General features: G+C 70.9%; 51 protein-coding genes (2 of these 51 cut by a window edge). 15 read left to right on the top strand and 36 right to left on the bottom strand.

Annotated features, from left to right (window positions below; genetic code table 11):
• Positions 1–519, top strand: the 3' portion of a protein-coding gene (locus tag JI739_RS11800) for a gamma-glutamylcyclotransferase (protein ID WP_236589492.1). 126 nt of this gene lie to the left of the window's left edge; only the last 519 of its 645 coding nucleotides appear in the window; its start codon lies beyond the left edge, outside the window; it ends in the stop codon at positions 517–519.
• Complete coding sequence (gene pdxH / locus JI739_RS11795) at positions 516–1,166, top strand: pyridoxamine 5'-phosphate oxidase (protein ID WP_201684087.1); 651 nt, start codon at positions 516–518, stop codon at positions 1,164–1,166. Before JI739_RS11800 ends, pdxH begins: the two co-directional genes overlap by 4 nt.
• Positions 1,167–1,176: 10 nt before the next feature.
• On the opposite strand, the gene JI739_RS11790 is transcribed toward pdxH, so the two are convergent.
• Together JI739_RS11790 and msrA are read right to left on the bottom strand one after the other, a co-directional pair.
• Positions 1,177–1,506 (bottom strand): hypothetical protein, encoded by a 330-nt coding sequence (locus JI739_RS11790; RefSeq protein ID WP_201684086.1) that lies wholly within the window; start codon positions 1,504–1,506, stop codon positions 1,177–1,179.
• A 120-nt stretch (positions 1,507–1,626) separates the two neighbouring features.
• A complete protein-coding gene (gene msrA / locus JI739_RS11785; RefSeq protein WP_201684085.1) occupies positions 1,627–2,166 on the bottom strand; it encodes a peptide-methionine (S)-S-oxide reductase MsrA in 540 nt (179 codons plus the stop codon).
• An 82-nt stretch (positions 2,167–2,248) separates the two neighbouring features.
• Here msrA and JI739_RS11780 point away from each other — a divergent pair, with 82 nt between their 5' ends.
• Genes JI739_RS11780 through JI739_RS11765 form a run of 4 tightly spaced genes read left to right on the top strand, consistent with a single transcriptional unit; the run spans position 2,249 to position 5,457 of the window.
• Complete coding sequence (locus JI739_RS11780; RefSeq protein WP_201684084.1) at positions 2,249–3,022, top strand: YdcF family protein; 774 nt, start codon at positions 2,249–2,251, stop codon at positions 3,020–3,022.
• Between the two features lie 46 nt (positions 3,023–3,068).
• Complete coding sequence (locus tag JI739_RS11775; protein ID WP_236589491.1) at positions 3,069–3,752, top strand: protein-L-isoaspartate O-methyltransferase family protein; 684 nt, start codon at positions 3,069–3,071, stop codon at positions 3,750–3,752.
• A gap of 10 nt (positions 3,753–3,762) precedes the next feature.
• A complete protein-coding gene (locus JI739_RS11770; protein ID WP_201684082.1) occupies positions 3,763–4,101 on the top strand; it encodes a rhodanese-like domain-containing protein in 339 nt (112 codons plus the stop codon).
• A 30-nt stretch (positions 4,102–4,131) separates the two neighbouring features.
• The gene (locus JI739_RS11765) at positions 4,132–5,457 is read left to right on the top strand and encodes a TolC family outer membrane protein (RefSeq protein ID WP_435531602.1); all 1,326 of its coding nucleotides are present in this window, start codon (positions 4,132–4,134) and stop codon (positions 5,455–5,457) included.
• 45 nt (positions 5,458–5,502) lie between these two features.
• On the opposite strand, the gene JI739_RS11760 is transcribed toward JI739_RS11765, so the two are convergent.
• The 6 genes from JI739_RS11760 to JI739_RS11735 form a co-directional block, all read right to left on the bottom strand.
• Complete coding sequence (locus tag JI739_RS11760) at positions 5,503–6,309, bottom strand: LytR/AlgR family response regulator transcription factor (RefSeq protein WP_236589490.1); 807 nt, start codon at positions 6,307–6,309, stop codon at positions 5,503–5,505.
• Positions 6,306–7,328, bottom strand: a complete 1,023-nt coding sequence (locus JI739_RS11755; protein WP_201684081.1) for a sensor histidine kinase — start codon at positions 7,326–7,328, stop codon at positions 6,306–6,308. Before JI739_RS11755 ends, JI739_RS11760 begins: the two co-directional genes overlap by 4 nt.
• A 29-nt stretch (positions 7,329–7,357) precedes the next feature.
• The gene (locus JI739_RS11750) at positions 7,358–7,771 is read right to left on the bottom strand and encodes a DUF2306 domain-containing protein (RefSeq protein ID WP_201684080.1); all 414 of its coding nucleotides are present in this window, start codon (positions 7,769–7,771) and stop codon (positions 7,358–7,360) included.
• 177 nt (positions 7,772–7,948) lie between these two features.
• A complete protein-coding gene (locus tag JI739_RS11745) occupies positions 7,949–9,250 on the bottom strand; it encodes a 3-deoxy-D-manno-octulosonic acid transferase (RefSeq protein WP_201684079.1) in 1,302 nt (433 codons plus the stop codon).
• Positions 9,250–10,236, bottom strand: a complete 987-nt coding sequence (waaC, locus tag JI739_RS11740; protein WP_201684078.1) for a lipopolysaccharide heptosyltransferase I — start codon at positions 10,234–10,236, stop codon at positions 9,250–9,252. The genes JI739_RS11745 and waaC overlap by 1 nt, the downstream gene beginning before the upstream one ends.
• Positions 10,233–11,615, bottom strand: coding sequence for a phosphomannomutase/phosphoglucomutase (locus JI739_RS11735; protein WP_201684077.1), 1,383 nt, complete (start codon positions 11,613–11,615; stop codon positions 10,233–10,235). Before JI739_RS11735 ends, waaC begins: the two co-directional genes overlap by 4 nt.
• A 190-nt stretch (positions 11,616–11,805) precedes the next feature.
• On the opposite strand from JI739_RS11735, the gene JI739_RS11730 reads away from it, so the two are divergent.
• From JI739_RS11730 to JI739_RS11695, 8 genes are all read left to right on the top strand, one after another.
• Positions 11,806–12,291, top strand: a complete 486-nt coding sequence (locus tag JI739_RS11730; protein WP_236589489.1) for a methylated-DNA--[protein]-cysteine S-methyltransferase — start codon at positions 11,806–11,808, stop codon at positions 12,289–12,291.
• 151 nt (positions 12,292–12,442) lie between these two features.
• A complete protein-coding gene (locus JI739_RS11725) occupies positions 12,443–13,324 on the top strand; it encodes a DMT family transporter (protein ID WP_201684076.1) in 882 nt (293 codons plus the stop codon).
• 173 nt (positions 13,325–13,497) lie between these two features.
• Positions 13,498–13,833: a hypothetical protein gene (locus JI739_RS11720; protein WP_201684075.1), complete on the top strand. Its 336-nt coding sequence runs from the start codon at positions 13,498–13,500 to the stop codon at positions 13,831–13,833.
• Positions 13,830–15,341, top strand: coding sequence for an oligosaccharide flippase family protein (locus tag JI739_RS11715; RefSeq protein ID WP_201684074.1), 1,512 nt, complete (start codon positions 13,830–13,832; stop codon positions 15,339–15,341). Before JI739_RS11720 ends, JI739_RS11715 begins: the two co-directional genes overlap by 4 nt.
• Positions 15,338–16,672, top strand: a complete 1,335-nt coding sequence (locus JI739_RS11710; RefSeq protein ID WP_201684073.1) for an O-antigen ligase family protein — start codon at positions 15,338–15,340, stop codon at positions 16,670–16,672. Before JI739_RS11715 ends, JI739_RS11710 begins: the two co-directional genes overlap by 4 nt.
• Entirely contained in the window at positions 16,673–17,647 is a 975-nt protein-coding gene (locus JI739_RS11705; protein WP_290428773.1) for a glycosyltransferase family 2 protein, read from the top strand.
• Positions 17,644–18,765, top strand: a complete 1,122-nt coding sequence (locus tag JI739_RS11700) for a glycosyltransferase family 2 protein (protein WP_201684072.1) — start codon at positions 17,644–17,646, stop codon at positions 18,763–18,765. The genes JI739_RS11705 and JI739_RS11700 overlap by 4 nt, the downstream gene beginning before the upstream one ends.
• A gap of 21 nt (positions 18,766–18,786) precedes the next feature.
• On the top strand, positions 18,787–19,977 hold the full coding sequence (locus JI739_RS11695) for a glycosyltransferase family 4 protein (protein WP_201684071.1): 1,191 nt from the start codon (positions 18,787–18,789) through the stop codon (positions 19,975–19,977).
• Positions 19,978–20,016: 39 nt separating this feature from the next.
• On the opposite strand, the gene JI739_RS11690 is transcribed toward JI739_RS11695, so the two are convergent.
• The 8 genes from JI739_RS11690 to JI739_RS11655 all read right to left on the bottom strand — a co-directional run bounded on the left by JI739_RS11690 (position 20,017) and on the right by JI739_RS11655 (position 27,152).
• Complete coding sequence (locus JI739_RS11690; protein ID WP_201684070.1) at positions 20,017–20,478, bottom strand: GNAT family N-acetyltransferase; 462 nt, start codon at positions 20,476–20,478, stop codon at positions 20,017–20,019.
• Between the two features lie 12 nt (positions 20,479–20,490).
• Positions 20,491–20,937 carry an SRPBCC family protein gene (locus JI739_RS11685; protein WP_201684069.1) on the bottom strand — a complete coding sequence of 149 codons (447 nt, stop codon included), beginning with the start codon at positions 20,935–20,937 and terminating at the stop codon, positions 20,491–20,493.
• Positions 20,938–21,046: 109 nt separating this feature from the next.
• Complete coding sequence (locus JI739_RS11680) at positions 21,047–21,688, bottom strand: glutathione S-transferase family protein (RefSeq protein WP_201684068.1); 642 nt, start codon at positions 21,686–21,688, stop codon at positions 21,047–21,049.
• Between the two features lie 18 nt (positions 21,689–21,706).
• The gene (locus tag JI739_RS11675; RefSeq protein ID WP_201684067.1) at positions 21,707–23,251 is read right to left on the bottom strand and encodes a bifunctional 3-(3-hydroxy-phenyl)propionate/3-hydroxycinnamic acid hydroxylase; all 1,545 of its coding nucleotides are present in this window, start codon (positions 23,249–23,251) and stop codon (positions 21,707–21,709) included.
• Positions 23,248–24,114, bottom strand: a complete 867-nt coding sequence (locus tag JI739_RS11670; RefSeq protein ID WP_201684066.1) for a fumarylacetoacetate hydrolase family protein — start codon at positions 24,112–24,114, stop codon at positions 23,248–23,250. The genes JI739_RS11675 and JI739_RS11670 overlap by 4 nt, the downstream gene beginning before the upstream one ends.
• Positions 24,115–24,203: 89 nt before the next feature.
• Entirely contained in the window at positions 24,204–25,109 is a 906-nt protein-coding gene (locus JI739_RS11665) for a VOC family protein (protein WP_201684065.1), read from the bottom strand.
• A gap of 31 nt (positions 25,110–25,140) precedes the next feature.
• Entirely contained in the window at positions 25,141–26,172 is a 1,032-nt protein-coding gene (locus JI739_RS11660; RefSeq protein WP_201684064.1) for an amidohydrolase family protein, read from the bottom strand.
• 5 nt (positions 26,173–26,177) lie between these two features.
• Entirely contained in the window at positions 26,178–27,152 is a 975-nt protein-coding gene (locus JI739_RS11655; protein WP_201684063.1) for a Bug family tripartite tricarboxylate transporter substrate binding protein, read from the bottom strand.
• 92 nt (positions 27,153–27,244) lie between these two features.
• On the opposite strand from JI739_RS11655, the gene JI739_RS11650 reads away from it, so the two are divergent.
• A complete protein-coding gene (locus JI739_RS11650) occupies positions 27,245–28,186 on the top strand; it encodes a LysR family transcriptional regulator (RefSeq protein ID WP_201684062.1) in 942 nt (313 codons plus the stop codon).
• A 56-nt stretch (positions 28,187–28,242) separates the two neighbouring features.
• Here JI739_RS11650 and JI739_RS11645 read toward each other — a convergent pair whose 3' ends face one another.
• From JI739_RS11645 to ubiB, 20 genes are all read right to left on the bottom strand, one after another.
• A complete protein-coding gene (locus JI739_RS11645) occupies positions 28,243–29,976 on the bottom strand; it encodes an ATP-dependent DNA ligase (protein WP_201684061.1) in 1,734 nt (577 codons plus the stop codon).
• On the bottom strand, positions 29,973–30,452 hold the full coding sequence (locus JI739_RS11640) for a DUF2269 family protein (protein ID WP_201684060.1): 480 nt from the start codon (positions 30,450–30,452) through the stop codon (positions 29,973–29,975). Before JI739_RS11640 ends, JI739_RS11645 begins: the two co-directional genes overlap by 4 nt.
• Entirely contained in the window at positions 30,449–31,477 is a 1,029-nt protein-coding gene (locus tag JI739_RS11635; protein ID WP_201684059.1) for a ligase-associated DNA damage response exonuclease, read from the bottom strand. The genes JI739_RS11640 and JI739_RS11635 overlap by 4 nt, the downstream gene beginning before the upstream one ends.
• The gene (gene clsB / locus JI739_RS11630; RefSeq protein WP_201684058.1) at positions 31,474–32,673 is read right to left on the bottom strand and encodes a cardiolipin synthase ClsB; all 1,200 of its coding nucleotides are present in this window, start codon (positions 32,671–32,673) and stop codon (positions 31,474–31,476) included. Before clsB ends, JI739_RS11635 begins: the two co-directional genes overlap by 4 nt.
• A 9-nt stretch (positions 32,674–32,682) precedes the next feature.
• A complete protein-coding gene (locus tag JI739_RS11625; RefSeq protein ID WP_201684057.1) occupies positions 32,683–33,414 on the bottom strand; it encodes an endonuclease/exonuclease/phosphatase family protein in 732 nt (243 codons plus the stop codon).
• Positions 33,411–33,887, bottom strand: a complete 477-nt coding sequence (gene nudB / locus JI739_RS11620; protein WP_435531601.1) for a dihydroneopterin triphosphate diphosphatase — start codon at positions 33,885–33,887, stop codon at positions 33,411–33,413. The genes JI739_RS11625 and nudB overlap by 4 nt, the downstream gene beginning before the upstream one ends.
• Positions 33,888–33,900: 13 nt before the next feature.
• Complete coding sequence (locus tag JI739_RS11615) at positions 33,901–34,218, bottom strand: CcdB family protein (RefSeq protein ID WP_201684055.1); 318 nt, start codon at positions 34,216–34,218, stop codon at positions 33,901–33,903.
• Positions 34,219–34,221: 3 nt separating this feature from the next.
• Entirely contained in the window at positions 34,222–34,503 is a 282-nt protein-coding gene (locus tag JI739_RS11610) for a type II toxin-antitoxin system Phd/YefM family antitoxin (RefSeq protein WP_201684054.1), read from the bottom strand.
• A 31-nt stretch (positions 34,504–34,534) separates the two neighbouring features.
• Positions 34,535–39,631, bottom strand: coding sequence for a malto-oligosyltrehalose synthase (locus JI739_RS11605; RefSeq protein WP_201684053.1), 5,097 nt, complete (start codon positions 39,629–39,631; stop codon positions 34,535–34,537).
• 2 nt (positions 39,632–39,633) lie between these two features.
• A complete protein-coding gene (gene treZ, locus JI739_RS11600; protein ID WP_201684052.1) occupies positions 39,634–41,457 on the bottom strand; it encodes a malto-oligosyltrehalose trehalohydrolase in 1,824 nt (607 codons plus the stop codon).
• The gene (gene glgX, locus JI739_RS11595) at positions 41,454–43,598 is read right to left on the bottom strand and encodes a glycogen debranching protein GlgX (RefSeq protein ID WP_201684051.1); all 2,145 of its coding nucleotides are present in this window, start codon (positions 43,596–43,598) and stop codon (positions 41,454–41,456) included. The genes treZ and glgX overlap by 4 nt, the downstream gene beginning before the upstream one ends.
• A 9-nt stretch (positions 43,599–43,607) precedes the next feature.
• Positions 43,608–44,339, bottom strand: a complete 732-nt coding sequence (locus JI739_RS11590; protein ID WP_201684050.1) for a mechanosensitive ion channel family protein — start codon at positions 44,337–44,339, stop codon at positions 43,608–43,610.
• Between the two features lie 19 nt (positions 44,340–44,358).
• Positions 44,359–47,676 (bottom strand): maltose alpha-D-glucosyltransferase, encoded by a 3,318-nt coding sequence (gene treS, locus JI739_RS11585; protein ID WP_201684049.1) that lies wholly within the window; start codon positions 47,674–47,676, stop codon positions 44,359–44,361.
• Between the two features lie 144 nt (positions 47,677–47,820).
• Positions 47,821–50,100, bottom strand: coding sequence for an alpha-1,4-glucan--maltose-1-phosphate maltosyltransferase (locus JI739_RS11580; RefSeq protein WP_236589488.1), 2,280 nt, complete (start codon positions 50,098–50,100; stop codon positions 47,821–47,823).
• Complete coding sequence (gene glgB / locus JI739_RS11575; RefSeq protein WP_201684048.1) at positions 50,093–51,970, bottom strand: 1,4-alpha-glucan branching protein GlgB; 1,878 nt, start codon at positions 51,968–51,970, stop codon at positions 50,093–50,095. Before glgB ends, JI739_RS11580 begins: the two co-directional genes overlap by 8 nt.
• Positions 51,971–52,073: 103 nt before the next feature.
• On the bottom strand, positions 52,074–53,861 hold the full coding sequence (aspS, locus tag JI739_RS11570; protein ID WP_201684129.1) for an aspartate--tRNA ligase: 1,788 nt from the start codon (positions 53,859–53,861) through the stop codon (positions 52,074–52,076).
• A 42-nt stretch (positions 53,862–53,903) separates the two neighbouring features.
• The gene (locus tag JI739_RS11565; protein WP_201684047.1) at positions 53,904–54,524 is read right to left on the bottom strand and encodes a DUF502 domain-containing protein; all 621 of its coding nucleotides are present in this window, start codon (positions 54,522–54,524) and stop codon (positions 53,904–53,906) included.
• 16 nt (positions 54,525–54,540) lie between these two features.
• Positions 54,541–54,891: an FmdB family zinc ribbon protein gene (locus tag JI739_RS11560; RefSeq protein ID WP_201684046.1), complete on the bottom strand. Its 351-nt coding sequence runs from the start codon at positions 54,889–54,891 to the stop codon at positions 54,541–54,543.
• Positions 54,892–54,973: 82 nt separating this feature from the next.
• A complete protein-coding gene (locus JI739_RS11555; protein WP_201684045.1) occupies positions 54,974–56,440 on the bottom strand; it encodes a high affinity choline transporter 1 in 1,467 nt (488 codons plus the stop codon).
• A gap of 81 nt (positions 56,441–56,521) precedes the next feature.
• Positions 56,522–56,700, bottom strand: the 3' portion of a protein-coding gene (ubiB, locus tag JI739_RS11550) for a ubiquinone biosynthesis regulatory protein kinase UbiB (protein WP_201684044.1). The gene runs 1,387 nt beyond the window's last position; 179 of the gene's 1,566 nt are visible here — the last part of the coding sequence; its start codon lies beyond the right edge, outside the window; its stop codon occupies positions 56,522–56,524.

Raw genomic sequence — 56,700 nt, 5'->3', positions numbered from 1 at the left:
TTCGGCTATGGCTCGCTGATCTGGCGGCCCGGCTTCGATCACGCCGAGCGCCGGCCCGCGCGCGTCAACGGCTGGCACCGCGCCCTCAAGATGTGGAGCCGCATCAACCGCGGCACGCCCGAGCAGCCGGGCCTGGTGTTCGCGCTGCTGTCCGGCGGCAGCTGCCGGGGCATGGCCTTCCGGGTGCCCAAGGCCCACGGCCGCGCGGTGCTGCAGGACCTGTGGGCGCGCGAGATGCCCACCGGCGTCTACGACCCGCGCTGGCTCGCCTGCCGGACGCCCCAGGGTCCGGTAACCGCCCTGGCCTTCACCCTGTCGCGGCGCAGCCCCAACCACACCGGCGTGCTGAGCGAGGCCGACTACCGGCGCATCTTCGGCAGCGCCTGCGGCATTTATGGCACCACGCTCGACTACGCGCGGCGCACCCTGGAGGAACTGCGGCGCCTGGACATCCACGACCGGCAGCTCGAACGGCTGCTCGGGCTGCTCGCCCGCGACAGCGACAATCCCGCACCATGAGCACCACCTCCAGCCAGATCGCCGAGCTGCGCAAGAGCTACGAACGCGCCGAGCTGAGCGAAGACGCCAGCCATGCCGACCCCTTGCGCCAGTTCGACCAATGGTTGACCGAAGCCATCGCCGGCGCGGTGCCCGAGCCCAACGCCATGACGCTGGCCACCGTCGGCAGCGACCTGCGCCCGAGCACGCGCGTGGTGCTGGTCAAGGGCTACGACGAACGCGGGGTGGTCTGGTACACCAATTACGAAAGCCGCAAGGGCCAGGAGCTGGCCGGCAACCCCTGGGCCGCCTTGCAGTTCCACTGGGTCGAGCTCGAACGGGTGGTGCGCATCGAAGGCCGGGTCGAACGCACATCGGCCGAGGAAAGCGACGCCTACTACGCCAGCCGCCCGCTCGATTCGCGCATCGGCGCCTGGGCCAGTCCGCAGAGCCAGGTGATCGCCGGTCGTACGGTGCTGGTGGCCAACGCCGCGAAGTACGCCGCGCAGTACCTGCTGCACCCACCGCGCCCGCGGCACTGGGGCGGCTTCCGGCTGGTGCCCGACCGCTGGGAGTTCTGGCAAGGCCGCAAGAGCCGGCTGCACGACCGCCTGCAGTACCGGCTCACCGCCGAAGCTGTCTGGGTGCGCGAACGGCTCGCCCCCTGAACGGGCGCGCCTACTCGGCGCGCCGATCGGCGCGCCACCAGGCCATGAAAGCCTGGAAGTCGCCCGCGAAGCTGCCCCGCACCAACGCCTCGTAGCCCAGGGAGCAGGTGGCGGCGCTGTCCACCTCCAGCAGGCCACGGCCGGCACTCGCATCGCAACTCCGGAACATCTGCTTGAGGCAGGCATCCGGCCACCGGCCCATGTGGGCGATCAACTGCTCGCGTTCGAGTGGCAGCTTGTCGCCGGCCTGCGGCTCGGGGCACCTCGGCGCCGGCTCAGCGGCGGCAGGAGGCGCAGCGAGCAGGGCCAGCAGGAACAGGGGGGCAGCCAGGTGGGTCATGACGATCCCTTTCGCGTGCGTGGGAGCTCATCCTATGCACACCGCCGCGATCCGTACACCCGCAGGTCGCTCCAGCCGCTGTAGGCGCCGCGCGATCGAAGCTGACACGCGCGGCGGCCTTCAGTCGCGTACCAGCTGCGAGAACGTCTTCCGGAACTTGGCCACCTTGGGCGCGGCCACGGCCAGGCAGTAGCCCTGGTAGGGGTTCTTCTCGAAGAAGTCCTGGTGGTAGTCCTCGGCCGGCCAGTAGTTGGACAGCGGCTGCACCTCGGTGACAACCGGCCCTGGATAGGCCTTGTCCTGGCCCAGCTCGCGGATCATGTCGTCGGCCACCTGCTTCTGCTGCGGCGTCGTGAAGTAGATGCCGCTGCGGTATTGGGTGCCGACGTCGTTGCCCTGGCGGTTCAGCTGGGTGGGATCATGCACCACGAAGAAGATCTCGAGGATCTGCCGCGTGCTGATCTGCCCGGGGTCGTACACCAGCTTCACGACTTCGTTGTGGCCGGTGGTGCCGGTGCACACCTGCTCGTAGCTGGGCCGCTCGACATGGCCGTTGCTGTAGCCGGACTCGACGTCCAGCACGCCGCGCACCTTGACGAACACCGCTTCGGTGCACCAGAAGCAGCCGCCGCCGAGGACGATGGTTTCGGATGGGTTCATGGGGTCGAAAGGGGGTGGAGGAAGGCTCGCCGACCCACTATAGCCCCGGGCTCGCGCGGCCGTAGCGCTACCATGCGCGCCCATGGAAGCAGGTGATGTCAGGGCCGTGATGGGTGCCTTGCTGCTGCCGCCGGCAGGTCCCCTGCTGTTGGCGCTGCTGGGGCTGGTGCTGGTGCGCGCGGGGCGCCGGGGCGGGTTCGCCATCGGGCTGTTCGCGCTGGTGCTGCTATGGCTGCTCAGCACGCACGTGGTCTCGCTCGGGCTGGCGCGCCAGCTGCTGCCGCCAGTCGAGCCGGTGGGACTGGCGCAGTTGCGCCAGGCGCGGGTGCAGGCCGTCGTGGTGCTGGGCGGCGGGGTGGTGCCGGAAGCGCCGGAATACGGCGTGCCGCAACCGTCCTCCTACAGCCTCGAGCGGCTGCGCTACGGGGTGCGGCTGGCGCGGCTCAGCGGGTTGCCCCTGGGCTTTTCGGGTGGCGTCGGCTGGGCGGGCCGCAGCACGGCCAACGAGGCCGAGGCCGCGCGCCTGTCGGCCCGGCAGGATTTCGGGACCGACCTGCGCTGGGCCGAATCGGCCTCCCGCGACACCCGCGACAGCGCCGAGCGCATGGCCGCGCTGCTCAAACGTGACGGCATCCAGCGCATCGCCCTGGTCACCGACAGCTGGCACCTGCCCCGGGCGGCGCTGGAGTTCCGGCGACACGGCCTGGTGGTGCTGCCGGCGCCGATGGGTTTTCTCCGGCCGCGCGACCGGCCGCTGCTGGAATGGCTGCCCTCGGCCCACGCACTGCTCGCGTCCCGGCAGCTGCTGCGCGAATGGGCCGCCTGGCAGTGGGCGCGGTTCCGGCCGGTCGACTAGCGGCGGCTCCTAGAATCCAGGGTTTGTCCGAATGCAGCCGCTTGCGATGACCACCGACTACGAACAGGCCCGCCACAACATGATCGAGCAGCAGATCCGCACCTGGGAGGTGCTGGATCCGCAGGTCCTGGAGCTGCTGGCCCAGGTGCGGCGCGAAGACTTCGTGCCTCCCGCGCACCGGGCACTGTCCTTCGTCGACATGGAAATCCCGCTGGTCGGCAGCGTCGAGGAAGCCATGGTCAGCGGCCGCTGCATGCTGGCCCCGCGGGTCGAGGCCCGCATGGTGCAGGACGCCGACCCCCGCCCCTTTGAGAAGGTGCTCGAGGTCGGCGCCGGCTCCGGTTACGTGGCGGCCCTGCTGGCCCACCGCGCCCAGCGCGTCATCACCCTGGAGATCGATCCCGACCTGGTCGAGATGGCCCGGGACAACCTGCAGCGCGCCGGACTGTCCAACGTCGAGGTGCGCCAGGCCGACGGCTCGCGCGGCCTGCCGGGCGACGGCCCCTTCGACGTCATCATGCTCAGTGGCTCGGTGGCCGAGGTGCCGCAAGTGCTGCTGGACCAACTCGCCGAGGGCGGCCGGCTGGTCGCCATCGTCGGCGAGGAGCCGATGATGCGTGCCACCGTGATCACCCGCCGGCGCGAAGCGGGCTTCAGCACCGCGCAGCGCTGGGACACCGTGGCGCCTCGGCTGCGCCACTTCGCAGCGCCGCCGCGGTTCCGGTTCTGAAGGCCGGCCGATGGTCACCCAGGTCCGCCCTTCGCAGCTCGACGACTGGTTGCACCGGCACGCCGGCCAGCAACCGCTGGTGCTGGACGTGCGTGAAGCCCTCGAGCTGCAGGCCGCGAGCGTGCAGCCGCAAGGCTTCGAGCTGCGGCACATTCCCATGAACCAGATCCCGCAGCGGCTGGGCGAGCTGCAGCCCGACCGGCCCACGGCCTGCCTGTGCCACCACGGCATGCGCAGCATGCAGGTGGCGCTGTTCCTCGAACGCAACGGATTCGACGAGGTGGTGAACCTCGCGGGCGGAATCGACGCCTGGACCCTGGAGCGCGACCCATCCGTGCCTCGATACTGATCGGCCTAGAACAACGACCTACGGACGGACATGAACCCGATGGCCACGCGCGCGATGCGCATCCTGCCCTTCGCATTGGTGGCCTTGGCCGGCGCGGCCGGCGCGCAAAGCCTGCCGGAGCTGTACCAGGCGGCGCGCGGCCACGATGCGGCGTTCCAGTCGGCGCGTGCCCAGTACGACGCCACCGTCTTTCGCGCCGACCAGGCGCTGGCCGGCCTGCTGCCCCAGCTGGGCCTGCAGGGCTCGATCAGCCGCTCTGATTTCGAGAACACCGCACCCTTCGTCGACCGCAATTTCGGCACCCGCTCGGCCACCGTGTCGGCCACGCAGCCGCTGTACCGGCCGGCCAACCTGGCGCTGTGGGAGCAGAGCCGCCGCCAGATCGAGCTGGCCCAGGCCCAGCTCGACGCTGCGGGCCAGGACCTGATCGTGCGGGTCAGCCAGGCCTACGTCGACGTGCTGGCCGCGCGGGAAACCCTGGCCTTCGTCCGCGCGCAAAAGAGCGCCGTGAGCGAACAGCTGGCCTTCGCCCGCCGCAATTTCGAGGTCGGCACTGCCACCATCACCGACACCCGCGAAGCCCAGGCGCGCTACGACCTGGTGCTGGCGCAGGAGATCCAGGCCGAGAACGAACTGCGTGTGCGCCGGCTGGCGCTGGACACCCTGGTGGGCCGTGCCGATGCCGACCCGGTGCCGCTGCCGCTCGACGTGGTGATGGCCCCGCCCGCGCCGAACGACGTCGAGGCCTGGGTGCGGCTGGCCGAAGAGGCCAGCCCCACGATCCGGCAGGCCCGCTCCAACCTCGACGTGGCGCGCCTGGAAACCGAGCGCGCCCGCGCCGGCCACAAGCCGACCGTCGACCTGACCGCCAGCCGCGGCACCACCCAGAACCCGGGCGGCACCGCCAACAGCGCGATCAGCGGCCGCACCCACTCGGGCCAGATCGGCGTCACCTTCAACATGCCGCTGTTCGCCGGCTTTGCCACCCAGAACCGCATCCGCGAGACGCTGGCCCTGGAAGACCGGGCCCAGGCCGACCTCGACAATGCCCGCCGCACGATTGCCCAGGCCACGAGGGCGGCCTACTTCGGCGTCGTCAGCGGCGCCGGCCAGGTGCGGGCGCTGGAAGCCGCCGAAACCTCCAGCCAGAGCGCGCTGGAAGCCAACCGCCTGGGCTACCAGGTGGGCGTTCGCATCAACATCGACGTGCTCAACTCGCAGAGCCAGCTGTTCCAGACCAAGCGCGACCTGGCGGTGGCCCGCTACAACGTGCTCATGGGCAAGCTGCGCCTGCGACAGGCCAGCGGCACGCTCACGCCCGACGACCTGCGGCCGCTGGGAACGGCGGGAGGCTGAGGCTGCGGGCGCGCCGACCCGCTTTGACGCCTTGCGAGCCTGCCGTCACATGGCCTTGAAGGCCTGCGCATGCAGCCGACTGACCGCCAGGCGCTCGGGCCTGTCGCGCATGGCGAGGACGAGTCGCCCCGTGCGCGGGTCGCGGTGCACCGCCGAAATCGCCGCGGCCCGCACCACCGTGCCGCGATGCACCTGCCAGAACTGCTCCGGATCCAGCCGCGCCTGCAGCTCCTTCAGCGGCGTGCGCACCAGGTATTCGGCCTCGGCGGTCCATACGCGCACGTACTTGTCGGCCGCCTCGAAATAGACCACCTCGTCGATCGGCACGAGGTGGATGGTGGTGCCGATGCCCGCCTGGATGATCCGAAGCGGCGGCAGTGGCGGCTGCGATGCCGCCGGCGGCGGCAGCAGCAGGCGCCGTAGCGCGGCGGCCGCGGAGTCGGGGTCGGCGGCCCGCTGGGCCAGCAACTGCTGCACGCGCTGGACGCAGCGACCGAGCCGTCCCGGATCGACGGGCTTGAGAAGGTAGTCGGCTGCTGCCAGCTCGAAGGCCTGCACCGCGTGCTGCTCATAGGCGGTGACGAAGACGATGGCCGGGAACGGCTCGCCCGCTGGCCATTCGTGGGTCAGTTCGCGGGCCGCCTGCAGCCCGTCCAGCCCAGGCATGCGGATGTCCAGGAACACCACGTCAGGCCGCAGTGCGAGCGCCCGCGCCAGCGCCGCTTCGCCATCGCCGACCCGCTCCAGCACCTGCAGTCCGGGCCATGCCCGGGCCAGCTGGGCGCCGAGGTCCTGCAGCAGCAGCGGTTCATCGTCGGCGAGCAAGGCGGTGGCCATGGGGGTGAACCTCATCGATCCAGGGGCAGTCGGATGCGGGCGGTGGTGCCGCCGCCGCAGCGGGCCAGCAGTTCCAGGCGGGCGGCGGGGCCGTGCGTGAGCTGCAGCCGTTCCCTCACCTGCGCCAGCCCGAAGCCGCCCGCGCCCACCAGGGATTTCGGCCCCGCGCCGGTGTCGTTCACTTCCAGCACCAGGGCGTCGCCAGCCTGCGCCGCGCTGACCTCGACATGCCCGCCTGCCGGCAGCGGCTCGATGCCGTGGCGGATGCTGTTTTCCACCAGCGGCTGCAGCAGCAGGCTGGGCACCTCGTGGTCGGCCAGGGCCGGCGGCAAGTTCAGCCTGAAGCCCAGGCGCGGCCCCATGCGCACCGACATCAGCGCCAGGTAGTCGTGCAGCCGCGCGAATTCGGTTTCCAGCGTGTGCGTGCCGCGCTGCGAAGCTCCCAGCGTGGCGCGCAGGTAGGCCACCAGATGGTCCAGCATGGCCTGAGCCCGGACCGTGTCCAGGCCGATCAGCGCGCGCAGGTTGGCCAGGGTGTTGAACAGCATGTGCGGCTCCAGCTGGGCTTCCAGCAGGTTCAGCCGGGCCTGTCGTGCGGCCCGGGCCAGCTCCGTGGCCTGCGCCTGGCTGCGCTTGGCGTGTTCACGGCTGGCGAAGTAGTAGGTGACCACCACGGCGGCCGCCAGGCTCAGCAGCAGCAGGGCCGCAAGGCGCTCGAACGGCAGCGGCGGCGTGTCCAGCGGACCGCCTGCCGCCCGGGCGATGGCGAGGCCGATGGCGAAGCCGGCCACCGCCGCTACCGGCACGATCACCAGCAGTCGGCGCCACTGCGTCTGCCAGTCACGCACCAGCACCCGCTGCCCGATGTCGATCAACGCCCAGATGGCCATGCCGATGGCTTGCGAATACACCAGGTTCACCAGCAGCGGCATCGACAGGGCGAGGGAAAGCCCCACCGCAATGACCGTGTTCATCCCGGCCGCCTGCAGGCCGCGATGCAGCAGGCTGAGCGTGAACACGCGGTGCGTCGGCATGGGGCGCAGTATGCCCAGCGGCAGCTCGCTCATACCAGGCCCAGCCACTGCCGCAGCACCAGGTCGTGCATGGCGCGTCCCGGCAGCAGGGTCAGTGCCCCGGTGACTACGCAGGCGGACAGGTACAGCAGTTGCATGGTCCGGCGATGCAGGACGACGTGGCCCCGGGCCAGCGCGGCAAAGGCCACGCACAGGCTGCCGAGCGTGACCGGCACCAGCAGGTGGATCGGCGTGTACCCGGCCACATTGGGCAGCCGGAAGTCGCGGATGAAGAGCGACGACAGCGCGGCCACCAGGATCAGCGCGACCCACGTGTACCCCAGCAGCCGGTGCAGGCGCGGCCGACGCAGCCGGCCCATGCGGCTCCACAGCACCACCGGGCCGATGGCGAGCGCGGCGAGCGCGGTGCCCGCGTGGAAGACGATGAGGGGGGTGAGTTGCATGGCGATCCTCCGGCAAGAAGAGGACGCAGTGTCGGGAGCGACAGCCGCGCGGGCGAGCAGCATGCGACGAAGCGCCGGCCGGACGCCGTGAGTGCCGGCTGGAGGTCGCCAGCGGTGGCGACGCCGTGGGAGCCGTCCCGGTGCACCGGCTTCGACGAACCGGGTGGCGCCCGGAACCTACTCGCGCCCCGCCAATTCCAGCAGCGCCCGCGCGCACCGCTGCGCCGCCCCTCGGTGCGCCTGCGCGAACTGCCTGGCGGCATCGGCCATCTCATCGCGCCTCGACGGATCGGCCAGCAGTTCCAAGGCGCGCCGCAGCGCCTCGGCCAGGGAATCCACGCGCACCGCCGCCCCGTGGCCCTCGGCCGTCACCGCCGCCTCGGCGAAGTTGAAGGTGTGCGGCCCCATGACCACCGGACAGCCGCAGGCGGCGGCCTCGATCAGGTTCTGCCCGCCCAGCGGCTCGAAGCTGCCGCCCAGCAAGGCGACGTCGGACAGGGCGTAGTACAGCGCCATCTCGCCCAGCGAGTCGCCGATCCAGATGTCGGCCGGCTCGGGACCGGCCTGCCACTGGCTGCGGCGCGAGACGGTGAAGCCGGCAGCCGCGGCCAGCTGCGCGACCTCGTCAAAGCGCTGCGGATGCCGCGGCACCAGCAGCCAGCGCACCGGCCCGCCCGGCGCGAAGTCGGTGGCGCGGCGTGCCTGGCCACTGGCGAGCCGGTCACGCCGGGCCTGCAGCAGCCGCAGCAACTCGGCCTCTTCGCCCTCGCGCGAACTGGCGAACATCACCACCGGTGGCGACTGCGGCGGCCGCCAGGCGGCGCCCTGCTGCAACTGGGCGGGATCGGGGTCCGCGTCGAACTTGAGGTTGCCCAGCACGCCGCTGACGCGGGCGCCCGCCTGGCGCAGCCGCTCGGCGTCGGCCTCGGTCTGCGCCCAGACAGCGGCCAGCGAGGCATAGGCCGGCCGCGACAGCAGCGACAGCCGCTGCGCCCCGCGCAGTGACTTTTCGGACAGCCTGGCGTTGGCCAGCGCCAGCGGCACGCCACGGCGTGCGCAGGCCTGCGCCAGGTTGGGCCAGACCTCGGTTTCCAGCAGCACCCCGGCACGCGGGCGGAAATGCTCGAGGAAGCGCTCCACGGCCGCAGGGGTGTCCCAGGGCAGCCAGGCCTGCGCGTCGCCCTCGCGCAGCAGCCGCGTGCCCTCGGCCCGGCCGGTGGCGGTGCCGTGGGTGAACAGCAGCCGCACGCCGGGGTCGAGCCGGCGCAGCGCCGCGGCCAGGATGCCGGCGACCCGGGTCTCGCCCAGCGAGACCGCATGCACCCAGATCGCGCCGGGCTCGGCGGTGCCGGTGTAGTGGCCGAAGCGCTCTTCCACCGCCTCCAGGTAGCCCGGCTCGTGCCGGCCGCGGCGCCGCAGCTTGCGCCGCAGCAGCGGCTGCGCGCCGGCCATGACCAGCGAATACAGCGTGTGGATCATCAGGCCGCGCTCACCTGTTCCCAGGCCGCCCAGACCGCGTCCACCGGCGGCGTGGGGGCCGCGAACACGCCTCGCTGCCGGGGCCGGCCCACGGGGCCGGTTCGCCAGGCGGTGTCGAAGTTGTAGACCTGAACATGCGGCAGGTCGAGCGCGGTGGCGATGTGCGACAGGCCGCTGTCCACGCCGATCACGCCCTGGCAGCCGGCCAGCCGGTCGGTGAGCAGGCCCAGGTCCAGCCGCGGCCAGACGGCGGCGCCGGGCAGCGCCGCGGCCAGCCGCGCCGCGCGCTCGCGTTCGGCGTCGCTGCCGTGGGGCAGGCCCAGTCGATGGCCCCGGGCCTGCAGGCGACGGCCCAGATCGATCCAGTGGTCCTCGGGCCAGAGCTTGTCGTCGCGCGAGGTGCCGTGCACCAATGCCACCTCGCCGCTGGGCTGCGTGCCGGCGGCTGCCACCAGGCCGAATCGCTCGGGCCCGGACACCGCGTAGCCCAGCGCCCGCGCGCACAGCTCGCGCGAGCGGTCCACGGCATGGATGCGCGGCTCGATGCGCACCGCCACGTCGGCGACCCAGCGGGTCGGCGCCTCCCAGCTCGAGCCCTCGGTGCGGTTGGCCAGCGCGTAGCGCCGTCCGCCTTCGGCCAGCCGCGCGGTGCGCGCCACCAGCGCGGACTTGGTAAGCCCCTGCAGGTCGACCACGGCGTCGTAGGGCTGCAGTCGCAGTTCGCGCCGGAAGGCACGCCAGGCCTCACGGGTGGGGCGCGCGAGCGGCGCCTTGGTCCAGCGCCGCAGCTCGCACTCGATCACCCGCTGCACGCCCTGGCAGCGGCGCACCAGCGGCGCGAAACCGCGCTCGACCACCCAGTCGATGCGTGCCCCGGGCAGGGCCTGGCGCATGTCCTGCACGGCCGGCATGGCATGGACCACGTCGCCCAGCGACGACAGCTTGACGACGAGGATGCGCGGTGCCGCACCGGCCTGGCTGCTCAATGCGCGGCCTCGCCGATGCGGGCGTCGGGCTTGACCGAGTGCAGCACGCGCAGCATCTCGGTCTCGATGCGCTGCAGCGCCTCGGCCGTCTGGCCCTCGAATCGCAGCACCAGCACGGGCGTGGTGTTCGAGGCGCGGATCAGGCCGAAGCCGTCGGGCCAGTCCACGCGGAGCCCGTCGATGGTGGACACCTCGGCCGGCGCCTCGAAGCGCGCCGACTCCACCAGCCTGGCGACCAGCGCATGCGGCTCGCCTTCGGCGCAAGACACATTGAGTTCGGGCGTGGAAAAGCTGGTGGGCAGGCCGTCCAGCACGGCGCTGGGATCGGACTCGCGCGACAGGATCTCCAGCAGCCGGGCGCCCGCGTACGTGCCGTCGTCGAAGCCGTACCAGCGTTCCTTGAAGAAGATGTGGCCGCTCATCTCGCCGCCCAGCGGCGCACCCAGCTCCTTCATGCGCGCCTTGATCAGCGAGTGCCCGGTCTTGTACATCAGCGGCTTGCCGCCCGCCTCGCGGATGGCCGGCGCGAGGCGCTGCGTGCACTTGACGTCGAACACGATGGTGGCCGCCGGCACGCGCTGCAGCACGTCGCGGGCGAACAGCATCATCTGCCGGTCGGGGTAGATGGTGTTGCCGCCGCGCGTGACGATGCCCAGCCGGTCGCCGTCGCCGTCGAAGGCCAGTCCCAGCTCGGCGCCGGTGGACTGCAGCGTGGCGATCAGGTCCTTGAGGTTCTCGGGCTTGCTGGGATCGGGATGGTGGTTGGGGAAGTTGCCGTCCACCTCGGAGAACAGCTCCACCACCTCGCAGCCCAGCGCGCGGAAGATGGCCGGGGCCGAGGCACCGGCCACGCCGTTGCCGCAATCGACCACGATCTTCACCGGGCGCGCGAGCTTCACGTCCGAGACGATGCGGTCGCGGTAGGGCAGGAACACGTTGACGTTGCGCACCCTGCCGGGCGACGGGGCATCGGCCTGCGAGCCCTCCATGGCACGGCGCAGCGCCTGGATCTCCTCGCCGTAGATGGCGCGGCCGGCCAGCACCATCTTGAAGCCGTTGTAGTCCCTGGGGTTGTGGCTGCCGGTCACCTGGATGCCGCTGGTGCACAGCGTGCTGGCCGCGAAATACAGCATGGGCGTGGTCGCCAGGCCGATGTCCACCACATCGACGCCGCCGGCCACCAGCCCGCGCACCAGCGCGGACGACAGCGCCGGGCCGCTCAGCCGCCCGTCCCGGCCCACGGCCACGGTCCGCTCGCCTTCGCGCACGGCGGCGGCGGCGAAGGCACGGCCCAGCCGCTCGGCGACGTCTTCGTCGAGCGTGGACGGCACGATGCCGCGGATGTCGTAGGCCTTGAAGATCGAGGGGGACAGAGGCATGGCGGCGGAACTCCCTGATGAGCTGCTTGGAAGATGAATCGAGGCTGGCGATTGTGGCAGGGATGCACTTGCCGCTTGACCGCCGCCGGGGCCTGCCGGCGGCTCACGCGGCCGCTGCGGCGCGCCTATCATGGCCCCTTGTCGCCGTCGCGCCGACGTGCCCGACGCCCCTTGACCACCGAGCCCTGCCATGACCCGCGACCTGCTCACCCTCACCCATCCCAGCCCGCTCGGCCCGATGCGGCTGGCCGCCACCGCCCGCGGGCTGGCGGGCGCCTGGTTCCACGGCCAGAAGCACGGCCCCACCGGCGACGAGCCGTGGCAGGAAGATCCGCAGCACCCCGTGCTGCGCGAAGCGGCAAGCCAGCTCGACGCCTACTTCGCGAGGCGCCTGCGCCAGTTCGACCTGCCGCTGGACCTGGCCACCGGCACGCCGTTCCAGCAGCGCATCTGGCAGGCGCTGTGCGGCATCGGCCACGGCCAGACGGTCTCGTACGGCGAGCTGGCCCGCCGCGTCGGCCAGCCGGCGGCGGTGCGGGCGGTGGGCGCGGCGATCGGCCGCAACCCGCTGAGCATCGTCGTGCCCTGCCACCGCGTCATCGGCAAGGGCGGCGCCCTGACCGGGTATGCCGGCGGGCTGGAGCGCAAGACGGCGCTCCTGCAGGTGGAGGGATGACCCCCCCGAAGCGGCCTGCGGCCCGGCAAAGCCGGTTCCGCGGTGCCCCTGGACGGCGACCCCTTCACTCCTGCAGGCCACGCACGCATGGAAACAGTGAACCCGCGATGAGCTATTGCAGCCGCGGCAACGTGCCTCTTGTCGCCCCCCGATGCCGCTGACGCTGGCAGCCGAGTTCCTGATGCTGGCGGCGCTCTGGGGCGCCTCCTTCCTGTTCGCGCGCCTGGCCGTGGCCGACTTCGGCCCGCTGCCCACCGCGGCGATGCGCTGCGCCATCGGCGCCGCGATGCTGCTGCCGGTGGTGGTGGTGCGCGGCCAGGTGGCCGAGCTGCGGCGCCACGGATGGGTGGCCGGCTGGATCGGCGTGCTCAATGCCGGCATCCCTTTCGTGCTGTTCACGTTCGCGGTCCAGTACATCGACACCGGTGTCACCTCGCTGCTGAACGCCACCGTGCCGCTGTTCGGCGCGATGGTGGCCTGGGTGTGGCTGAAGGACCGGCCGAACGGCTCGCGCGTGCTGGGCCTGGCGCTGGGCTTTTCGGGCATGGCCTTGCTGGCGCTGCGCACCGGCATGGGCTCCGCCTCCGGCTGGGCCCTGGCGGCCGGGCTGCTCGGCTGCTTTTGCTATGCCCTGGCCGGCAGTGCAACCCGGGTGCACCTGACCGGCGTCCCGGCGATGGTCACGGCCGCGGCCAGCCTGGTCGGAGCCACGCTGGTGCTGGCGATCCCGGCCTGGTGGCTGGCGCCGGCGCACTGGCCCTCGGCGTCGTCCTGGCTGGCGGTGCTGGGCCTGGGCGTGCTGTGCACCGGCCTGGCCTACGCCCTGTTCTTCCGCATCATCGACCGCATCGGCCCGGCGCGTGCGCTCACCGTGACCTACATCGTCCCGGTGTTCGCGGTCACCTACGGCGCGCTCTTCCTGGGTGAGCGCCTCACGTCCTGGATGCTCGGGGCCGGCGCCCTGGTGCTGATCGGCACCGCGCTGTCCAGCGGCTTCGTCGGGCTTCGCGGGCGCGCACGGCAGCCGTCCTGACCCCGCGCGGCGGCCATCCGCCACCCGTGGCGATGCACCGGCGGGGTGCGGCGGTGTGGACCGATCCAGACGAATAGCCTGAAAGAGCCATCCCAAGGCGGCGTTTTCCGACGCTCCAGCTAAGGGCCGGGCCAGATGATCCCTTCTGCACACCTCTTCCCCAGGACGCCACGATGAATCAAGCCCTCGCCGCGACCCTGATCTGCCTTTGCTGCAGCACGACCTTCGCCTGCGAAGGTCTGGCGCATGTCCAGCAGGCGCAGCAGCCGGTCCGCACGATGGTCGCCGCCGCAGTCGACGAACCCGCCAACCTGCGGCGTACCGTCGCCCAGGACGGCCCCGTGCTCGATCGCAAGTCGCTCTACGCGCAGGCTTCGGTCCGCGCGGTGCCCGAGACGCCCCCGGCACCGACCACCGATGCCGACGACTCCTCCAACACCCTGCTGATGGTCGGGCTGGCCCTGATGGCCGGCATCGCGGTCCGACGCTGGGGTGCCGCGCGCCGATGAGTGCTTCGACCCTCGCCAGCCTGGCTGAGAAGGCCGTCAAGTGGAGCGCCATGACCACCGTGGCGAGGTTCGTCCTGCAGCTGGGCGCGCAGGTCGCGCTGGCGCGCCTGCTGGGCCCCGGCAACTACGGCATCTACGGCATCGGCATCGCGGTGCTGACCTTCGCCGGCTTCCTGGCCGGGGCGGGGTTCAGCTGGAATCTCATGCTCGCGCCGCACGTCGACGACGACGACGTCCGCTTCGCCTTCACCTGGCAGACGCTGGCCGGCACGGCCATGGCCGCCGCGATGTACTTCGGCGCCCCGCTGCTGGCCGATTTCTTCGGGGATGCACGGGTCCAGCCCATGGTCCGCTGGCTGGCCCTGGCTTGCGTGCTCACGGCGCTCAGCGCGCCATCGATCTGCCTGCTGCAGCGCGACCTGAACTTCCGGGTGCTGGGGCTGGTGCAGCTGGTGAGCTATGCGATGGGCTACCTGGCCGTGGGCCTGCCCCTGGCCCTGGCGGGCTGGGGCGCGCAATCGCTGGCGATGGCCGCCGTGGTGCAGGCCGCCGTGCTGCTGGTGGGCACCTACGGCGCGCGGCGCCACCCGGTCCGGCCGCTGTGGCGCCACGCCACCGGCGGGCAGGCCCTGGATACCGGCCGCACGGTCTTCTACACCAACGTCGTGAACTGGGTGCTGGGCAACCTGGACCGGATCATCATCGGCCGCCTGCTCAACGCCCACGCGGCCGGCCTGTTCACGCTCGCCTACAACTTCGCGCAGATCCCGCACTCGCTGCTGGTCAACGCCGTGCAGCCCACCTTCCTCGCCTCGGGCGCGAAGCTGTCCGCCGAGCCGCAGCGGCTGGCGCAGGCCTGGATGCTGGTGCTGGGCTGCGTGCTGGTGCTGGTGTTGCCGGCCGCCGTGAGCATGTCGCTGGTCGCGCCCGACCTGGTGGACCTGCTCTACGGCTCGGCTTGGAACGAGGCCGGCTGGGTGCTCGCGGTGATGTTCCTGTGCCTGCCGGCCTGGACCGGCTGGGGCCTGTCGACCCCGGTGCTCTGGAACACCGGGCGCAAGCACCAGGAAGCGCTGCTGCAACTGCCGCTGCTGGCCCTGGCGCTGCCGGCCTGGTGGTGGATCACGCCGCACGGGCTGCGCGGGGCGGTGCTGGTGTCGGCGGTCGTGATCTACCTGCGCGCCGGCCTGATCGTGGCGGCGGGCCTGCGCGCCCTGGGCATGAGCGGGTCGGTGCTGCTGCCGCTGCTGCTGCGCGGTGGCCTGCTGGCCCTGTGGTGCGGCGTCGCCACCCGCGCGGCGCAGGCGCTGGTGGAGCCGCTGGGCCTGCCGGCGGTGTCGCTGGCGGCCGGCACCCTGGCCGCCCTGGCCGCGATGGCCATCGTCGTCTGGGGCCTGCCCCACCTGCTGGGTGAGCAGGCCCGGCTGGCGCTGTCGCGCCTGCTGCCCTTCGTCCGTGCCGCGGCTCCAGCCGGCGTGCCGCCCGTCGCCAAAGGAAGCGAAGCATGATGCGCAAGAAAGCCGGCACGGGGATGCTGCACTGGATCTTCCCGGCCATGATCTTCCTGGCCGCCCTGGAGATGTTCCTGAGCGGACGCGACTTGAGCCAGCAGTACCTGCAGCTGCTGCAGACGGGCGAATCGACCCGCCATCCGCTGATGACGATCGCGCAGCGCTCGGTCTCGGTGCTGCTGCTGGTGGCCTCGGTCGAGCAGATCGCCAACCACTTCGCGCTCAGGCGGCCCACGCCATCGGCCACGCTGCTGATCGCCTTCGTGCTGTACTGGGTCTGCACCGTCGCCTCGCCGGCGCTGTTCGGCGCCAATCCGCTCATCGGCCACGAGTACATGTACTCGCTGTTCGTCGGCGTGGCCGCCTGCCTGGTGGGCCCGGCCGAGTGGCAGCGCATCCTGCGCTCGGCCCGCGACGCGCTGTTCCTGCTGATGCTCGCCGGCGTGCTGGTGGCGCCGTTCAAGCCCGGGCTGGTGATGGACGTCTACTACTCGCAGGGCCTGATCCCGGGTCTGCCCCGCTTCGGCGGCCTGACCGCCCACCCGGTGACCCAGGGCATGCTGGCCCAGGTGGCGCTGCTGGTGCTGTGGTGCATGCCCTACCAGCGGCGCTGGCTGCAGCGCGCCGCCTGGGTGCTGGGCCTGGCGGTGCTTTACCTCGCGCAGTCCAAGACCGCCTGGGCCTCGTTCATCGCCTGCGCGCTGCTGCTGCTGGCCGTGCGCGGCGGTCCCCGCCTGTGGCGGCGCATGAGCGACCCGCGCCAGGGTGGCTTCGGCGTGCTGGTGCTGCTGGGCCTGGTGGTCGGGGTGGCGGGCCTGGCCACCTGGGTGCTGGTGGGCGACGCCTTCGGCCGCGCCAGCGAACTGGCCGACACCCGCGAGGCCGCCCAGCTCATGAGCCTCACCGGCCGCGACCGCATCTGGGTCATCGCCGTGGAGGAATGGCAGCGCAACCCGGTGTTCGGCTACGGCCTGACCCTGTTCGACTCGGCCTATCGCGCGGCGATCAACCTGCCGCACGCGACCCACGCCCACAACCAGTTCCTGGACGACCTCGCCCGCTCCGGCGCCATCGGCGCCAGTGCCCTGGTGATCTACGCCGCCGTGCTGTTCGGGCTGGCCCTGCGCGGCGCCCGCGCCAGCGGTGGCCTGTCGCTCGCCCTGTTCCTCGCCGTGGCCCTGCGCTCGGTCAGCGAGGTGCCGCTGTCCCTCAAGGGCTACGGCACCGAGCTGGTCACGCACCTGCTTCTCATCACCACCCTTGCCGCGGCCAGCGCCCAGCGCCGGACCGAGCCGCGGCCGCAAGCGATGCGCTACGGAGTCGCCTGAATGACCATGCTGTTTTCTGTCGTCATCCCCCTTTACAACAAGGCCCGCTTCATCGAGACCACCATCGGATCGGTGCTGGCGCAGACCTTGCCGCCCCTGGAAGTGATCGTCGTCGACGACGGCTCGACCGATGCCGGCCCCGCCCTGGTGGAGGCCCTAAGTGATCCGCGCGTCAAGCTGCTGCGCCAGCCCAACGGCGGTGTCTCGGCCGCGCGCAACCGTGGCATCGACGCCGCGCGCGGCGACTGGGTCGCCTTCCTGGACGCCGACGATGCCTGGCACCCCGAGTTCCTGGCTGCGCTGGCGCGCGCCCACCGCACCTGCCCCGAAGCCGGCGTGCTCGGCTCGCGCGTGCGATACGTCTACGAAAACCGCGGCGAGCCCTTCGAACCCTGGGCCGTGCCCGAAGCGTTCTGCGAGATCGAGCTGATCGATGACCTGCGCCGGCGCTGGATGAAGAACCTGCCCCTGTGCAGCAGCAGCGTCGCCGTGCGCACCCAGCTGCTGCGTTCCATGCAGACACGCTTCGTGCAAGGCGAGGCCTGGGGCGAGGACCTGGACATGTGGTTCCGGCTGTCCGACCTGACCGGGGTCGCCGTCGTCAACGCGCCCTACGTCACCGTGCGGCACGAGGTGCCCGGCAGCCTGACCCGCCGGGTGCGCGAGCCGCGCAACCCGCCGTTCCTGCTGCGCATGAAACGCGACGCGCTCGACGGCACCATCCCCGCGCGCTACCGCCGCTCGGCGCTGTGGTTCGTGGCCCAGCTGCAGGTGACGATGGCCCGCGAGGCACTTTCGGAAAACAAGCGGCTCGAAGCTCTCTGGTACCTGATGCAAGCGCGCCGCTTCATGTTCACGCGCCGCTGGCTGCTGACCTTCGGCATGGCCCTGTTCATGCCCGTCGGAGTGGCCGAGCGGTGGCAGCGCTGGCGCGTGCGCAGCGCCGACGATTACGCCCAGGAGCCCGCGCAATGAACCCAGCAGATTCTTCCAACGTGCGGCCGGGCCCGGCCCGCATCACCGTGATCATCAAGGCCCTCAACGAGGAGGCGCGCATCGCGCTGGCCATCGAAAGCTCGCTGCGCGCGGTGCAGGGCATCGGCGGCGAGGTGGTGCTGGCCGACTCGTGCTCCACCGATCGCACGGTGGAGATCGCCTTGCGCTACCCCATCCGCATCGTGCAGCTCGCACACCCGCAGGAGCGCTGTTGCGGGGTCGGGCCGCAGCTGGGTTACCAGCACTCGCTGGGCGAGTACGTCTACCTGATGGACGGCGACATGGAGCTGCAGGCCGGTTTCCTGGAGCGTGCCCTGGCCTTCCTGGCACAGCACCCCGAGGTGGCCGGCGTGGGCGGCCGCGTGGTCGAGCGCAACCTCGACAGCCTGGAGTACAGCGAGCGAGCGCGCCGCGAAAAGCACGAGGCGCACCGCGCGCCGGGCCCGGTGGACCGACTCGACGGCGGCGGGCTCTACCGACGCTGCGCGATCCAGGAGGCCGGCTATTTCTCGGATCGCAACCTGCACAGCTACGAAGAGTTCGACCTGGCGGTGCGCCTGCGCGCACGCGGCTGGAAGCTGTGGCGCCTGCCGATCAGCGCCGTGTCGCACGTGGGGCATGACGCACCGCCCTACCGCCTGCTGATGCGGCGTTGGCGCAGCGGCTACGTCTGCGGCGTCGGAGAGTTGCTGCGCTCGTCGCTGGGGCAGCCCTGGCTGCGCCTGGTCTGGCGTGGCCAGCGGGAGCTGCGCCTGTACCTCGGCGTGCTGCTGTGGTGGGCCGTGTTGCTCAGCGTGCCGCTGTGGCCGCTGCCGGTGGCCTGGCGGGTGCTGGCCCTGCTGGGAATGGCGCTGGCGCCGGTGGCCGCGATGGCACTGCGCAAGCGCTCGCTGCAACGCGGCGTGTACGCCGTCGTCTCGTGGTGCTTCAACACGGCGGGTCTGGTGCGCGGGCTGCTGCACCCGCGCAAGGCGACCCAGCAGCCGATTGCCAGCCGCGTGCTGCGCGAGCCGGCCGAGCCTTTCGGCAACGGCGCCGCCGGCGCGCTGCGCCGCTTCCCCACGCCGCCCCGGCCGCCCTCGGCCTATCGTTCCTGATCGACCGCCACCCCCGAATCGATGTCATCCGAAACGCCCCTGCGCCCCACCCTCTCCCCCAAGTCCGCGGCTCTCGCGCCGGCCGATGCGCCCTCGGGTTCGGCGACGCAACAGCGCTTCATCTACATCGGCGGCCCCTGCACGCCCATGGGCGGCGGCATGTACCGCGTGATCGACTACCTGGTGCAGGCGCAGGGCCAGCCATCGACCGGCGACGGCGCCGAGCTGCGCGCGCTGGAAACGCGCGGCAGCGGCGGGGCGGCCACTTCGTTGCTGACCACGCTGGGCGCGGTGGGCAAGCTGGTGCGGGGCCGACTGAGCGGCCGGCTGGCGGGCGTGCACCTGAACGTGGCCGAGCGACTGAGCCTGGTGCGCAAGGGCATCCTGGTGGCTGCCTGCCGCGCGCTGGGCCTGCCGGTGGTGCTGCACGTCCATGCGGCGCAGCTGCACCACGGCTGGCGCAAGCTGCCGCGCCCGGCCAAGGCCCTGCTGCGCTGGATGTTTTCGCTGCCGCAAAGCTGCGTGGTGCTGGGTCCCGCCTCGGCCGAGTTCGTGACACGCGAGCTGGGCGTGCCGGCCGAACGCGTCGAGGTGGTGATCAACGGCGTGCCCGAGCCGCGCCTGGCGCGCCGCGAGCCCGACGGCCTGAACCGCATCCTGTTCGTGGGCAACCTGTCCGAGCGCAAGGGCGTGTCGGACCTGCTGCGCGCGCTCGCCCGGCCTGAGATGGCCGGCCTGCGCTTCACCGCCACCTTTGCCGGCGGAGGTGACGTCGAGGGCTACCGCCGCCTGGCCGACGGACTCGGGCTGGCCGAGCGCGTGCGCTTCACGGGTTGGGCCGACCAGGCCCAGGTCGCCCGGCTGCTGGCCCTGGCCGACGTGCTGGTGCTGCCCTCGTACGACGAAGGCCTGCCCCTGGCCATTCTCGAAGCACTGGCGCAGGGCGTGGCGGTGGTCTGCACGCCGGTGGGCGAGGTACCGCACGTGTTGACCGACGGGCGCGATGCGTGCTTCGTGCAGCCGGGCCAGCCCGACAGCATCGCAGCCGGACTGGCCCGGGTGCTGGGGGACCCCGCCTTCCGACAGCAGCTGGAGCGCGAGGGTCGGGCAATGTACCTGCAGCAGTTCTCGCTGCCTCGCTTCTATTCGCGGGTGTCGGCGATCCACCAGCGGGTGTTCGGGGTGGCAGGGGCGCCAGGGTCGGGGGGATGAGGTTGAGCCGCTGGCGATGATCCGGTTCGCACCGGCGGCTCAGGCGCGAAGCCACTTCTCCAGGCGGATCCGGTCCACCGCCCCGTGGTAGCCGCCCTCCTGGATCGCAATTTCGTGATAGCCGTGCTCGTTGTAGAAACTCCGCGCAGCGGCGTTGTCACGGCGCGCATCCAGTCGCACCCGCTCGGCACCCGCGGCGCGAGCGGCGGTCTCGAGCCAGCGAAGCAGCGCACTGCCCCGCCCCTTGCGCTGGTCGCTGCGGCGCACGGCCAGCAGCACCAGATAGGCGTCGGTGTCCAGGTACTCCATGATCCCGAAGCCGACCAGCTCGTCGCCCGCGTCCACGACCGCGACATTCGTCTCCGGGTGCTGCAGGGCCCGCAGCACGCGCGCGGGCTGCCACGTCCAGGGCAGCCCCTCCTCGATCAGCTCGCGTGACAACGCGGCGATGGCCGCCGCGTCGGCCGCGCGGCCCAGACGGATCGGCGGGTCGACGGTCATGGCGGCGTGGCTTTACTCGTCGGGGATGTCCGGCTCGACCAGCTGGGCCAGCGCGGTGAGCGACTCCTGCCAGCCCAGGTCACACATTTCGGCCGGAATCACCTGCGGAATGCCGTCCTGCACGATCTGCAGGTCGGTGCCACAGGACACGGCCCGCATCGTCACCGTGGTGGTCATCCGGCCCGGCAGGTTCGGGTCGTCGAAGGCCGCGTCGTAGGCGACGCGCCGGCCGGGGTCAAGCGCCAGGTAGGTGCCGCCGAACGAGTGGCTGTGGCCGGTGGAGAAGTTGGTGAAGGACATGCGCCAGGCGCCGCCCACCACCGGCTCCATCTGGTGCACCTGGCCGGTGAAGCCGAAGGGCGGCAGCCAGCGGGCGAAGGCAGCCGGGTCGATGAAGGCGCGGTAGAGCCGCTCGGGCGGACAGCGCAGGACGCGGTGGAAGCGGACGGTCTGGGTCATGGGTTCTCCCAGCGTGGACAAGCAGGATCGCTTGTCCACACGACGAGCGACGGTGCCCCGGATCGACAGCCGCCAGATCCGGAAAAACCCGCAGGATCCGACCGCGGCCTCAGCCGGCCGCTTTCGCTTCCTTGTCGAGCGCGCGCATGGTCGCCGGCATCTCGGCCACGCGCTTGTGGTGCGCCTGCACGGCCGGCACCCGGGACAGGTCGACACCGCAATCCACGCTGCGGCCGGTGGCCCAGAACAGGTAGGCGTCGGGCGCGGTGAAGTGCCCGGCAGCCAGCCAGGGCTGGGTGCGCAGGCGGTCGTCCGCGACCTTCAGCAGGTCGTACAGATCGGCCAGCCCACGGGCTTTCACGCTCGCCTGGGCTTCCTCGCCGTCGGCGAATTTCATGGGCAGGCGGGCGCGGCCGATGGTGGGATGCAGGCCGGTGGCCACATAGGACAGCCAGCTCACCGCCTGCGACCACGCCCAGGCGTCCTCGACGGCCGGCATCAGCTGGGCCTGCGGGAAGAGCCGCGCCAGGTAGGTCGCGATCGCCACGTTCTCGGTCAGCGGACGGCCTTCGTGGACCAGCAGCGGCACCTTGCCCTTGGGGTTCAGGCGCAGGTACTCCTCGGTCTTGTGTTCGCCCTCGTGCATGCGCAGCACGCGCAGCTCGTAGTCGGCGCCAGCCTGTTCCAGCAGGATCAGCTGGGTGCGGGAACAGGCACCGACGCCGTGGAAGAGGGTGAATGGGGCAGTCATCTTCGGGTCTCCATCGTTTCAAGCGGCCATTTCGAGCGGCAGGCCCAGTGCGCCGGCGGCCTGCTGAAGCAGCGGGTCGACCGCCGCCGCATTCTGCGCCACGCCCCACACATAGTTGTCGGGCCGCACCAGCGCCGCCACGCAGCCATGCCGCTGGAACCACTGGGCCGCCACCCCGTCGCACTCGGGCACCGCGCTCAGCGACAGCACGCCGAGCCCAGGCCAGGCCGACCCTGCGACATGCCCGGTGCCGCAGGCCAGCACCAGCCGCCAGCCGTTGCCCAGCAGCTCGTCCATGCGCACGCGCCGCCCGCCTGACTGCAGCCAGGGCTGCGGGAACAGGCTGCCGCGGGCCGGATGCGCCTGCGGCGACAGCAGCCCCTCCTCGAGGCGCGGCAGGATGTCCTGGCGCGGGGTGTCGCGCACCACGCCGCCACTCTCGGCCAGCAGGCGGGCATCACGCTCGCGCGCCTTCGCCGGGTCACGCTCGCAGATCACCGCGCCCACGGCCTTGATGCGGCTGGTGAGCTCGCGCACATGGGCCTTGCGCTCGATGCCGTAGCTGTCCAGCAGCGCCTCGGCAGCGGCGCCCCGCACCTCGCCCTTGAGCACGGCCGCGAGCTTCCAGCCCAGGTTGGTGACGTCGCGGATGCCCTGGCACATGCCCTGCCCCAGGAACGGCGGCTGCATGTGCGCGGCGTCGCCGGCCAGGAACACGCGCCCCTTGCGCCACTGCGCGGCGACCAGGGCATGGAAGCGGTAGCTCGCCTGCCGCCACAGCTCACCGTCCTCGGGGGTGAGCCAGCGCGAGAGCAGCTTCCAGGTTTCCTCGGCGGTGGCGACCTGCTTCGGGTCCTCGCCCGGCTTGAGCGAGATCTCCCAGCGCCGATGGTTCCCGGGCCCGATCACCAGGGTGCAGGGCCGCTCGGGCTCGCAGTACTGCACGCTCACCGGCGGCAGCTTGGCCAGGCCGCGTTCGTTGACCCGCACGTCGACCACCAGCCACGGCTCGTCGAAGGCCAAGTCCTCCAGCGGCATGTCGAGCTGGGTGCGCACCGGGCTGGAGCCGCCGTCGCAGGCGACCGCATAACGCGCGCGCACGGCCTTCTCGAGTCCGGACGCGTCCACCACCCGCAGCGTCACCCCCTCGGCATCGGGCGAGATCTCGCGCATCTCCACGCCCAGGCCCACGGTGACGTTCGGCATCTGCGCGACCCGTGCCCGCAGCACGCGTTCGACCGGCGGCTGGGTGAACACGATGGACGGCGTGTAGCCCTGCGGATAGGGCGGCTCGACCATGGTCATGCGCCGGATCAACTGGCCATCGACGCCGAAGTACTCGGAGGGCGTGAACGGTTCGGTGTACGGCTCGATCGCCTCGACCACGCCGAGCTGCTGGAACACCCGCATGATCTCGTGGTCCAGCGCGATGGCGCGCGGGATCTCGTACACGCCGGGCAGCCGGTCGCAGGCATAGACGGACAGGCCCACCTGGCCCAGCAGGGCGGCCGCGACCACACCGGCCGGGCCGTAGCCGACGATGGCCACGTCATAGGCGTTCACGACTGCTCCGCCTCGATGGGGTTGACCAGGGTGCCGATGCGGTCGATCTCCACCTCGAAGCGATCGCCGGGTTTCATCCACACGGGCGGCGTGCGCGCCTGGCCCACCCCGGCGGGCGTGCCCATCACGATCACGTCGCCGGGCTCCAGCGTCAGCACGTCGGCCAGCAGCTCGATGGTCTCGGCCACGTCGAAGATCATGTCGGAGGTGTCGGCGTCCTGCATCACCTGGCCGTTGAGGCGGCCCTGGATGCGCAGGCCCTTGGCGCCCTCGGGCAGTTCGTCGGCGCTGACCAGCACCGGGCCGAAGCCGCCGGTGGCGTCGAAGTTCTTGCCGATGGTCCACTGCGGCGTGCGCTTCTGGTAGTCGCGCACGCTCATGTCGTTGAAGCAGCTGTAGCCGAAGACGTAAGGCAGGGCGTCGGCACGGCGGGTGTGGCGCGGCACGCGGCGGCCGATCACCAGCGCCAGCTCGGCCTCGTAGTCGAACCTGGAGGACACGCGGGGCACCACGCCCGCGTCGCCATGGGCGATCAGCGAGCTCGCGCCACGGAAGAAGAACCAGGGGTACTCGGGCTTGTCCCGTCCGCCTTCCTTGGCATGGTCGAAGTAGTTCAGTCCCAGGCACACGATCTTGCCCGGCTCGGGCACCAGCGGCGCCAGCTTCACGCGGGCCAGGGGCATGCGCGCGGACGAACCGCCGATGGCCTGGCGGGCGGCGGCCGCCAGGTCCACGCCGGCCTCGAGCGCGGCGCGCAGGTCAGGGGGGACCTGGGGGTCGGCATCGTGCAGGTCGATCAGCTGGTCGCCGTCGACCACGGCCAGGCGGGGCGTCTGGTTGCGCAGGTAGGTGGTGAATTTCATGGTCTGCGAAGGGATGTGGAACAAGGGAGGCGCGCGCACCGGACCGGGCGCCGCGCCGCGCGATGGATGAACGGTGAAGAAAGCGGGCTTCAGCTCGGCACGAAGGTCACCCGCCGCTGCGCCTCCTTGAGCGACGCCCCCGGTGGCGGCGAGATCCCCCACTGGTCGATGCGACCCGGCGGCCACTTCCATTCGTCGGGGCCGCGGGTGACGTAGCTCTCGTCGATCTGCTGCACCTCGGCGGTGTATTCGATGACCAGGCCGAACGGGTCGATGAAGTAGTTGAAGAGGTTGTCGCCCGGGCCGTGCCGGCCCGGGCCCCACTGGATCGGAAAGCCCGCGTCGCGCATGCGCCCGCCGCCACGCATCACCGAGTCGGCGTCGGGCATCAGGAAGGCGATGTGGTTGAGCGCATCGTTGTCGGACACGCCCACCGCCACCGAGTGGTGGTCGGCGTTGCAGTTCATGAAGGCGATGGCCACGGTGCGGTCGGCCAGGCGAAAGCCCAGTGCCTCGGTCAGGAAGCGCTGCGTGTCGTCCACCGCGTGGCTGTTCAAGACCACGTGGGTCAGGCGCACCGGGTGGTCGCGCCGGGGCGGATCGGCCTCGCGCCGGGCATCGCCATGCACCACCTGGAACAGGCGGCCGTGCGGATCGCGCAGCAGCAGGCCGGTGCCGCCGGCGGGATCGTCCGGCACCGGGCCGATGGCCTGCACGATGCGGCCACCGGCGCGCCGCGTGTGCTCCCCGATGGCCTCGAGCGCCTGGGCGCTGCGCGCACGCAGCGTCACGTGGCGGATCTGCGGCACCTCGGCGCTGCACCGGTGCAGCGCCAGCACATGGTGGTCGCTGCCGCTCGCGCGCAGGTACAGCGCATCGGGCGTGCGATGGGCCACGGCCAGGTGCCACACCTCGGTGTAGAAAGACTCGGCCTGGGCCAGGTCGGGGACGTTGAGGGAGACGCTGCGCAGCGCCTCGATCCAGGGTGAACTCATGGTGGTCGTCTCTCAGGTGCTCGGAAGGTGTTCAGACCTTCGCCATGCCGAGGAAGCGCTCGGCATTGCCGCGCACCAGCTGGCGCGCGACCTCGGGTTCGAATCCGCACGCGGCGATGCGGTCGACCGGGCGCGGCTCATGGAAATTGAACGGGTAGTCACTGCCGATCATCAGCTGCGACGCGCCGAAAGTGGCCACCCCGTGCGACAGCGTCGCGGCGTCGAACACCAGCGTGTCGTAGAACAGGCGCCGCGCCTGCTCCAGCGGCGCCTGCCGCAGCTGCTCCTTCAGCGCCGGGAACACGTCCCAGCCCTGCTGCAGGCGCGGCAGCAGCGAGGCCAGCGTGCCGCCGCCGTGGCTGAACGCGATGCGCAGGCCCGGGCGGCGCGGCAGCAGGTTGCCGGTGATCACCGAGGCCGCGGCCAGGCCCACGTCACCGGGATAGCCCAGCACCTGCTGCAGGGCCGGCGGGCCCAGCAGGCGGTCCATGCCGGCCGGGCGGATCGCGTGCACGAACACGGCCGCGTCCAGCGCCTCGCAGGCCTCGAAGAAGGGATCGAACTCGGGCGCGCCGATCGGGCGGCCGTTGATGTTGCTGCCGACCTCCACCGCCGCGAAGCCCAGGCTTCGCACCACGTATTCGAGCTCGCGGATGGCCAGCTGAACGTCCTGCAGCGGCACCGCGCCCATGCCGGCGAGCTGGCCGCCCGACTCGGCCACCATGGCGGCGATCGAGTCGTTCAGGAAGCGCTGCAGCTGCTGGCCATCGGCCGGTCGCATCCAGTACGACAGCAGCTCGGGCATGGGCGAGACCACCTGCAGGTCCAGGCCCATGGCCGGCAGGTCGGCCAGCCGGCGGCCCACGTCCCAGCAGCGGTCGGACACGGTGCGGTACACCTTGCCCGAGATCATCACGTTCCGGTGGCAGGGCTGCGAGGCCGCGGCCATCGAGGGCCAGTCGGCCGGCATGGCCGAGCCGATGTAGGCCGGAAAGTGCTCCGGCACCACGTGGGCATGGGCGTCGATGCCGCAGCCGCAGGCCGCCGGGTGGACGTGGCTCACGAGGCTCACTCCGCGGAGATGCCCAGCGTCTTCACCAGGCCGGCCCAGCGCTCGCGCTCGGCCTTCATGAAGGCCTCGAACTCGGCGACGCCCATCCGGGTCTCGGGCAGCGAGCCCAGCGACTTGATGCGCTCGGCCACCTCGGGCTGCTGCACCACGGCCTCCAGGTCGCGGTTGACGCGGGCCACGATGTCCGCGGGCGTGCCGGCCGGCGCGAACAGGCCGTTCCAGCCGGTGTACTCGAAGCCGGGGAAGGTCTCCGACAGCGCCGGCACGTTGGGCATGTCGGGCAGGCGGCGCGGCGTGCTCACCGCCAGCGCGCGCACCTGGCCCGATTCCAGGAAGGCCTTGATGCCGGCATAAGGCAGGCACACCAGCGGCGTGCGGCCGCCCACCACGTCCTGCAGCGCCTCGGGGGCCTTGGTGTAGGGCACGTGATTGAGCTTCACGCCCGCCATGCTGGCCACCGCGTCGGCCAGCATGCCGGAGAACTGCTTGGGTCCTTCGGTGGCGATGGCCACCTGCCCCGGATTGGCCTTGGCCTGGGCCACGACGTCGGCCAGGGACTTGAACGGGCTGCCGGCCGCGGTGGCGATGATGAAGGGGCTGCGGCCCACCAGGCGCACGGGCGCGAAATCCTTGGCCGGGTCGTAGGGCAGCGCCTTGAAGGTGAACACGTTGGTCACCATCGCCGCGGTGGTGGCGAAGTAGTAGGTGTAGCCGTCCGGCGCCGAGCGCGCGGCGGCCTGCGCGCCGATCACGTTCTGGCCGCCCGGGCGGTTCTCCACGATCACCGGCTGCGGCCATTTGCGGCCCAGCTGGTCGGCCAGGTAGCGCGCCAGGATGTCGGGGCCCGAGCCGGCGGCGCTGGAAACGATCCAGCGCACCGGGCGCTGCGGCCAGCCGTTCTGGGCCAGGGCGGGGAGGTGGGCGGCGAACGGGGCCAGGGCGGCCGCGCCGATGAAGGCTCTGCGTTGCATGAGGGCTTGTCTCCGGGTGTCCAGGACTTCGGATGCTAGGGACCGGGCCTGCTATTGAAAAGATGATGGGCCGAATACATAGAATCGATGCGATGGATATTCGTCAGGTCGACCTGAACCTTCTGGTGATCTTCGATGCGATGGCGCGGCTGCGCAGCGTCAACCGCACGGCCCAGGCCGTGGGGCTGAGCCAGCCGGCGACCAGCGCCGCCCTGGCCCGCCTGCGCGCGCTGTTCGACGACCCGCTGTTCGTTCGCACCGGCACCCAGATGGAGCCCACGCCGCGCGCGCAGGAACTGGCGCCGGCCGTGCGCCGTGTCGTCGAGACCATCTCCACCGAAATCCTGGCCCCGGCGGCGTTCGAGCCCGCCACCGCGCAACGGTGCTTCACCATCGTCACCCCGGACATCGGCGAGGTCAGCTTCCTGCCGCCCGTGCTGCGGCAGCTGCGCCAGGAAGCCCCGCAGGTGCAGCTGCGCGCGGTGGCCAAGCCGCGCGAGGCGGCGGCGGCCGCGCTGGAATCGGGCGAGGCCGATCTCGCCGTGGGCTTCTTCCCCGACCTGCACAAGGCGGGCTTCTTCCAGCAGGGGCTGTTCAAGACCTCCTACGTCTGCATCGCCTGCGCCCGCAACGCGCAGGCGCCGTCCCGCATGACGCTGCGGCAGTTCCTCGATGCGCGGCACATCGTGGTGCTCCCCAACGGGCGCGAGCACCTGCTCGACCGGTTCCTGGCCGACAAGGGCTGGCGCCGGCACGTGACGCTGGAGCTGTCGCACTTCATGAGCCTGCTGGCCCTGTTGCCCGGCACCGACCTGATCGCCACCGTGCCGGAGGACATCGCCACGGTGGTGGGGCGCCATGTGCCCTTGAAGATCATCGAACTGCCGTTCCGGGCGCCACGGCTGGACGTGCAGCAGTTCTGGCACCGGCGCATGCAGCAGGATCCGGCCAACCGCTGGCTGCGCGGCCTGTTCCATTCGGTGAACCGGCGCGAGCCGGGCATGCCGCTGGCGCAGCCGCCGGGTTCGCGGTGAAGCCGTTCCTGCCTTCCCGAGCGTCAGGCCACGGCCCGCCCCCACCTTCGACGAACTCAGGGGCTGGGCCCGGCCGGGTCCGGACCGGCCTGCCCCTCTTGCAGCAATGCCTCCAGGTCCCGCAGCGTATTCGCCTCGTGCAGCGGCTTGTCGTGCCGGATCCGCAGCATGCGCGGAAAGCGCACCGCGATTCCGCTCTTGTGCCGCGTGCTGCGGTTGATGCCCTCGAAGCCCAGCTCGAACACCAGCGTCGGCCGCAGGCTGCGCACCGGCCCGAACTTCTCGATGGTGGTGCGGCGGATCAGCGCATCCACCTGCCGGAACTCCTCGTCGGTCAGTCCCGAATACGCCTTGGCGAAAGCCACCAGCTGCAAGGCACCCGCCCGTGGCGGCTCGCGCCGGGCGACGGCCTCGACCACGGCATCGGCTTCCTCGCGGTCCCGGGGCGCACGGTTCCACACGGCGAAGGTGTAGTCGGTGTGGATCGAGGCGCGCCGGCCGCTGCCGGGCTGCGCGTACACCAGCACGCAGTCGATGCTGAAGGGCTCGACCTTCCACTTCCACCACAGGCCATCCGACTTGGTGCGCCCGGTGCCGTAGGCGGCGTCCAGGCGCTTGAGCATGAAGCCCTCCACGCCCAGCTCGCGCGAGCGCTCGCGGCGTTGCGCCAGTTCGAGCCAGGAGCCGGCCCGCTCCACCGGCGACAGCTTGATCGGCCGCCCCTGCAGCAGCGCCTCGAGCCGGGCGCGGCGCTCGGCCTGCGGCAGGGAACGCAAGTCCTGCCCGCCTTGCTCCAGCAGGTCGTAGGCCATGAAGCTCACCGGCGCATCGGCCAGCACCTTGCGGGTGACGTTCTTGCGGCCGATGCGCTGCTGCAGCAAGGCAAAGGGCGCAGGCCGCCCCTGCCCGGCCGACCACGCCAGGATCTCGCCATCGAGCACCGTGCCATCGGGCAGCGCCTGCGCCAGCTCGACGATCTCGGGGAAGCGCTCGGTCACCGGGTCCTCGCCGCGTGACCAGATCCACACCGCACCGCCGCGCTTGATGACCTGGCCGCGGATGCCGTCGTACTTCCACTCCACCTGCCAGTCGGACGGCGGCCCGAGCCGGCTGGCGAACAGCTCGGGCGGCGCATCGAGCGGGTGGGCCAGGAAGAAGGGATAGGGCTGGCCCTCCTGCAGCGCGGTGGCGGCCGCGTCCAGCGGCGCGATCAGCGCCTGCAGGCGCCCGGCGCTGGGCATGGCGCGGCCATCGGTGTAGCCCATCATGCGCTGGGCCACCAGCTTGGCGTCGATGCCGGCGTGGGCGGCCAGGGCGCGCTGCACCAGCAGCCGGCTGACCCCCACGCGGAAGGCACCACCGACCAGCTTGACCAGCAGGAACCGGCCCTGCGCATCGAGTTCGGCCCAGTAGCCGCGCACGCGCTCGGCGACCTCGGCCGGGGGCAGCCCGCGCAGCGGCAGCAGGCGCTGCTCCACCCAATCGGCCAGGCCCAGGGTGGAAACCATTTCGCCACGCGGCAGCACGTGGGCGATGGTCTCGGCCAGGTCCCCCACCGCCTGGTAGCACTCGTCGAACAACCAGGGCGCGATGCCGGCCTCTTCGCAGGCCAGCGCCGCCAGCGTGGACATGGGCGCCACCTGCCGCGGCTTTCCGCCGGCCAGGAAGTACACCGCCCAGGCGGCGTCGCGCGGTTCGGCCTGGGCGAAGTAGCGCTGCAACGCCTCCACCTTGGCCGTGGTCGACGTGGTGGCGTCGAGCTCGGCGAACAGGCGGGCGAACAGCCTCATGCCAGCCAGCCACGCCCGAGCATGAGGGCGAACAGCACCAGCACGCCGGCGAAGGCGGGCCAGCCCAGGGCGAACCAGATGCCGAACCAGCGGTGAAAGCGCGGGTCGAGCCCGGCGATGGACGTGGCCGCGCGGGCCGCGTTGCGCAAGCGGATTTGCAGCGCCACCACCGGCAGCCAGCACACGCCGACGAAGACGTATACCGCCGCCACCCAGGCGATCCAGGGGCTGGTCCAGCTGCCGCCGGCCAGGTGCCAGAGCAGCGCACCCGTCACCGGCTGCACGGCCGCCGCGACGGCGGTGAACACGGTGTCGGCCGTGACGGTGAGTGACAGCACCCCCTGCAGCAGGCCCAGGTTGTCGTCGCGCAAAGCGCGCCGATAGCCGAACCAGGCGAAGAAGGCGATGCCCATGCCGGTGCCGAACAGCACGGACGCGCCGACCAGGTGGAGGTATTTCAGCGCGAGATAGGTCATGGGCCCTCCACAGTTGGTTCTTCGTTCTCCAGGCGCTCGTCGCCCCACTCCGTGGCCAGCGCCTGCGCCTGCAGGCCCTGCTCGCACAGGTGGCGCACCAGCGGCGCGGTGTTGCCGTGCGTGACGATCACGCGCGGCGCGCCGGTCGCGGCGATGGCCTGCTGCAACCCGGGCCAGTCGGCGTGGTCCGAGAGCACGAAGCCACGGTCGTAGCCGCCACGCCGGCGCGCGCCGCGCAGCTGCATCCAGCCGCTGGCGAAGGCGACACGGCTGTCGCCGAACCGGCGCAGCCAGGTGCTGGCGGTGGCGCTCGGCGGGCACAGCACCAGCGCGCGGCGCAGCTCGGCGCGATCGGCGATCTCGGTCACCAGCCGGGTCTCGCGCAGGGCCACGCCGGCGTCGCGGTAGGCGCGGTTCAGCGGCTGCACCGCCCCATGGACCACGATGGCGCCGATGGACGGGTCCACCCCGCTCAGGATGCGCTGCGCCTTGCCGAAGCTGTAGCAGGCGATCACGCTGGCCCGGCCGACAGCCGCGTTCTGCGCCCACCAGCCGTTGATCTCGGCGAACAGCTCGGCGTCGGGCGCCCAGCGGTAGATCGGCAGGCCGAAGGTGGATTCGGTGATGAAGACGTCGCAGCGCACCGGCTCGAACGGCTCGCAGGTGGGATCGGGCGCCACCTTGTAGTCGCCGCTGACCACCCAGATCCGGCCGCCGTGCTCGATGCGCACTTGCGCCGAGCCCAGCACATGGCCCGCGGGGTGCAGCGAGACCGTGACGCCGTGGTGCTGGATGCGCTCGCCGTAGGCCAGCGCCATCAGGTCGATCTCGCCCAGGCGCGCGCGCAGCACGCCCTCGGACGGCGCCGCCGCGAGGTAGTGGCCATGGCCCTGGCGGGCATGGTCGCCATGCGCGTGGGTGATGACGGCGCGCGCCACCGGCCGCCAGGGATCGATGTGGAAGTCGCCGGCCGGGCAGTACAGGCCCTCGGGCCGGGGCACCAGCAGATCTTCCCGTTCGGTCACAGGTACTTCTTGCCCTGCACCAGCAGGGCCAGGCGCATCACGCCGAGGGCGAGGTACTCCAGCACCCGCCCGCGCCAGGGCCGGCGGGCGTACTGCTCGGGGTCCATCACCCGGCCCTGGTGCGCGATGGCGTGCAGCAGGCGGGTTCGCAAGGCGCTGGCAAAGGCCGCGTCGTCCACCATGAGGTTGGCCTCGCGCGCCAGCAGCAGGCTGAGCGGATCGAGGTTGGACGAGCCCACCGTGGCGATGCGCCGGTCGACCACCGCCACCTTGGCATGCAGGAAACTCGGTGAATATTCATGGATCTCCACGCCGGCCTTGAGCAGCGCGTCGTAGACCGGGCGCGAGGCGTAGTACTGCATGAAGTACTCGTAGCGGCCCTGCAGCAGCAGCACCACCCGCACGCCGCGCCGCGCCGCCCGCACCAGCGCCCGCCGCAGCCGCCCTCCCGGCACGAAGTAGGCGTTGGCGATCAGCACCTCCTCCTGGGCCCGCCCGATGGCGCGCAGGTAGGCCTTCTCGATGTGCCGGCGGTGCCGCACGTTGTCGCGCAGCAGGAGCGCGACGCGGGCCCGGCCCGCCGGCTCGGCGCCGGGCCGGGGCGCGAGGGGTGCCGGGGGCGGCAGGCTCTCGGCCAGCGCGCCGGGGTCGAGCTGGCGCACGGCGCGCAGCCGGTGCCACAGCTGCGCCATCGCGTGCCGCACGTCACGCGCGACCGGCCCGCGCACCTGGACCGCGAAATCCAGCCGCGGCGAGTCGAGCGCGCCGTGGTTGGGGTCGTGCCAGTCGTCCAGCAGGTTGATGCCGCCGCAGAACGCCAGCTCGGCATCCACCGCGCACAGCTTGCGGTGCAGCCTCCGCCAGCTGCCCGGCCACAGCACCCCCATGCTGCCGATGGGCGCGTAGAACTGCCACTGCACGCCGGCCCGCTCCAGGCGCTCGCGCCACTCGGGCGGCACCTCGGACGTGCCGAAGCCGTCGACCAGCACGCGCACCGTGACGCCGCGCCGCGCCGCGCGCTCCAGCGCCTCGGTGACCGCGACGCTGGTGCCGGTGAAGTCCCAGATGTAGGTCTCCAGCCAGACCTCGTGGCTCGCCGCATCCAGCGCCCGCACCAGCGCCGGGAACAGCTCCGCGCTGCCTTCGAGCAGTTGCAGCTCGTGTCCAGCTCGCAGGGTGGGCAGACGCAGCGACACGTGCGGGCCTCAGAACGCGAATTCCGCGACCAGCGGCAGGTGGTCGGACATGCGCCACCAGATGCGTCCACGCGGGATCATCAGGTTCAGCGGCTTCAGGCCGCGGGCATACACGTAGTCGAGCTGGGTCAGGGGCAGGCGCGACGGGTAGGTCAGCGCGCGCTGCCAGTCGCAGTCGCGCAGGCCCAGCGCCTTCATCGGCTGGCGCAGCTTGGCGCCCCAGTCGTTGAAGTCGCCGGCCACCAGCAGCGGCTCGCCGCGGGGCACCTCGCGCTCGATGAACTGCGACAGCTGGTCCACCTGCCGCACCCGGCTGGCGGCGATCAGCCCCAGGTGCACCACCACCACGTGCACCGGGCGATCGGCGATCTGCAGGCAGACGTGCAGCAGGCCGCGCTGCTCGAAGCGGTGGTCCGACATGTCCTCGTGCCCGTGCGAGACCACCGGCCAGCGCGAAAGCAGCGCGTTGCCATGCTCGCCGTGCCGCGTGACGGCATTGGTCTGGTAGACGGCCTGGTAGCCCTCGGGGCACAGGAACTCGGCTTGCGGCAGTTCGGGCCAGCGCTTGAAGTAGCGGGCATGGGCGCGGTGCAGCCGCCGCACTTCCTGCAGGCACACCACGTCGGCATCGAGCTGCTCGATGGCATGGCCCAGGTTGTGGATCTCCAGCCGCCGGGCCGGCCCGATCCCCTGCACGCCCTTGTGGATGTTGTAGGTCGCCACCCGGAGGACTTCGGTCATCGGAGAAATTCTGGCAGCAAGAGGATGGCTTCGGCGTTGGACGGCGAGAAGCAGGCGTCGGCCGCCTCGCGCCACGGTAACCATCGGAAAGCGGTGTGTTCGCGCGGGTCCAGCAGCACGGGCGTGCCCGCCGGCACGCACAGGCCGAACACGTGCTCGGTGTTGCGCGTGACGCCGGGTGCGTAGCGGTGCAGCCAGCGGGGGTAGATGTCGTAGATGTTGGAGATACCCCAGTCACGCAGGCCGGCGTGCAGCAGCGTGCCGGGGCCGCAGGCGATGCCGGTTTCCTCGAAGACCTCACGCGCGGCGGTCTGCGAAAGGTCCTCGCCCCGGTGGTCCTTGCTGCCGGTGACCGACTGCCAGAAGCCCGGCGCATCGGCCCGGTTGATCAGCAACACCTCGAGCTCGGGCGTGTGGATGACCACCAGGACGGATTCGGGGACTTTGAAGGAGTCGCGTGGGGGCTGCGACACCGGGGCTCGTTCCCTAGTAGCCACTGAGCACCGCATCCATCGCAGCGCAGATGTCGCTTGCAAGGTGTGAGAAGCCGGCGACCGGTTCCCTCAACAAGCGCAGCGGTATGGGGGCGGCCAGGTGGGGCATCAGCACCAGGCGTTCACCACGGACCTCGACCATGGGGCAGAGGTTGCCCGGGAGGTGCGTGACGCCTGACCCGACTCGCGACAGCGGCATGACCAGCCGGGTCGCGAGTTGCTCGATCAATGCACTCTGTACGTCCAGCACGTACGGAACGAGGTCTCGGGTGCTGCGGTTCGGATTCTCGAAGACATCGAACTGAGCCATCGTTCAGGTCCGCTCGTCCCAGCCCACGATCCCCTCGCACCACAAACCGCGTTCTTCGATCTGCCGGTTCTGCCACTCGAACCACTCGCGGTACTTCTCCTCGAACTCCTTCTTGCGCTGTTCCAGCGACTGGCGCCGGGCGGCACTCTTCAGCGCCTGGTACTCCGCGAAATCGATCAGGACCGTGTCGGGGCGGCCATCCTTCTCGATGACCACCGGCTCGATCTTGGCCTGGCTGCAGTAGTAGCCGAACCGGTTCTTGGCGTCAGTGGCAGTCACTTGCATGGGGCCTCTCCTCAGGAAGGGAATGGCCATTTTAGCCATCACCCTGCGCAAGCAGCACCGCCGCCGGCAACACCGCGAAGGCCTCGGCCAGGGCGATCCGCCCCTGCCGCACCACCACTTCGCGCCCGTCGAGCAGGCTGCGCAGCCGGGTGCCGTCGGGCAGCTCGCAGGCGGCCCAGGTGTCGCCCCAGGTCGCCTCGCCCAGCGGCGCCGATCCGGCGTCGGCTGGCAACCGCGACCACAGCCGCCCGGCCAGCGTGAACAGCCGGACGGCGCCGTGGCCGCGTGAGAAGCCCAGCACGTGCTCGCCGTGCGCGCCGCCGGTGGCCAGCGGCTGGTAGTCGCCCAGGCGGAACAGCTCGGGCTTGTCGCGCCGCAGGCCGAGCAGCCGCCAGGTGATCCAGAGCTTGGCGCGGCCGTCCAGCGGGCTCTCCCCCAGCGCCTGCGCGCCGGCCTCGCCGGTCGCCTCGAAGGCGTCCAGCACGCGGGCCAGGCCCTCATAGTCCACCGGCCGCCGGTTGTCGGGGTCAACCAGCGTGAGGTTCAGCGTCTCGTGGCCCTGGTAGGTGTCGGGCACGCCGGGCGAGGTGTACTTGACCAGCGTGGTGCTGAGGCTGTTGAGGGCGCCGAACCACGCGACCTGCCGCGCCAGGGCCTGCAGGTCGGGCAGGAAGGCGTTGTCCGCTCCCGGCGCGAGGATCGCCTGCACGAAGCCGGTGACGGCCGACTCGTAGGCCTCGTTCGGCTGGGTCCAGCGGGTGCGCCGCTTGGCCTCGCGCAGGGCCTTGCGCATGTAGCCCAGGATGCGCTCCACGTAGCCCTCGTCCACGCCTTCCAGCGGCAGCGTGCCCAGCAGGGTCTGGTACAGCAGGTACTCGTCAGGCGCGCTGGGCGCATCGTCGGGCGCGCCCGCCGCCATCAGCCGCTCGCGCACCGGCCGGTTCATCGCCCGCCAGCGGCGCAGCGCCAGGCGCCAGACGGGCGGCATCTCGCTGAGCACGTCGATGCGGTTGCGCACGTCCTCGGAACGCTTGTGATCGTGCGTGGCCGTGGCCAGCATGGTGTGCGGCCAGCGCCGGCAGCGGTCGCTGCTGGCTTCGTGGAATTGCGCGACCGTCATGCCGAACTGGGCCGGCTCGCCGCCCACCTCGTTCAGCGAACTCAGCGGGAACCAGCGGTAGAAGGCGGTGTCCTCCACGCCCTTGGCCGCCACCGGCGAGCTGAACTGCTGCATGCGACGCGCGAAGCGCCGCACCCGCTCGGCCAGCTCGGGCGAGGCGTCGGGCAGCGTCTGCGCCAGCAGGGTCCGGCGGATGAACTCGAAGACCGACAGGTCGGCGTCCTCGGAGTGGCCCATGGCGGCCTCGACCGCCCAGTCGACGAAGCGCCGGTCCTGCAGGGACGGGCCGTCCACCAGGTAGGTGCGGTACACCGGCAGGCAGGCCACCACGTCGGCCAGCGCGCGGCGCAGCGCGTTGAGCGTGTAGTCGCGGGTGCGGCGGTGGCCACGCGCGATGCGCAGCAGCTCGGTGCTGAGCGTGGTCAGCTCCGACGCCAGCGAGGTCCGCATGATGTCGATCTTGGCCACGCGCGCCACTTCGTCGAAGCTGTCGCGTTCGCCGGTGAAGCGTTGCCAGATCTGGATGAAGCGGGCCTGCGCCGTGGTGTCGACCATGACGCCGTTGACCACGTTGGCGAAGCGGTAGCCGGTGGTGCCGTGCACGTGCCAGGACTCGGGCACGTCCTCGTGGCCGGCGGCGATCTTCTCGGCCACCACGTAGAGCGGACGGCAGGGCCGGCCCGCTTCGTCCTCCTCGGTCAGGGCCAGGCCGGCACGGCTGGCATAGCCTTCCTGCAGCATGCGGAAGTAGCGCGCCGGGTCGTACAGGCCATCGGGATGGTCGATGCGCAGGCCGTCGACCGCGCCCTCGGCCGCCAGCCGCAGCGCCATGTCCTGCGTGGCCTCGAACACCTCACCCCGCTCCATGCGCAGCGCCGCCAGTTCGCCCACATCGAAGAAGCGCCGGTAGTTGATCTCGTCCGACGCCACCCGCCAGTACGCCAGGCGCCAGGCCTGCGCCTCGACCAGCTGGTGGAGCTGATCGCGCGCATCGGGCGCGTTGAAGCCGGCCACCCCCTGCGCCAGCGCCTGCGCCACCGCCGGCTCCCGCGACAGCAGCCGCGACAGACGCGCCTTGAGCAGCTCCTTGTCGCGCGCCCGCTCGATGCGGGCGGCGTCGCTGTCGGCCTCGCGCCCAGGCAGGTGGCCGAAGGCGTCGGCGATGCTGGCCAGCCGCGCCGCCAGGTCGGGGTCTTCCAGTCGGCGCGAGGCCGGCAGCAGCACCAGCGGGTAGGTCTCCGGTGCCAGCGGCAGGCGGTGCTCGAAGTAGTGCACCGACAGCGCGCCGCGCGCCGCGTCCAGCTGCAGGGCGAGGTCGCCGCGTTCGAGCACGTCGCCATAGTGGTCCCCCAGCAGCGGCACCAGCAGCTTGCCGGCCAGCTCCGCGTTCAGCGGGTTCCAGTCGATGTCGAAGTGCTGCGCGTACAGCGAGGCCGGGCCGTTCTCCAGCACGTCGATCCACCACGCGTTGTCGCCGCCCCAGACGCCCATGTGGTTGGGCACCAGGTCCAGCAGCAAGCCCATGCCGCGTTCGCGCAGCGCCGCCAGCAGCCGCTGGAAACCTGCCTCGCCGCCCAGCTCGGGGCTGATCTCGTCGTGCGCCACGACGTCGTAGCCGTGCGTGCTGCCGGGGCGGGCCCGCTGCACCGGCGAGCAATAGAGGTGGCTCACGCCCAGCCGGTCGAGGTACGGCAGGATGCGCACCGCCTCGTCGAAGCCGAAGTCCTTGTGCAACTGCAGGCGGTAGGTGGCGCGCGGAATGCGGGCCTGGCAGGCGCGGGCGGCATCCGCCGGGCGGCGGCGCGGCCGCACTTGCGCCAGGCGCGCGGCCAGTCCCTGCCAGCGTGCGTCCTGGCCCAGGTCCTCCAGCCCCGTCTCCAGCTTGCGGCGCCAGTTCGGGTGCTGGTCCACCGTACCGGGCAGGTTGGCCTGGTCGGCCATGCCCAGCACGTCCTCCAGCTGGACCATCATCACCGCCGAGGGCGCGCCCGCCAGCCAGGCGTGCACCGCCTGCACCACGGCCGCGTCGGGCGTGGCCGCGCCGGCCGCGGCGGCCACCTGCGACGGCGTGAGCAGGCCCTCGCGCTGCACCGCCAGCAGCAGCCGCACGCGGTCCTGCGCGCGCTCGAGCAGCTGGCGCTGCAGCAACTCCGGCGCGGGAAACAGCTGCAGTTCCTGCCGCAGGCGCAGGTCGTGTCCGGACCACCAGCCGGCCAGCGTGGGCAGGTCGTGCGTGCTCACGGCCACCAGCGCGTGCAACGGGTACTGCGCCGGCGCCTTGAAGTCGCCGTCCTCGCCGCGCTCGAAGTACAGCAGGCGATAGGACAGCACGCCCGCGCGGGCGAGCCCGGTACGCACCTCCTCGGCCACGGTGCCCAGGTCTTCACCGATCACCAGGCACCGCTGGCGCTGGCTCTCCAGGGTGACGATGGCCAGCAGCTCGTCGAGGCGGTAGTGCACGTAGGCGCCGTCCCGGGGCGAGTGGCCGGGAGGAATGCAGAACAGGCGCATCAGCGCCATCACGTGGTCGATGCGCAGCGCGCCCACGCCGTGCATGTTGGCCCGCAGCGCCTGGATGAACAGGTCGTAGCCGCGCGCGCGCAGCCGGTCGGGCCGCAGCGGCGGCAGCCCCCAGGACTGGCCCTGCGCGTTGAATTCGTCGGGCGGAGCGCCGACGCCGGCATCGAGCGCGAAGCAGTCGCTGGCGCCCCAGGTGTCGGAGCCGCCGCGGTCGACCGACACCGCCAGGTCGAGGTACAGGCCCACGCCCATGCCGCGGGACAAGGCCTGGCGCCCGGCCCGCTCCAGCTGCACCCGCGCCTGCCACTGCAGGAACTGGAACCAGCGCACGAGGTCGGCCTCGCGCTCGGCGAAGTCGCGCACCTCGGGTGAATCGGGGCGTTGGTAGGCCTCGGGCCAGGCCGGCCAGCCCCACACCGAGGCGTCGTCCGCATGGAAGCGCGCCTGCAGCGCCTCGAACAAGGCATGCAGCCGCAACGCCTCGCCACCGGCCTGCACGAAGGCCAGGAACTCGGCGCCGGCCCCATCGCGCGCGGCCTGGCCGCCCTCGCCCAGGCTGTGTTCACGGAAATGGGCCCAGAGCAGTTGCAGGACCTCGAGCTTGGCGGCGGCCACGCCGGGGTAGTCGACCAGCGGCGCCTCGCGCAACCCGGCCAGCCGCGCCTGGAAGGCGGCCGACTGCACCCGTTGCCGGGCCGCGTCGCAACTGTCGTAACCCACCGCCGATTCGACGTCGATGTAGAGCACGTTGAGGAAACGGCGCGAGGACGGGCTGTAGGGACTGAGGTGCGCCGGGTTGTGCGGGAACAGCGCGTGCAGCGGGTTCAGGCCCACGATGCCCGCGCCGCTTTCGGCCGCGCGCGTCACCAGCGCGGCGAGGTCGCTGAAGTCGCCCATGCCCCAGTTGCGGCGCGAGCGCAGCGCGTACAGCTGCACCGCCGGCCCCCACACCTTGCCCTCGCCCTCCAGGGCCGGGGGTCGCCAGCAGCGCGCCGGCGCGGCGATCACGACCGCCTGCGCGTCGAGCCCGTCGACCGACAGGCGGTGGTAGCCCGCCGGCAGGCCGGGCGCGATCTGCAGGCGCCGCTCGACGCGCGGGCCGTCGGGGGCATCGCCCTGGCCGGTCTGCGGCAGCTCGCGCAGCAGGGCCTCGCCCTCGTGGATCGCGCCGCCCTCCTCGACGATGCGCCAGCGCGCGCGCTCCCAGGTGGGCGGCAGGCGCAGCGGCACCGACCAGTGGCCGTAGCCCGCCTCGATGGCCACGGCCGGCGGCAGGACCTCGGCCCAGGCCCGGCGCTGCGCGTCGGCCAGCGCCGATGCCAGCTCCCGCCCCTCGGCGGTGGACACTCCCAGGGCCTCCAGCAGGGCCACGAGGTTGTGCGGCGCCACCGGGTGCCGGTGTCCCCAGATGTCGTGGAAATCGGTGCCGATGCCGAAGTGCGCGCACAGCCGCTCCAGGCCCGCGCGATCAATCTCTTGCTCGCCCATGTTCAAGCCTCCAGGGCCACGCACACGCCGCCGCGCGCCAGTTCGAGGCCGCCGTCGGCCAGGTTCACGCGCTGCTGGTGCAGCACCCGCCCGGCCGGCGCGGCCATGCCGCGCACCGGCTCCTCACCGAAGTTCGCCAGCAGCCGCAGCTTCGCACCGCCCAGGTCCCAGGCGACCTCGATGCAGCCGTCCTGGCAGCGCCACCGGCCGCCCTCGCGCATGCCGGCCAGCCGGGGCACCAGTTCGCGCTGTCGCAGCTGCAGCAGCGCCTGCATGCGCGCCAGCACCCGGGCGCCTTCGCCCTGCTGGCGCTCGTCCCAGCGCAGGCGGGACGCCTGCAGGGTCCCGGGCGCGTTCGGGTCGGGGATGCGCTCGCGGGCGGCTTCGTCGGAGAAGGCGGCGAAACGGCCGAACTCCTCGCGCCGTCCGCGCGAGACCGCCTCGGCCAGCTCCGGGCCGAAGTCGCAGAAGTACAGGAAAGGCGTGGACGCGGCGAACTCCTCGCCCATGAACAGCATGGGGATGTGCGGCGACAGCAGCAGGCAGGCGTAGGCCGCCTCCAGCAGCACCGGGTCGGCCAGCTGGTGGATGCGCTCGCCGAAGGCGCGGTTGCCGATCTGGTCGTGCGTCTGCAGGTACGACACGAAGGCCACGCACGGCAGGTGGGCCGAGGGCTCGCCCCGCCGCTCGCCACCGCGGAACGCGCTGGGATCGCCCTGGTAGACATAGCCCTGGGCCAGCGCGCGGGCGAAGGCCGCGGCGGGATCGTCGGCGTAGTCGGCGTAGTAGCCGTCGGTCTCGCCGGTGGCAAGCACGTGGGCGGCATGGTGCAGGTCGTCGTTCCATTGCGCGGTGGCGGCCCCGGGCCGGCCGCTGGCGTCGCGCACCAGCAGGTGGGCCTGGTTGTCGTCGTTCTCGAGCACCACGTGCACCTGGCGCTGGCGGCCCGGCCCGGCCTGCAGCGCCTCGCAGATCTCTCGCACGATGTGGCGCGGCGAGTCGTCGCGGATCGCGTGCACCGCGTCCATGCGCAGGCCGTCGAAGTGGTATTCCTCGATCCAGTACAGCGCGTTGTGCACGTAGAAGTCGCGCACCGTGCGAGCCTGCGGCCCGTCGTAGTTGATGGCCGCGCCCCAGGGCGTCTGGTGCGCCGGGTTGAAGAACGACGGGCAGTAGGCGTGCAGGTAGTTGCCCTCGGGCCCGAAGTGGTTGTAGACCACGTCGATCAGCACCATCAGGCCCAGGCCGTGCGCGGCGTCCACCAGCGCCTTGAGTTCATCCGGCGTGCCGTAGCTCGCGTCGGGCGCGTACATCAGCACGCCGTCGTAGCCCCAGCCGCGCTGGCCGGGGAAGTCGGCCAGCGGCATCAGCTCGATGGCGGTGATGCCCAGGGCCGCGAGTTCGGGCAGGCGCTCGCGGGCGGCGGCATAACTGCCTGCTTCGGTGAAGGTGCCCAGGTGCAGCTCGTAGACCACGGCCTCGTGCCAGGGCCGGCCGCGCCAGCCGGCGTGCTGCCAGCGGTAGGCGGCCGGGTCGATCACCCGGCTGGGGCCGTGCACGTCACCGGGGTTGAAGCGCGAGGCCGGGTCGGGCACGCGCAGGCCGTCGGGCAGCACGAAGCGGTAGTCGTCGCCGGGCCGGGCCGCGGGCAGCGCCAGCGTGTGCCAGCCGTGCGCGCCGCGCTGCATGGGGTGCAGCTGCTCGGCCCCGCCGGCGGCGGCGTGGGCCAGCTGCACGGCGGCCGCGCCGGGCGCCCAGAGGCGGAACTCGACCCCGCCATCGGGCAGCAGCCGGGTACCGAAGGGCATGTCGTGGGACGTGGTCATTGGGAAGTTCTCCGGGGCCGGCCGAGCAGCACCAGCGAGCGGGCCAGCATCGGGTAGCGAAGGCTCGCCTCCCGCACGGGCTGGCCGGCCGAGCCGATCCCGGGCCGGGCGGTATCGACCATCACCTGCCAGGGCGCGCCGTCCACGGCGGCGAGGGCGAAGTCCAGGTCGTGGGCATGCGCGTTCAGCAGCAGCAGGAAATCGTCGTCGCGTTCGCGCTCGCCGCGCGGGCCGAGGTCGGCGATGCCCTGGCCGGACATCAGCATGCCGACGCAGCGGTTCTCGCCGTGGTGCCAGTCGTCGGGTGTCATCTCGTGGCCGTCGGGCCGCAGCCAGCTCACGTCCTTCAAGGCGTCGCCATCCAGCGGCACGCCGCGGAAGAAGCTGCGCCGCCGGAACGCCGGATGCGCCTTGCGCAGCGCGATCAGGCGCACGACGAACTCGACCAGCGACTTCTGCGCGTCGTCGAGGTCCCACTCGAGCCAGCTCAGCTCGTTGTCCTGGCAGTAGGCGTTGTTGTTGCCCTGCTGGGTGTGGCCGCGCGGATCGCCCGCCAGCAGCATGGGCACGCCCTGCGACAGCAGCAACGTGGCCAGCATGTTGCGTTTCTGGCGCTCGCGCAGCTGCGCGATCTGCGGGTCGTCGGTCGGGCCCTCGGCGCCGTGGTTCCACGACACGTTGTGGTTGTGGCCGTCGCGGTTGTCCTCGCCATTGGCCTCGTTGTGCTTCTGGTTGTAGGAGACCAGGTCGTGCAGCGTGAAGCCGTCGTGCGCGGTGACGAAGTTGATGCTGGCGTAGGGCCGGCGACCGGACCAGCCGTAGAAGTCCTCGGAGCCGGTCAGCCGCCGCGTCACCTCGCCGAGCAAGCCGCCGTCCCCGCGCCAGAAGCCGCGCACCGCGTCGCGGTAGCGGTCGTTCCACTCGGACCAGCCGGCGGGAAAGTTGCCCACCTGGTAGCCGCCATGGCCCAGGTCCCAAGGCTCGGCGATCAGCTTGACCCGGCTGAGCACCGGGTCCTGGCGGATGGCGTTGAAGAAGGCGCTGAGGTTCTCGACCTTGCCGGCTTCGCGCGCCAGCGCCGAGGCCAGGTCGAAGCGGAAGCCGTCGACGTGCATCTCCTGGACCCAGTAGCGCAGCGAGTCCATGACCAGCTGCAGCGCGTGCGGGTTCTCCAGGTTCACGGTGTTGCCGCAGCCGGTGAAGTCCTCGTAGTAGCGCCGCTGGTCCGGCTGCAGGATGTAGTAGGACGCGTTGTCGATGCCGCGCAGCGACAGCGTGGGCCCCAGGTGGTTGCCCTCGCAGGTGTGGTTGTAGACCACGTCCAGGATGACCTCGAACCCGGCCGAGTGCAGCGTGCGCACCATGGACTTGAACTCGTACACGCGCCCGGTGGAGCTGTATCGGGTCTCGGGCGCGAAGTAGCCCAGCGAGTTGTAGCCCCAGTAGTTGCGCAGGCCCTTCTCGGCCAGCCGGCGGTCGTCGACGAAGCTGTGCACCGGCAGCAGCTCGATGGTGGTGACGCCCAGGCGGCGCAGGTAGTCGATGACCGGCGCGCAGCTCAGGCCGGCGTAGGTGCCGCGCAGCTTGGGCGGCACGTCGGGGTGGCGCATGGTGAAGCCGCGCACGTGCACCTCGTAGACCACCATGTCTTGCCAGGGCACGTCCGGGCGCCGGTCGCCGTCCCACGAGAAGGCCGAGTCGGCCACGCGCGCCTTGGGCACCAGCGAGCCGCTGTCACGCTTGTCGAAGGACAGGTCCTGCCGGCGCGAGCCGATGGTGTAGCCGTAGAGCGCGTCGCTCCAGCGCAGGCGGCCGATCAGGTCCTTGGCGTAGGGGTCGAGCAGCAGCTTGTGCGGGTTGAATCGGTGCCCGTCCTCGGGCCGGTAGGGCCCGTGCACGCGCCAGCCATAGGCCAGCCCGGGCCGGGCCTGCGGCAGGTAGCAGTGCCACACGTCGGCGGTGCGCTCGCGCATCTCGATGCGCTGCTGCTCGTGGCGGCCGGTGGGGTCGAACAGGCACAGCTCCACCCGCTCGGCGTGCTGCGAAAAGAGCGCGAAATTCACGCCCTGGCCGTCCCAGGTGGCTCCGCGCGGGTACGGCAGGCCGGGCCAGACCTCGTTGATCCGGTCGAAGGGGTTCATGGGTCAGGGCTACAGGCGGTCGTACGGCGGCGGCCGGCGGTCACCGACTTCGCTCGACTCGCCTCGCCGGCTCGGGCTGGGCCACCAGCGCTCCAGCCGCTCGGCCGCCCAGTTGCGCCCGCCCAGCCCGAAGGCCAGCGCCAGCGCCAGCACCACTCCGCCGAGCACGATGAGGAAGGTGTAGAGGACGATGTTGCCGCCGATGCTGATCTGGTCGAGCGCGACCAGGATCACGAACAGCATCACGCCGTATTGCGCCACCCGCCCCAGCATGGCCGCGTCCTGCACCTTCATGCCGCGCAGGTAGCTCGCCGTGGTGTCGCCGACGAAGCGCGCGAAATACGAGCCGAAGGACAACACGATCAGCGCCACGAAGATGTTGGGCACGAAGCGCAACACCCGCAGCAGCAGCTCGGACAGGTAGGTGAAGCCCATGCTGTTGGCCGCCACCATCACCGCCGCCAGGATCACCAGCCAGTACACCAGCCAGGCGATGAGCGCCGTGGTGTCGGCCCGGGAGCCGCCCTGGCGCAGGAAGTTGTCCAGGCCGGCCCGCTCGGTCAGCACGTGGAAGTTGACCGCGCGCAGTGCGCGCTCGATGGCGAAGCGCGCCGCCTTGGCCAGCAGCCAGCCCACCGCCACGATGAGCACGGCGCCGAGCAGGCGCGGCAGGAAGGCGACGATCTGCGCCAGCATGGCGCGGGCGGGTTCGAGGGAGCGTTCGATGTTGAGGGTGTCCATGGGCGTTCCTTGCATGCCGTCACTCGCGTTCGCGCGCGCCGAGCAGCGCCAGGATGCCTTGCAGCGGCACCTGGACCCACTCGACCCGGTTGTTCAGCTCGTACCGCAGCTCGTAAAGGGCCTTTTCGAGTTCGAGCAAGGCCAGCAGGTGCTCGTCGATGGGCTGGCCCAGGGTCTGCGCATAGGCGGCCCCGAACGCCCGCCGCGTGGCCTCCTCCCAATCGCGCGCCACGGGCGCCAGCCGCTCCAGTTCGCTGGCGCTGCGGGCCGTGCGGCGCAGCGCGGTCCAGCGCGCGTAGTTGAACGAGCGCAGCATGCCGGCCACGTCGCGCAGGGCACTGCCCTTGGCGCGGCGTTCCTCGAAGCTGCGGGCGGGCTCACCCTCGAAGTCGATGATGAGGAAGTCGTTGCCGGTGACCAGGACCTGCCCGAGGTGGTAGTCGCCGTGGAAGCGGGTCTTGATGCCGCCCTGCCCCACGGTCTCGGCCCCGGCGATCTGCGTCAGCAGGTCGTCGCCACGGGCGAGCAGCTGGTCGGCGTCCTCGCGCATCGCCCCGGTGAGCTGGCCGATGCGGGCGCGCAGCAGATCCAGGGTCTGGCGTGCGTCGACGCCGGCATGGTCGCGCATGGCCTCGCGGTCCTGCGCGGTGAGCGGCTCGGGATCGAAGGCCGGATCCCCGGTGCGCAGCGACAGGGCCTTGTGCAGCTCGGCGGTGCGCTGGCCCAGCGTGGCCGCCAGGGCCAGGAAGCCACCGTGGGCCATGGCCGCCGGCTCGGGTTCGCTGGTGGTGGTGCGCAGGTTCTCCAGGTGCCGCTCCAGGTAGCCCAGGGTGTATTCCCAGCCATCGCCCTGGCTGGCCACATAGGACTGCACCAGCGCCAGCGTCATCATGCGGTCGCCCTCGCCCACGTATTCGATGGCGCCCAGCACCGGCACGCAGTTGGGATAACGCGCGACCTCGGTGAGGAAGCGGCCCATCTCCAGCTCGGGGTTCAGGCCCTCGCGCACATGGCGGTAGCCCTTGAGGAACAGCTTTTCGCCCAGCACCACCACGGTGTTGCTGCTCATGCCCAGCGGCCGGGCCACCGGCAGCGACTCGATGTCGCCGGCCAGGTCGCCGAACACCGCCGTGGGCTGGAACAGCAGCCGTCCGCGCGCGGTGGGCACCGTCAGGCCGGCGCCGATGGCGGCGACCACCTCGCGGCAGAAGGCCTCGTCGTGGAAGGCGTCGCTCATGACGCCGACGTTGGCCTGCTGGCGCACCTTGGCCAGCGCCGCCGACTGCAGCCGATGGGTGCGTTCTTCCTCGGTGTCCTCCCAGGCCAGCGCCAGCGGCACGAAATACATCGAGGGCTCGGCCGGCCCTTCCAGCGACACGATGGGCAGCATCCAGCTGCGGTCGCCGTGATCCCAGATCGCCTGGTCGAGCAGGCGCGCCTGCTGGATGGGCGATCCCTTGGCCGCGTACCAGCGCTGGATCTCGATGAAGCGCGGCAGCGTGTCGGTCTCGAACTGCGTGCGCAGGCGCTCGGCCATGCCGATGCGCCAGGGCATCACCCGGTCCCGGAAGAAGCTGGTCCAGCCGTCGAACAGCACCAGCGTGGGCCGCTCCTGCAGCGTCACGTCCTCCTGGTGCCACGCAGGCGCGCTGACGTCCTGCGTGAGGCGGAACCAGTAGAAGCCGTACTGCGGCAGCGTCAGCAGGTAGGGCAGCTCGCCGATGGGCGGGAATGCCGTGCGGCCCACCATTTCCACCGGCACGCGGCCGCGGAAGGTCGACAGGTCCAGCTCCACCGCCTGCGCCGCGCGCGAGAGGTTGAAGACGCACAGGATGGTGTCGTCCTCGTACTCGGTCAGGTAGGCCAGGATCTTGCGGTTGCCCGGCTTGAGGAACGTGCGGCGCCCCCGCCCGAAGGCGTGGCTGGTGGCGCGCACCGCGAGCATGCGGCGCGTCCAGTTCAGCAGCGAGCTGTTGGAGCGCGACTGCGCCTCGACGTTGACGGCCTCGTAGCCGTACATCGGGTCCATGATGGGTTGCAGGTACAGGCGCTGCGGATCGGCGCGGGAGAAGCCGGCGTTGCGGTCCGGGCTCCACTGCATGGGCGTGCGCACGCCGTTGCGGTCGCCCACGAACACGTTGTCGCCCATGCCGATCTCGTCGCCGTAATAGATGATGGGCGAGCCCGGCATGGACAGCAGCATGCCCTTCATCAGCTTGATCTTGTCGGGGTCGTTGTCCATCAGCGGCGCCAGGCGCCGGCGGATGCCCAGGTTGATGCGCGCGCGCAGGTCGGCCGCGTACATGGTGTACATGTAGTCGCGCTCCCGGCTGGTGACCATCTCCAGCGTGAGTTCGTCGTGGTTGCGAAGGAAGATGGCCCACTGGCAGCCCTCGGGGATCTCGGGGGTCTGCTGCATGATCTCGACGATGGGGTAGCGGTCCTCCTGCGCGATCGACATGTACATGCGCGGCATCAGCGGGAAGTGATAGCACATGTGGCATTCGTCGCCGTCGCCGAAGTACTCGCGCACGTCCTCGGGCCACATGTTGGCCTCGGCCAGCAGGAAGCGGTTCTCGTAGCGCGCGTCGATGGCCGCGCGCAGCTTCTTGATGACCGCGTGCGTCTCGGGCAGGTTCTCGTTGCTGGTGCCGTCGCGCTCGATCAGGTAGGGGATGGCATCGAGCCGGAAGCCGTCCACGCCCAGGTCGAGCCAGAAGCGCATGACGCGGAACACCGCCTCCAGCACGGCCGGGTTGTCGTAGTTCAGGTCCGGCTGGTGGCTGAAGAAGCGGTGCCAGTAATAGGCCTTGGCCACCGGGTCATAGGTCCAGTTGGAGACCTCGGTGTCGGTGAAGATGATGCGGGTGCCCTTGTACAGCTGGTCGGTGTCGCTCCAGACGTAGAAGTCGCGCTCGGGTGAGCCGGGCGGGGCCCGGCGCGCCGCCTGGAACCACGGATGGTCGGCCGAGGTGTGGTTGATCACCAGCTCGGTGATGATGCGCAGGCCCCGCTTGTGGGCTTCGTCGAGCAGCTCCTTGAAATCCGCGAGCGTGCCGTAGGGCGGGTGCACGTCCTCGTAGGCGGAGATGTCGTAGCCGTCGTCGCGCAGCGGCGAGGGGTAGAACGGCATCAACCAGATGGTGTTGACCCCCAGCTCCTTGACGTAGTCGAGCTTGGCCGTGACGCCCTTGAAGTCGCCCATGCCGTCGCCGTTGGAGTCGTAGAAGGCCTTGACGTTGAGCTGGTAGATGACGGCGTCCCGGTACCAGAGCGGATCGTCCCTCGTCGTGATCACGGGGCTCTCGAGCGCTAGCTGGGGTGTGGGTCCACTCATAGATGTTGCCCCACCCCGAAGCGCCTGCGGCGCCCCCCCTCGAGGGGCGCCACCAGCGGCCCGGCAAAGCCGGTTCCGCGGTGGCCCGCGGCTACATGGTCTGCTTTCAATATCTCTCGTGTGATGCGCAGCATCCTGGCGAACCTACATGAAGTAATCGAAATCGCGCTCGTCGCGCGAACGCCGGCGCACCACCAGGACGTGGGCCGGAACGGCATTGGGATCGAGGCGGATGAAATGGTGCGAGCCCTGCCACTCGAAGTGCTGGTTGCTCAATTGGTCGTGCACCTGGAAAGCATGCCCGGGTTCGACGCCGAGGGTCGACGGATCCAGGTGCAGCCAACCCGATTGCACGTTGTAGGGATCGAGGTTGACCACCGTGAGCACCACATTGCCGCCGTCGGCCGAGGTCTTGAGCCAGGCGATCAGCTGGTCGTTGTCGATGGGCAGGAACCGGATGCGGTTGTCCTGCAGCGCCGGATTGGCGTGGCGGATGCGGTTGACCCGCGCGATGAAGGGCGCCAGGCTGTTCGGGTCGTCCCAGTTCCAGTGGCGCAGCTGGTACTTCTCGGAGTCGAGGTATTCCTCGCTGCCCGGGTTGCGCGGCAGGTGCTCCCGCATCTCGTAGGCCGGCCCGTAGATGCCGTAGTTGGCCGAGAGCGTGGCCGCCAGCACCAGGCGCGACATGAACACCGGGACCTCGCCCGACTGCAGCTGCGCGTGCAGGATGTCCGGCGTGTTCGGCCAGGCGTTCGGGCGGAAGTAGTCGGAGCCTGGCGCGGTGCTCAGCTCGGTGAAGTAGTCGGTGAGGTCCTGCTTGGTGTTGCGCCAGGTGAAGTAGGTGTACGACTGGGTGAACCCGACCTTGGCCAGCCGGTGCATGACCTTGGGCCGCGTGAAGGCCTCGGCCAGGAAGATCACCTCGGGGTGCTCGCGCTGCACCTCGCCGATGGCCCACTCCCAGAACGGAAAGGCCTTGGTGTGCGGGTTGTCGACGCGAAAAATCTTCACGCCCTCGGCGATCCAGTGGTCGAGCACGCTCTTGAGCTCGGTCCACAGGCCCTGCCAGTCGTCGCTCTCGAAGTTGAACGGGTAGATGTCCTGGTACTTCTTGGGCGGGTTCTCGGCGTACTGCACCGTGCCGTCGGGCCGCCAGCGGAACCAGGCCGGATGCTCCTTGACGTAGGGATGGTCGGGCGCGCACTGGAAGGCGATGTCCATGGCGATCTCCATGCCCATCTCCTCGGCCTTCTCGCGCAGGCGGCGGAAGTCCTCGGGCGTGCCCAGCTCCGGCAGGATGGCCTTGTGGCCGCCCTCGTCGGCGCCGATGGCCCAGGGGCTGCCCACGTCGCCGGGCTCGGTGGTCAGGGCATTGTTGCGGCCCTTGCGCTGGATGCGCCCGATGGGATGGATGGGCGGGAAGTAGACCACGTCGAAGCCCATCTTCCTGATGGCGGGCAGGCGCTCCTCGACGTCGCGGAAGGTGCCGTGGACACCGGGCTGCTTGCCGGCCGACCGGGGAAAGAGCTCATACCAGCTGGAAAAGCGCGCCTTCAGGCGGTCGGCCACGAGCGGGAGGTCCACCGGGTGGCGCACCGCGAAGCGGCGGTCGGGGTAGCGGGCGACCACCTGGGCAAGGCCTTCGTCCAGGGCCAGGGCCTTGAGCGCGGTGGCGTCGCTGTCGCCGTCGCTGCCACCGGCGTCGAGGCGGCGGCTCCAGTCCTGCAGGGTCTGCCGGTCCTCGCCCTCGGCCCGGGCGGCGGCCGCGGCGATCTCCTGGGCGCCGACGCGGCAGGCGATGCGGATGTCTTCGGGCTCGACACGGCGCTCCATCTCGTGGTGCCAGGACTCGAAGGCATCGACCCAGGCGATCACGGTGTAGCGGTAGCGGCCCATGGTGGGCGGCACGAACGAGGCGCACCAGACGTCGTTGCCCTGCGGCTTCATCTCGATTTCGCGGGCGGCGCTGTCCGGCTCGGCCTCGGCCCGCCAGCGCAACACCGCGCGGATCACGTCGTGGCCATCGGTGAAACAGTGGCCGGTGACCTCGACCGGCTCCCCGGCCACGCGCTTGACGGCGAAGCGGCCGCCGTCGACGACCGGCAGCACGGCATCGACGACCGCGCGCACGCGGCCATCGCTGCCGTCGGCGGTGGCGGGGCCCGGCTGGTCGCCGGGGGCGGCCTGCACCGGAGGGGCGTCGGGCGAGGGCACGGAGGCCGCAGGCGCCGTTGCCGGCTGGGCCTTCCTGGCGGCGCGGGCGCGCGGCTCGGCGCGCGCGCGCACGGACGGCTCGGCCCCGCCTTCGGCGGCGGGCGGCGGAGCCTTGGCGCGCGGCTTGCCGGCGGCGGGCTGCTGGGTCGCGGACGTCTCGGCCCGTTCGGGCCGCATCTCGGGCTGGGTCTTGGCTCGTTTCTCAGGCATGGGGCTTGTGTTCGAGGATCAGCGTCGACAGGGGCGGCAGGGTGAGGTTGATGGATTGCATGCGGCCATGGGCGCGGACCGGGTCGGTCTCGACCCCGCCGAGGTTGCCCCAACCCGCCCCACCGTACTCGGGGGCGTCGCTGTTGAGGACCTCGCACCAATAGCCGGGCAAGGGCACGCCGATACGGTAGTTGGTGCGCGGCACCGGCGTCATGTTGCTCACCACCAGCACCGGCGGGGCTGCCTCGCGCGGCTTGCGCAGGAAGGCGAAGACGCTGTTGCCGGCATCGTCGGCGATCACCCATTCGAAGCCGGCCGAGTGGAAGTCGATCTGCCACAGCGCCGGACGGTCGCGGTAGACGCGATTGAGCTGCGCCATGTAGCGCTGCAGCCCCGCGTGGCCTTCCATGCCGGTGACCCACCATTCGAGTTCGCCTTCGTGCGTCCACTCGCGGCGCTGCCCGAACTCGCCGCCCATGAACAGCAGCTTCTTGCCCGGATGGCCCCACATGTAGCCGTACAGGGCTCGCAGGTTGGCGAACTGCTGCCACGAATCGCCGGGCATCTTGCCCAGCAGCGAGCCCTTGCCGTAGACCACCTCGTCGTGCGAGAGCGGCAGCACGAAGTTCTCGTTGAAGGCATAGATCATCGAGAAGGTCATCTGCCCATGGTGGTGGCGCCGATGGACCGGGTCCTGCTGCATGTAGGCCAGGTCGTCGTGCATCCAGCCCATGTTCCACTTCATGCCGAAGCCCAGTCCGCCCATCTCGATGGGGCGGGATACGTTGGGCCAGGCGGTGGACTCCTCGGCGATGGTGACCGTGTCCGGGAAGGACCGGTACACCTCCCGATTGAGAACCTGCAGGAATTCGATGGCCTCGAGGTTCTCGCGCCCGCCGTAGCGGTTGGGGATCCACTCGCCGTGCTTGCGCGCGTAATCCAGGTACAGCATGGAGGCCACCGCGTCGACCCGCAGGCCATCGATGTGGTAACGGTCCAGCCAGAACAGGCCGGACGACACGAGGAAGCTGCGCACCTCGTTGCGGCCATAGTTGAAGATGCCGGAGTTCCACTCGGGGTGGAAGCCCTGGCGCGGGTCGGCATGCTCGTAGAGGTGCGTGCCGTCGAAGTAGGCCAGGCCGTGCTCGTCGTTCGGGAAGTGCGAGGGCACCCAGTCCAGCAGCACGCCGATGCCGCGCTGGTGCAGGTGGTCCACGAAGTACATGAAGTCCTGCGGCGTGCCGTAGCGCGCGGTGGGCGCGAAGTAGCCGGTGGTCTGGTAGCCCCAGGAGCCGTAGAACGGATGCTCGGTGATCGGCATCAACTCGACGTGCGTGAAGCCCATGTGGCACACGTACTCGGCCAGCCGATGCGCCAGTTCGCGGTAGCCCAGGAAACTGCCGTCCTGCCGCTGCCACGAGCCCGGATGCACCTCGTAGATGGACATGGGCGCGTCGAGCGCGTTGCGCGCGCGGCGGGTGGCCATCCAGTCGTGGTCGTGCCAGTCGTGTTCCAGGCCCCAGATCCGCGAAGCCGTGGCCGGGGGCGCCTCGGCCAGGAAGGCCATGGGGTCGGCCTTGTCGACGACGTAGCCGGCGTGCCGGGACGCGATGCGGTACTTGTAGGCGTGGCCGCGCTGCGCCTGCGGCACCACCGACTCCCAGATGCCGCTGCCGTCGGGGCGCGGCTGCATGGGGTCGGCCGCGTCGCTCCAGCCGTTCCAGTCGCCGACCACCGACACCGCCTGCGCATTGGGCGCCCAGACGGCGAAGCGCACGCCGCCATCCGGCTGCAGGTGCGCGCCGAGTTTGTCGTACAGCCGCGCGTGGGTGCCCTCGCGGAAAAAGTAGAGGTCTTCGTCGCCAATCATCCCGGGAAACCTTATCAGGTCCGCGGGGGATCGTGGGGCGCCCTCGAGCGACGGGACCCATCGTGAGCCGCCGTCCTACCCGACGGCTGAGCTGAAACGCGCGTCAGGCGGCCTGCGCATGGCGCAGGCGGATGTGCAGTTCGCGCAGTTGCTTCTCGTCGACCGGGCTCGGCGCCTGCGTCAGCAGGTCTTGCGCGCGCTGGGTCTTGGGGAAGGCGATGACGTCGCGCAGGCTCTCGGCGCCGGTCATGAGCATGACGAAACGGTCCAGGCCGATGGCGATGCCGCCGTGGGGCGGCGCACCGTACTGCAGCGCATCGAGCAGGAAGCCGAACTTGGCCTGGGCTTCCTCGGGTCCGATCTTGAGTGCGCGGAACACCTTGCTCTGCACCTCTTCGCGGTGGATACGCACCGAGCCACCGCCCAGCTCGATGCCGTTGAGCACGGCGTCGTAGGCCTTGGCCACGCAGCGGCCAGGGTCGCTTTCCAGCCAGTCCTCGTGGCCATCCTTGGGCGAGGTGAAGGGATGGTGCACGGCGTTCCAGCGCTGGGCGTCGTCGTCGTACTCGAACATCGGGAAGTCGACGACCCACAGCGGCTTCCACTCGCCCTCGACCAGCCCGCGGGCCTTGCCGAAGTCGCTGTGGCCGACCTTCACGCGCAGCGCGCCGATGGCGTCGTTGACCACCTTGGCCTTGTCGGCGCCGAAGAAGATCAGGTCACCGTCGGCCGCGCCAGTGCGCTGCAGGATCTGCGCGATGGCGGCATCGTGAAGGTTCTTGACGATGGGCGACTGCAACCCCTCGCGCCCGGCGGCGGCGTCATTGACCTTGATCCAGGCCAGGCCCTTGGCGCCGTAGATCTTGACGAACTCGGTGTAGCCGTCGATCTCGCCGCGGCTCATCTCGCCGCCACCGGGCACGCGCAATGCGACCACGCGGCCATCGGCCTGGTTGGCGGGGCTGGAGAACACCTTGAAGTCGACGTCCTTCATCACGTCGGTCAACTCGGTGAATTCGAGCTTGACGCGCAGGTCGGGCTTGTCGGAGCCGTACAGGCGCATGGCATCCGCGTGCTTCATCACGGGGAACGCCGGCAGGGCGATGCCTTTGGCGTTCTGGAAGGTGGTGCGGATCATGCCCTCGAACATGTCGCGGATTTCCTCCTCGGTGAGGAAGGAGGTCTCGACGTCGATCTGGGTGAACTCGGGCTGCCGGTCGGCCCGCAGGTCCTCGTCGCGGAAGCACTTGGTGATCTGGTAGTAGCGGTCGAAGCCGGACACCATCAGCAGCTGCTTGAACAGCTGCGGCGATTGCGGCAGCGCGAAGAACATGCCGTCGTGCACGCGGCTGGGCACCAGGTAGTCGCGCGCGCCCTCCGGGGTGCTCTTGGTGAGCATCGGGGTCTCGATGTCGATGAAGCCGTTGGCATCGAGGAACTTGCGCACCTCCATCGTGACCTTGTAGCGCAGCATCAGGTTGTTCTGCATGTAGGGGCGGCGCAGGTCCAGCACCCGGTGCATGAGGCGCGTGGTCTCGGAGAGGTTCTCGTCGTCGAGCTGAAACGGCGGCGTGATGGACGGGTTGAGCACGGTGAGTTCGTGGCACAGCACCTCGACCTTGCCGCTGCGCAGGTTGTCGTTGGTGGTGCCGGCCGGACGGGCGCGCACCAGGCCCCTGACCTGCACGCAGAACTCGTTGCGCAGCCCTTCGGCGGCCTTGAACATCTCGGGGCGGTCGGGGTCGCACACCACCTGCACGTAGCCTTCGCGGTCGCGCAGGTCGACGAAGATCACCCCGCCGTGGTCGCGACGGCGATTGACCCAGCCGCAGAGGGTCACGGTCTGCCCCAACAGGGCCTCGGTCACGAGACCGCAATAGGTCGTACGCATTTTCTGGCTAGACATGTGCAATTCCGGCGCCGCGCGGGCGCATTACTTGAGAGGGAGAGCGGCAGGGCCCTGGGGGACGACGACCCCCATGGAGATGACGTAGCGCAGCGCCTCGTCGACGCTCATGCGAAGTTCGACGCACTCGCTTCGCCGCAACATGACGAAGTACCCGCCGGTGGGATTGGGGGTGGTGGGAACGTAGACGCTGACCCAGTCGCCCACCAGGTGGTTGACCACGTCGCCGCCCGGCGCGCCGGTGACGAAGCCGATGGTCCAGACATCGGGGCGGGGCCACTGCAGCAGCACGGCCTTGCGGAAGGCATTGCCGTTCTCGGAAAACAGGGTGTCGGAGACCTGCTTGACCCCGGAATAGATGGAGCGCACCACCGGGATCCGGTTGAATACGCGGTCGCTCCAGGCCAGCAGCTTGCGTCCGACGAAGTTGCTGGCGACGGCACCGACCAGCAGCAGGATGGACAAGGCCAGCAGCACACCCAGGCCCGGCAGGTGGAACCCCAGCAGCCGGTCGGGCTGCCAGGCCGTGGGCAGGATCAGCAGCGTCTGGTCGAGCGTGGCGATGATCCACTGGATCACCCACATCGTCACCGCCACCGGCAGCACGACCAGCAGTCCGGCGAACAGCCATTTGCGCAGGGCGTGCATCGGGAGGGTCCGCGGCTCAGTGGCAGGCGCAGGCGCTGCCGCAGCCACCGGCCGAGGCGGTGGGGCCGTCGGACTTGGCTGCGGGGGTGGGGGTGGATTCGGCCGGCTTGCTGCCGCCGTCGGTACCCTTGGCATCGGTGCTGCCGCTGGTGCTGGTGCTGGCCGGGGCCGAGCCGGCTCCGCTGCCGTTGCGGAAATCCGTGACGTACCAGCCCGAGCCCTTGAGCTGGAACCCGGCAGCGGTGATCTGCTTGCTGAACGCGTCGGCGCCGCAGGCCGGACACACGCTCAACGGCGCATCGGAAATCTTCTGCAGGACGTCCTTGGCGTGGCCGCAGGAGCCGCATTTGTAGGCGTAGATGGGCATGACGCTAGGTGGCTGATGCAAAGCCTTCAATTATAGGCAGCCGGGCTTGGGAGCCCGCCCCCGAAAGCGCCCGCCCTTGCGCTCAGACGGCCACGCCGCCGGCCGCGTCGCTGCCCTGGTAGTGGCGCACGTGCCCGGTGTGGTTGGGCACCCACTGCGGCAGCAGTGAACCGGCCACCATGCCCAGCAAGGCGGCCAGCACGCCGGCCAGCTGCTGCGGGAACTCGCCGCCCAAGGGCGTCAAGGCAAACAGGCCCCAGGTGATGATGCCCAGCGCGATGGAGGCCAGCGCGCCCTGGGTGGTGGCGCGGCGCCAGTACAGCCCGAACACCAGTGGCACGAAGGCGCCGACCAGCGGCACCTGGTAAGCCCCGGCCACCATCTCGTAGATGGAGGTGCCCTCCATGGCGATGGCGTAGGCCAGCACCAGCGCGGTGAAGACCAGCACCGAAACCCGCATCGCGCGCAGCGTGGCCTGGTCACTCATGTCCGGCACCAGGTTGCGCAGGATGTTCTCGACGAAGGTCGTGCTCGGGGCCAGCAGCGTGGCCGAAGCCGTGGACATGATGGCCGAGAGCAGTGCGCCGAAGAAGGCCACCTGCAACCACACCGGCATGCGGTCGAGCACCAGGGTGGGCAGCACCTTCTGCGGGTCGTCGGCCAACAGCTTGAGCGCGTCGTCGCCCATGACGACGACCGCGGCGGTGACGATGAACATGGGCACGGCGGCGAACAGCAGGTAGAGCGTGCCGCCGATGATCGGGCCGCGAACCGCGGTCTTCGCGTCCTTGGCCGACATGACGCGCTGGAACACGTCCTGCTGGGGAATCGAGCCGAGCATCATCGTGATGGCGGCGGCGAAGAAGAACAGCCACTCCTTGGTGCCGCCGTCGGGGAAGAAGTCGAGCTTGCCCTCGCGCGCCGCATAGGCGAACACGGCGCCGGCGCCGCCGGCGCGATCGGCGGCGAACCAGGCGATCAGCGCCAGCCCGATGACGATCACGATCATCTGCACGAAGTCGGTCACGGCCACCGACCACATGCCGCCGAACAACGTGTAGACCAGCACCACCGCCGTGCCGATGAACATGCCGCCGGCCACCGACACGGTCTCGGGCAACAACAGGTGGAACACCAGCCCCAGCGCCGTCACCTGGGCCGCCACCCAGCCGAGATAGCTGAAGATCACCATGAGCGAGGCGACGACCTCGATGAGCCTGCCGAAGCGCTGGCGGTAGTAGTCGCCCAGGGTGATGAGCTGCCGCTGGTAGAGCTTGTAGGCGAAGAACAGCCCGACCAGGATCAGGCAGAAGGAGGAGCCGATGGGGTCTTCGACCACGGCGCCGAGGTTTTCCGAGACGAAGCGGGCCGGTACGCCCAGCACGGTCTCGGAGCCGAACCAGGTGGCGAAGGTGGTGGCGATGACCACGGCCAGCGGCAGGCTGCGGCCGGCCACGGCGTAGTCCGCGGTGTTGTGCACGCGCCGGGCGGCCATCAGCCCGATGGCGATCGATGCGAGCAGGTACAGGACGATGAACGTCATCAACATCGGGCAGCCTCCGGGTCGGTGTTTTGCTGAGCTGCGGGATTATCCGCAAACTGGACGGTGGCCCGGCCCGGAAGCTGTGCTTCAGAAGGCCCGTGCGCCGATGAGGAGTTGCATGGCCAACACGCCCAGCGCGAAGCCGACGCTGCCGTAGACCAGGCGGTGCAGCAAGCGGTTGGTGTGGCGGATCTCGCGCAAGGTTTCCAGCAGCTCTCGCTCCATCACGGCCGGCCGGCGCGACAGGTAGTCATGCACCAGCCGAG

The sequence above is a fragment of the Ramlibacter aurantiacus genome, assembly GCF_016722895.1.
GTDB classification, from domain to species: domain Bacteria; phylum Pseudomonadota; class Gammaproteobacteria; order Burkholderiales; family Burkholderiaceae_C; genus Ramlibacter; species Ramlibacter aurantiacus.
The sequence above is the reverse complement of the archived record's forward strand: the minus strand, read 5'-3'. Positions and strand labels throughout refer to the sequence as shown.

Excerpts from the sequence above, each read along its gene's own strand:
- JI739_RS11670 (WP_201684066.1), bottom strand. The coding sequence starts at position 24,114 with ATGAAATTCACCACCTACCTGCGCAACCAGACGCCCCGCCTGGCCGTG.
- glgB (WP_201684048.1), bottom strand. The coding sequence starts at position 51,970 with ATGATTGGCGACGAAGACCTCTACTTTTTCCGCGAGGGCACCCACGCG.
- JI739_RS11710 (WP_201684073.1), top strand. The coding sequence starts at position 15,338 with ATGATGCGCAAGAAAGCCGGCACGGGGATGCTGCACTGGATCTTCCCG.
- JI739_RS11735 (WP_201684077.1), bottom strand. The coding sequence starts at position 11,615 with ATGCCTCTGTCCCCCTCGATCTTCAAGGCCTACGACATCCGCGGCATC.
- JI739_RS11755 (WP_201684081.1), bottom strand. The coding sequence starts at position 7,328 with ATGCCGACGCACCGCGTGTTCACGCTCAGCCTGCTGCATCGCGGCCTG.
- JI739_RS11790 (WP_201684086.1), bottom strand. The coding sequence starts at position 1,506 with ATGACCCACCTGGCTGCCCCCCTGTTCCTGCTGGCCCTGCTCGCTGCG.
- JI739_RS11565 (WP_201684047.1), bottom strand. The coding sequence starts at position 54,524 with ATGCACGCCCTGCGCAAATGGCTGTTCGCCGGACTGCTGGTCGTGCTG.
- JI739_RS11685 (WP_201684069.1), bottom strand. The coding sequence starts at position 20,937 with ATGACCCAGACCGTCCGCTTCCACCGCGTCCTGCGCTGTCCGCCCGAG.
- JI739_RS11655 (WP_201684063.1), bottom strand. The coding sequence starts at position 27,152 with ATGCAACGCAGAGCCTTCATCGGCGCGGCCGCCCTGGCCCCGTTCGCC.
- treZ (WP_201684052.1), bottom strand. The coding sequence starts at position 41,457 with ATGACCACGTCCCACGACATGCCCTTCGGTACCCGGCTGCTGCCCGAT.
- JI739_RS11695 (WP_201684071.1), top strand. The coding sequence starts at position 18,787 with ATGTCATCCGAAACGCCCCTGCGCCCCACCCTCTCCCCCAAGTCCGCG.
- JI739_RS11590 (WP_201684050.1), bottom strand. The coding sequence starts at position 44,339 with ATGGACACCCTCAACATCGAACGCTCCCTCGAACCCGCCCGCGCCATG.
- JI739_RS11580 (WP_236589488.1), bottom strand. The coding sequence starts at position 50,100 with ATGCCTGAGAAACGAGCCAAGACCCAGCCCGAGATGCGGCCCGAACGG.
- JI739_RS11760 (WP_236589490.1), bottom strand. The coding sequence starts at position 6,309 with ATGAGGTTCACCCCCATGGCCACCGCCTTGCTCGCCGACGATGAACCG.
- JI739_RS11770 (WP_201684082.1), top strand. The coding sequence starts at position 3,763 with ATGGTCACCCAGGTCCGCCCTTCGCAGCTCGACGACTGGTTGCACCGG.
- JI739_RS11715 (WP_201684074.1), top strand. The coding sequence starts at position 13,830 with ATGAGTGCTTCGACCCTCGCCAGCCTGGCTGAGAAGGCCGTCAAGTGG.
- JI739_RS11680 (WP_201684068.1), bottom strand. The coding sequence starts at position 21,688 with ATGACTGCCCCATTCACCCTCTTCCACGGCGTCGGTGCCTGTTCCCGC.
- JI739_RS11605 (WP_201684053.1), bottom strand. The coding sequence starts at position 39,631 with ATGGGCGAGCAAGAGATTGATCGCGCGGGCCTGGAGCGGCTGTGCGCG.
- JI739_RS11700 (WP_201684072.1), top strand. The coding sequence starts at position 17,644 with ATGAACCCAGCAGATTCTTCCAACGTGCGGCCGGGCCCGGCCCGCATC.
- JI739_RS11705 (WP_290428773.1), top strand. The coding sequence starts at position 16,673 with ATGACCATGCTGTTTTCTGTCGTCATCCCCCTTTACAACAAGGCCCGC.
- msrA (WP_201684085.1), bottom strand. The coding sequence starts at position 2,166 with ATGAACCCATCCGAAACCATCGTCCTCGGCGGCGGCTGCTTCTGGTGC.
- JI739_RS11745 (WP_201684079.1), bottom strand. The coding sequence starts at position 9,250 with ATGATCCACACGCTGTATTCGCTGGTCATGGCCGGCGCGCAGCCGCTG.
- JI739_RS11555 (WP_201684045.1), bottom strand. The coding sequence starts at position 56,440 with ATGTTGATGACGTTCATCGTCCTGTACCTGCTCGCATCGATCGCCATC.
- JI739_RS11775 (WP_236589491.1), top strand. The coding sequence starts at position 3,069 with ATGACCACCGACTACGAACAGGCCCGCCACAACATGATCGAGCAGCAG.
- JI739_RS11610 (WP_201684054.1), bottom strand. The coding sequence starts at position 34,503 with ATGCAAGTGACTGCCACTGACGCCAAGAACCGGTTCGGCTACTACTGC.
- JI739_RS11560 (WP_201684046.1), bottom strand. The coding sequence starts at position 54,891 with ATGCCCATCTACGCCTACAAATGCGGCTCCTGCGGCCACGCCAAGGAC.
- pdxH (WP_201684087.1), top strand. The coding sequence starts at position 516 with ATGAGCACCACCTCCAGCCAGATCGCCGAGCTGCGCAAGAGCTACGAA.
- JI739_RS11730 (WP_236589489.1), top strand. The coding sequence starts at position 11,806 with ATGACCCGCGACCTGCTCACCCTCACCCATCCCAGCCCGCTCGGCCCG.
- JI739_RS11765 (WP_435531602.1), top strand. The coding sequence starts at position 4,132 with ATGAACCCGATGGCCACGCGCGCGATGCGCATCCTGCCCTTCGCATTG.
- JI739_RS11665 (WP_201684065.1), bottom strand. The coding sequence starts at position 25,109 with ATGAGTTCACCCTGGATCGAGGCGCTGCGCAGCGTCTCCCTCAACGTC.
- JI739_RS11645 (WP_201684061.1), bottom strand. The coding sequence starts at position 29,976 with ATGAGGCTGTTCGCCCGCCTGTTCGCCGAGCTCGACGCCACCACGTCG.
- JI739_RS11690 (WP_201684070.1), bottom strand. The coding sequence starts at position 20,478 with ATGACCGTCGACCCGCCGATCCGTCTGGGCCGCGCGGCCGACGCGGCG.
- JI739_RS11640 (WP_201684060.1), bottom strand. The coding sequence starts at position 30,452 with ATGACCTATCTCGCGCTGAAATACCTCCACCTGGTCGGCGCGTCCGTG.
- JI739_RS11625 (WP_201684057.1), bottom strand. The coding sequence starts at position 33,414 with ATGACCGAAGTCCTCCGGGTGGCGACCTACAACATCCACAAGGGCGTG.
- JI739_RS11650 (WP_201684062.1), top strand. The coding sequence starts at position 27,245 with ATGGATATTCGTCAGGTCGACCTGAACCTTCTGGTGATCTTCGATGCG.
- JI739_RS11720 (WP_201684075.1), top strand. The coding sequence starts at position 13,498 with ATGAATCAAGCCCTCGCCGCGACCCTGATCTGCCTTTGCTGCAGCACG.
- JI739_RS11780 (WP_201684084.1), top strand. The coding sequence starts at position 2,249 with ATGGAAGCAGGTGATGTCAGGGCCGTGATGGGTGCCTTGCTGCTGCCG.
- JI739_RS11750 (WP_201684080.1), bottom strand. The coding sequence starts at position 7,771 with ATGCAACTCACCCCCCTCATCGTCTTCCACGCGGGCACCGCGCTCGCC.
- aspS (WP_201684129.1), bottom strand. The coding sequence starts at position 53,861 with ATGCGTACGACCTATTGCGGTCTCGTGACCGAGGCCCTGTTGGGGCAG.
- treS (WP_201684049.1), bottom strand. The coding sequence starts at position 47,676 with ATGAGTGGACCCACACCCCAGCTAGCGCTCGAGAGCCCCGTGATCACG.
- glgX (WP_201684051.1), bottom strand. The coding sequence starts at position 43,598 with ATGAACCCCTTCGACCGGATCAACGAGGTCTGGCCCGGCCTGCCGTAC.
- JI739_RS11725 (WP_201684076.1), top strand. The coding sequence starts at position 12,443 with ATGCCGCTGACGCTGGCAGCCGAGTTCCTGATGCTGGCGGCGCTCTGG.
- JI739_RS11615 (WP_201684055.1), bottom strand. The coding sequence starts at position 34,218 with ATGGCTCAGTTCGATGTCTTCGAGAATCCGAACCGCAGCACCCGAGAC.